This is a genomic window from Pseudoalteromonas sp. MMG006 (assembly GCF_018101025.1).
GTDB lineage: Bacteria > Pseudomonadota > Gammaproteobacteria > Enterobacterales > Alteromonadaceae > Pseudoalteromonas.
Window position 1 is genome coordinate 1 of the sequence record NZ_JAGJEJ010000020.1, and the last position, 57,671, is coordinate 57,671.

The 57,671-nt window shown below is 38.8% G+C and carries 49 protein-coding genes; 22 read left to right on the top strand and 27 right to left on the bottom strand.

The features are described 5' to 3' along the window. Nucleotides 1-134: 134 nt before the first annotated feature. On the bottom strand, nucleotides 135-446 hold the full coding sequence (locus tag J8L73_RS15970) for an MGMT family protein (protein ID WP_211018548.1): 312 nt from the start codon (nucleotides 444-446) through the stop codon (nucleotides 135-137). Continuing rightward, complete coding sequence (locus J8L73_RS15975; RefSeq protein WP_211018550.1) at nucleotides 430-1,332, bottom strand: LysR family transcriptional regulator; 903 nt, start codon at nucleotides 1,330-1,332, stop codon at nucleotides 430-432. Before J8L73_RS15975 ends, J8L73_RS15970 begins: the two co-directional genes overlap by 17 nt. 123 nt (nucleotides 1,333-1,455) lie before the next feature. Here J8L73_RS15975 and J8L73_RS15980 point away from each other — a divergent pair, with 123 nt between their 5' ends. Both J8L73_RS15980 and J8L73_RS15985 read left to right on the top strand, forming a co-directional pair. After that, a complete protein-coding gene (locus tag J8L73_RS15980; RefSeq protein WP_211018552.1) occupies nucleotides 1,456-2,538 on the top strand; it encodes an efflux RND transporter periplasmic adaptor subunit in 1,083 nt (360 codons plus the stop codon). Nucleotides 2,539-2,540: 2 nt separating this feature from the next. After that, nucleotides 2,541-5,615, top strand: a complete 3,075-nt coding sequence (locus J8L73_RS15985) for an efflux RND transporter permease subunit (protein WP_211018554.1) — start codon at nucleotides 2,541-2,543, stop codon at nucleotides 5,613-5,615. A 553-nt stretch (nucleotides 5,616-6,168) separates the two neighbouring features. Here J8L73_RS15985 and rluF read toward each other — a convergent pair. The 10 genes from rluF to J8L73_RS16035 form a co-directional block, all read right to left on the bottom strand. Beyond that, entirely contained in the window at nucleotides 6,169-7,167 is a 999-nt protein-coding gene (rluF, locus tag J8L73_RS15990; RefSeq protein WP_211018556.1) for a 23S rRNA pseudouridine(2604) synthase RluF, read from the bottom strand. Nucleotides 7,168-7,252: 85 nt separating this feature from the next. After that, complete coding sequence (locus tag J8L73_RS15995; protein WP_211018671.1) at nucleotides 7,253-8,323, bottom strand: DUF418 domain-containing protein; 1,071 nt, start codon at nucleotides 8,321-8,323, stop codon at nucleotides 7,253-7,255. A 34-nt stretch (nucleotides 8,324-8,357) separates the two neighbouring features. Continuing rightward, on the bottom strand, nucleotides 8,358-9,572 hold the full coding sequence (locus J8L73_RS16000; RefSeq protein WP_211018557.1) for an HDOD domain-containing protein: 1,215 nt from the start codon (nucleotides 9,570-9,572) through the stop codon (nucleotides 8,358-8,360). A 92-nt stretch (nucleotides 9,573-9,664) separates the two neighbouring features. Next, nucleotides 9,665-11,200: a glycogen/starch synthase gene (locus tag J8L73_RS16005; RefSeq protein WP_211018559.1), complete on the bottom strand. Its 1,536-nt coding sequence runs from the start codon at nucleotides 11,198-11,200 to the stop codon at nucleotides 9,665-9,667. A gap of 78 nt (nucleotides 11,201-11,278) precedes the next feature. After that, nucleotides 11,279-12,580 carry a glucose-1-phosphate adenylyltransferase gene (gene glgC, locus J8L73_RS16010; RefSeq protein WP_211001428.1) on the bottom strand — a complete coding sequence of 434 codons (1,302 nt, stop codon included), beginning with the start codon at nucleotides 12,578-12,580 and terminating at the stop codon, nucleotides 11,279-11,281. Nucleotides 12,581-12,594: 14 nt separating this feature from the next. Then, nucleotides 12,595-15,132: a glycogen/starch/alpha-glucan phosphorylase gene (locus J8L73_RS16015; protein ID WP_211018562.1), complete on the bottom strand. Its 2,538-nt coding sequence runs from the start codon at nucleotides 15,130-15,132 to the stop codon at nucleotides 12,595-12,597. Then, nucleotides 15,125-17,188, bottom strand: a complete 2,064-nt coding sequence (gene glgX / locus J8L73_RS16020) for a glycogen debranching protein GlgX (protein WP_211018564.1) — start codon at nucleotides 17,186-17,188, stop codon at nucleotides 15,125-15,127. Before glgX ends, J8L73_RS16015 begins: the two co-directional genes overlap by 8 nt. Next, nucleotides 17,181-19,406 (bottom strand): 1,4-alpha-glucan branching protein GlgB, encoded by a 2,226-nt coding sequence (glgB, locus tag J8L73_RS16025; RefSeq protein WP_211018566.1) that lies wholly within the window; start codon nucleotides 19,404-19,406, stop codon nucleotides 17,181-17,183. The genes glgX and glgB overlap by 8 nt, the downstream gene beginning before the upstream one ends. Further along, nucleotides 19,407-21,401, bottom strand: coding sequence for a 4-alpha-glucanotransferase (gene malQ / locus J8L73_RS16030; protein WP_211018574.1), 1,995 nt, complete (start codon nucleotides 21,399-21,401; stop codon nucleotides 19,407-19,409). 9 nt (nucleotides 21,402-21,410) lie between these two features. Then, nucleotides 21,411-21,713: an isoamylase early set domain-containing protein gene (locus tag J8L73_RS16035; RefSeq protein ID WP_211001423.1), complete on the bottom strand. Its 303-nt coding sequence runs from the start codon at nucleotides 21,711-21,713 to the stop codon at nucleotides 21,411-21,413. A 371-nt stretch (nucleotides 21,714-22,084) separates the two neighbouring features. Between J8L73_RS16035 and J8L73_RS16040 the strand changes: the two genes are divergently transcribed. Further along, nucleotides 22,085-23,017 carry a hypothetical protein gene (locus J8L73_RS16040; protein WP_211001422.1) on the top strand — a complete coding sequence of 311 codons (933 nt, stop codon included), beginning with the start codon at nucleotides 22,085-22,087 and terminating at the stop codon, nucleotides 23,015-23,017. A 25-nt stretch (nucleotides 23,018-23,042) separates the two neighbouring features. On the opposite strand, the gene J8L73_RS16045 is transcribed toward J8L73_RS16040, so the two are convergent. The 3 genes from J8L73_RS16045 to J8L73_RS16055 all read right to left on the bottom strand — a co-directional run bounded on the left by J8L73_RS16045 (nucleotide 23,043) and on the right by J8L73_RS16055 (nucleotide 25,399). Beyond that, nucleotides 23,043-24,212 carry a cellulose-binding family II protein gene (locus J8L73_RS16045; RefSeq protein WP_211018576.1) on the bottom strand — a complete coding sequence of 390 codons (1,170 nt, stop codon included), beginning with the start codon at nucleotides 24,210-24,212 and terminating at the stop codon, nucleotides 23,043-23,045. A gap of 89 nt (nucleotides 24,213-24,301) precedes the next feature. Continuing rightward, nucleotides 24,302-24,670: a hypothetical protein gene (locus J8L73_RS16050; RefSeq protein ID WP_211001420.1), complete on the bottom strand. Its 369-nt coding sequence runs from the start codon at nucleotides 24,668-24,670 to the stop codon at nucleotides 24,302-24,304. A gap of 300 nt (nucleotides 24,671-24,970) precedes the next feature. After that, the gene (locus J8L73_RS16055) at nucleotides 24,971-25,399 is read right to left on the bottom strand and encodes an Lrp/AsnC family transcriptional regulator (RefSeq protein WP_058550238.1); all 429 of its coding nucleotides are present in this window, start codon (nucleotides 25,397-25,399) and stop codon (nucleotides 24,971-24,973) included. A gap of 182 nt (nucleotides 25,400-25,581) precedes the next feature. On the opposite strand from J8L73_RS16055, the gene J8L73_RS16060 reads away from it, so the two are divergent. From J8L73_RS16060 to J8L73_RS16120, 13 genes are all read left to right on the top strand, one after another. After that, entirely contained in the window at nucleotides 25,582-26,787 is a 1,206-nt protein-coding gene (locus tag J8L73_RS16060) for an aspartate aminotransferase family protein (protein WP_211018578.1), read from the top strand. 45 nt (nucleotides 26,788-26,832) lie between these two features. Beyond that, nucleotides 26,833-27,867, top strand: a complete 1,035-nt coding sequence (gene astA / locus J8L73_RS16065) for an arginine N-succinyltransferase (RefSeq protein ID WP_211018580.1) — start codon at nucleotides 26,833-26,835, stop codon at nucleotides 27,865-27,867. A 6-nt stretch (nucleotides 27,868-27,873) separates the two neighbouring features. Then, nucleotides 27,874-29,340 (top strand): succinylglutamate-semialdehyde dehydrogenase, encoded by a 1,467-nt coding sequence (gene astD / locus J8L73_RS16070; protein WP_211018589.1) that lies wholly within the window; start codon nucleotides 27,874-27,876, stop codon nucleotides 29,338-29,340. Between the two features lie 22 nt (nucleotides 29,341-29,362). Then, on the top strand, nucleotides 29,363-30,166 hold the full coding sequence (locus J8L73_RS16075; protein WP_211018590.1) for a DUF1338 domain-containing protein: 804 nt from the start codon (nucleotides 29,363-29,365) through the stop codon (nucleotides 30,164-30,166). A 91-nt stretch (nucleotides 30,167-30,257) separates the two neighbouring features. Next, nucleotides 30,258-31,073 (top strand): transporter substrate-binding domain-containing protein, encoded by an 816-nt coding sequence (locus tag J8L73_RS16080; RefSeq protein WP_211018592.1) that lies wholly within the window; start codon nucleotides 30,258-30,260, stop codon nucleotides 31,071-31,073. A gap of 297 nt (nucleotides 31,074-31,370) precedes the next feature. Beyond that, nucleotides 31,371-32,594 carry a type III PLP-dependent enzyme gene (locus tag J8L73_RS16085; protein WP_211018595.1) on the top strand — a complete coding sequence of 408 codons (1,224 nt, stop codon included), beginning with the start codon at nucleotides 31,371-31,373 and terminating at the stop codon, nucleotides 32,592-32,594. A gap of 248 nt (nucleotides 32,595-32,842) precedes the next feature. Continuing rightward, nucleotides 32,843-33,100 carry a DUF3081 domain-containing protein gene (locus tag J8L73_RS16090; protein WP_211018603.1) on the top strand — a complete coding sequence of 86 codons (258 nt, stop codon included), beginning with the start codon at nucleotides 32,843-32,845 and terminating at the stop codon, nucleotides 33,098-33,100. Next, nucleotides 33,100-33,405: a hypothetical protein gene (locus tag J8L73_RS16095; protein ID WP_211001412.1), complete on the top strand. Its 306-nt coding sequence runs from the start codon at nucleotides 33,100-33,102 to the stop codon at nucleotides 33,403-33,405. The genes J8L73_RS16090 and J8L73_RS16095 overlap by 1 nt, the downstream gene beginning before the upstream one ends. 413 nt (nucleotides 33,406-33,818) lie before the next feature. Then, complete coding sequence (betI, locus tag J8L73_RS16100; protein WP_211018673.1) at nucleotides 33,819-34,394, top strand: transcriptional regulator BetI; 576 nt, start codon at nucleotides 33,819-33,821, stop codon at nucleotides 34,392-34,394. 1 nt (nucleotide 34,395) lies between these two features. Next, the gene (gene betB / locus J8L73_RS16105) at nucleotides 34,396-35,859 is read left to right on the top strand and encodes a betaine-aldehyde dehydrogenase (protein WP_211018605.1); all 1,464 of its coding nucleotides are present in this window, start codon (nucleotides 34,396-34,398) and stop codon (nucleotides 35,857-35,859) included. A gap of 11 nt (nucleotides 35,860-35,870) precedes the next feature. Beyond that, nucleotides 35,871-37,538 (top strand): choline dehydrogenase, encoded by a 1,668-nt coding sequence (gene betA, locus J8L73_RS16110; RefSeq protein WP_211018607.1) that lies wholly within the window; start codon nucleotides 35,871-35,873, stop codon nucleotides 37,536-37,538. Nucleotides 37,539-37,684: 146 nt separating this feature from the next. Beyond that, nucleotides 37,685-38,902, top strand: a complete 1,218-nt coding sequence (locus J8L73_RS16115; RefSeq protein ID WP_211018609.1) for a BCCT family transporter — start codon at nucleotides 37,685-37,687, stop codon at nucleotides 38,900-38,902. 11 nt (nucleotides 38,903-38,913) lie between these two features. Beyond that, complete coding sequence (locus J8L73_RS16120) at nucleotides 38,914-39,615, top strand: TorF family putative porin (protein ID WP_211018611.1); 702 nt, start codon at nucleotides 38,914-38,916, stop codon at nucleotides 39,613-39,615. Nucleotides 39,616-39,868: 253 nt separating this feature from the next. On the opposite strand, the gene J8L73_RS19515 is transcribed toward J8L73_RS16120, so the two are convergent. From J8L73_RS19515 to fdxA, 3 genes are all read right to left on the bottom strand, one after another. Further along, a complete protein-coding gene (locus J8L73_RS19515) occupies nucleotides 39,869-40,027 on the bottom strand; it encodes a hypothetical protein (protein ID WP_348771990.1) in 159 nt (52 codons plus the stop codon). A gap of 769 nt (nucleotides 40,028-40,796) precedes the next feature. Next, nucleotides 40,797-43,043 carry a carbohydrate binding family 9 domain-containing protein gene (locus J8L73_RS16130; RefSeq protein WP_211018613.1) on the bottom strand — a complete coding sequence of 749 codons (2,247 nt, stop codon included), beginning with the start codon at nucleotides 43,041-43,043 and terminating at the stop codon, nucleotides 40,797-40,799. Nucleotides 43,044-43,184: 141 nt separating this feature from the next. Then, the gene (gene fdxA / locus J8L73_RS16135) at nucleotides 43,185-43,508 is read right to left on the bottom strand and encodes a ferredoxin FdxA (RefSeq protein WP_211001406.1); all 324 of its coding nucleotides are present in this window, start codon (nucleotides 43,506-43,508) and stop codon (nucleotides 43,185-43,187) included. A gap of 192 nt (nucleotides 43,509-43,700) precedes the next feature. Here fdxA and J8L73_RS16140 point away from each other — a divergent pair, with 192 nt between their 5' ends. Both J8L73_RS16140 and J8L73_RS16145 read left to right on the top strand, forming a co-directional pair. Next, the gene (locus J8L73_RS16140) at nucleotides 43,701-45,308 is read left to right on the top strand and encodes an NAD(P)/FAD-dependent oxidoreductase (protein ID WP_211018615.1); all 1,608 of its coding nucleotides are present in this window, start codon (nucleotides 43,701-43,703) and stop codon (nucleotides 45,306-45,308) included. Nucleotides 45,309-45,399: 91 nt separating this feature from the next. After that, on the top strand, nucleotides 45,400-46,899 hold the full coding sequence (locus J8L73_RS16145; protein WP_211018623.1) for an amidase family protein: 1,500 nt from the start codon (nucleotides 45,400-45,402) through the stop codon (nucleotides 46,897-46,899). Nucleotides 46,900-46,934: 35 nt separating this feature from the next. Here the strand turns inward: J8L73_RS16145 and J8L73_RS16150 are convergent, their stop codons facing one another. Together J8L73_RS16150 and dapA are read right to left on the bottom strand one after the other, a co-directional pair. Continuing rightward, complete coding sequence (locus J8L73_RS16150; protein ID WP_211018625.1) at nucleotides 46,935-48,236, bottom strand: DEAD/DEAH box helicase; 1,302 nt, start codon at nucleotides 48,234-48,236, stop codon at nucleotides 46,935-46,937. 92 nt (nucleotides 48,237-48,328) lie between these two features. Further along, the gene (dapA, locus tag J8L73_RS16155; RefSeq protein ID WP_211018627.1) at nucleotides 48,329-49,246 is read right to left on the bottom strand and encodes a 4-hydroxy-tetrahydrodipicolinate synthase; all 918 of its coding nucleotides are present in this window, start codon (nucleotides 49,244-49,246) and stop codon (nucleotides 48,329-48,331) included. 172 nt (nucleotides 49,247-49,418) lie between these two features. On the opposite strand from dapA, the gene J8L73_RS16160 reads away from it, so the two are divergent. After that, nucleotides 49,419-50,072, top strand: a complete 654-nt coding sequence (locus J8L73_RS16160; RefSeq protein WP_211018629.1) for a DUF6058 family natural product biosynthesis protein — start codon at nucleotides 49,419-49,421, stop codon at nucleotides 50,070-50,072. A 100-nt stretch (nucleotides 50,073-50,172) separates the two neighbouring features. On the opposite strand, the gene J8L73_RS16165 is transcribed toward J8L73_RS16160, so the two are convergent. The 3 genes from J8L73_RS16165 to J8L73_RS16175 form a co-directional block, all read right to left on the bottom strand. Continuing rightward, nucleotides 50,173-50,460: a putative quinol monooxygenase gene (locus J8L73_RS16165; protein WP_211001400.1), complete on the bottom strand. Its 288-nt coding sequence runs from the start codon at nucleotides 50,458-50,460 to the stop codon at nucleotides 50,173-50,175. Nucleotides 50,461-50,525: 65 nt separating this feature from the next. Then, nucleotides 50,526-51,341, bottom strand: coding sequence for a 2,5-didehydrogluconate reductase DkgB (gene dkgB, locus J8L73_RS16170; RefSeq protein WP_211018631.1), 816 nt, complete (start codon nucleotides 51,339-51,341; stop codon nucleotides 50,526-50,528). A 156-nt stretch (nucleotides 51,342-51,497) separates the two neighbouring features. Further along, complete coding sequence (locus J8L73_RS16175; protein ID WP_211018634.1) at nucleotides 51,498-52,673, bottom strand: MFS transporter; 1,176 nt, start codon at nucleotides 52,671-52,673, stop codon at nucleotides 51,498-51,500. Nucleotides 52,674-52,787: 114 nt separating this feature from the next. Here J8L73_RS16175 and J8L73_RS16180 point away from each other — a divergent pair, with 114 nt between their 5' ends. Beyond that, complete coding sequence (locus J8L73_RS16180) at nucleotides 52,788-53,675, top strand: LysR family transcriptional regulator (RefSeq protein ID WP_211018641.1); 888 nt, start codon at nucleotides 52,788-52,790, stop codon at nucleotides 53,673-53,675. Nucleotides 53,676-53,732: 57 nt separating this feature from the next. Then, nucleotides 53,733-54,767: a metal-dependent hydrolase gene (locus tag J8L73_RS16185; protein WP_211018643.1), complete on the top strand. Its 1,035-nt coding sequence runs from the start codon at nucleotides 53,733-53,735 to the stop codon at nucleotides 54,765-54,767. A gap of 51 nt (nucleotides 54,768-54,818) precedes the next feature. On the opposite strand, the gene J8L73_RS16190 is transcribed toward J8L73_RS16185, so the two are convergent. Together J8L73_RS16190 and J8L73_RS16195 are read right to left on the bottom strand one after the other, a co-directional pair. Beyond that, entirely contained in the window at nucleotides 54,819-55,778 is a 960-nt protein-coding gene (locus tag J8L73_RS16190; RefSeq protein WP_211018645.1) for a sensor domain-containing diguanylate cyclase, read from the bottom strand. 125 nt (nucleotides 55,779-55,903) lie between these two features. Further along, complete coding sequence (locus tag J8L73_RS16195; RefSeq protein ID WP_211001394.1) at nucleotides 55,904-56,170, bottom strand: hypothetical protein; 267 nt, start codon at nucleotides 56,168-56,170, stop codon at nucleotides 55,904-55,906. A gap of 226 nt (nucleotides 56,171-56,396) precedes the next feature. Between J8L73_RS16195 and J8L73_RS16200 the strand changes: the two genes are divergently transcribed. Next, a complete protein-coding gene (locus J8L73_RS16200; RefSeq protein WP_138681851.1) occupies nucleotides 56,397-56,660 on the top strand; it encodes a type B 50S ribosomal protein L31 in 264 nt (87 codons plus the stop codon). 173 nt (nucleotides 56,661-56,833) lie between these two features. Here the strand turns inward: J8L73_RS16200 and J8L73_RS16205 are convergent, their stop codons facing one another. Together J8L73_RS16205 and J8L73_RS16210 are read right to left on the bottom strand one after the other, a co-directional pair. Beyond that, nucleotides 56,834-57,220, bottom strand: a complete 387-nt coding sequence (locus tag J8L73_RS16205; RefSeq protein ID WP_211018647.1) for an OsmC family protein — start codon at nucleotides 57,218-57,220, stop codon at nucleotides 56,834-56,836. 28 nt (nucleotides 57,221-57,248) lie between these two features. Then, complete coding sequence (locus J8L73_RS16210; RefSeq protein WP_211001391.1) at nucleotides 57,249-57,638, bottom strand: cytochrome b562; 390 nt, start codon at nucleotides 57,636-57,638, stop codon at nucleotides 57,249-57,251. Nucleotides 57,639-57,671: the final 33 nt, after the last annotated feature.

Sequence of the window (57,671 nt, forward strand, 5' to 3'; positions counted from 1 at the left end):
CGAACGTCCGGAAATGGCACTCTTTAGCCAATCGACAAGATTAAATATTAATAATTGGTAAGGTACTTTTCTGTATCGGATGGAGCTTCACTTATCCTACCTACACCAGGCACTTTCTTTCAATAGTTGTCTTATCACTCCCATCTATACTCGCGCATATTCACTTTGTCTTTTTTAAACAGTACACCTTCTAATAATAACTTTTGGCGTTGCTGTTGGTATTTATCACTTCCTTCGGGAAACGATATTTTACCTTGGCTATTCACTACCCTGTGCCAAGGTATTACTGAATCGTTAGGCATCACTTTTAACAAGCGCCCTACCAAGCGTGAATTTTGCGGGTAGCCTGCAAGGGTCGCTACTTGCCCATAACTGGCTACTTTACCTACGGGTATATTTGCAATAATGGTGTAAATAAGGGTTTCTTTGTCAATATCCGCGGTCATTTATGTACGCCTCGCTAAGTACTTTAAATTGCTCCCAGATAGAGCGTGCAACAGGTCCATGGTGTATTGCATCACGCCTAAATGCACGTACTTCTATGCCAAATTCGTCTTCTCTGTCGTTTATATGTACTTGCTGTAAAAGCCCTGCTTCTATTTCTGGTGCGCAGTAATCTATATTCATCATTGCCCAGCCCGCACCTGCAAGCAAAAATGATTTTAAGTTAGTTACGTCATCTATTTTCATTAAGGCTGAGCCTTTAGAGTACGAAAGCTTGTCGCTGTCTATACTCAAATCGCTTTCAAACATGGCTAAACACGGGTAATTTTTTAGCTCATTAAACGTTATACTTTTTGGGAATTTATCAGCAAGGGCCACAATTCCAATATTGAGCTGACCAATGGGTAGGCTTTCTAAATGCCCTGTAGCATGGAACAAATCGAACCATGGACCGATCCCGAGTTCCACTTGCCCATTATTAACTTGCTCTAACGAAACAAAGCGTTTACCACTAGTTAAATTAAACTCTGTGCGTTTAAATAGTCTAAAAGTATTACTTATGATCTCATTATAGTTGTCTTTTTGACAGATCTGTTCATAGCAAATTCGGTATTGTGGCTCATTCCCCAGCGCAAGCTCTTTTGCAAGTTGTGCCAGCTCATCATTTGCATGTAATAATTGCTGTGCCTCACGGTGAAAAACTCGCCCTTTTTCAGTTAACTGTAATCGGTACTTGGTTCTATCGAGTAATTCAAAACCGATTTTTTCTTCAAGATTTTTTATAGCAAGCGTGAGCGCTGGCTGAGTTTTATGGAGTTTTAGCGCCGCCCCACTTAAACTTGCGCTTTGCACAATGGCATCTAAAATTTGTAATTGATTCAGCTTCATACTGAGCCCAGCATAATCATAAGTAAAACTTATTATGTTTCTAAAATTTAATGAATTTTATTTTATATGGTTGCGGCGTATCCTGCACTTAATTATTTTGCCCATCATTGCCACGGAGAAGACATGAAACTCTTTCGTCTATGTATACTTACTACGACTTTACTTACTTTAATGGCCTGTTCAGAGCCCGAAAATCAAGTAAAAGAAGAGCCCATTAGGCCTGTTAAACTATTTAATATAGGACATGATTCGCAAACAAATGTACGTAGTTTCCCCGCAGAAGTGGTTGCTAATCAGGGCTCGTACTTAGCGTTTAGAGTAAACGGTGAGCTGGTTGAGTTTCCGGTATTAGCAGGTGAAGAAGTTAAAAAAGGGCAACTTTTAGCTAAACTAGACCCAGAAGACTTTCAACTCCAGTACGATGACAGAAAAGCCCGCTTTGAGCTTGCTAAGTCGCAACTTGGTCGTATTGAGCAATTACTAGAGAAAAGAATCGCAAGCCAGTCGGAGTACGATGAAGCACTTGCTAATATGCAAGTAGCAGAATCTGCTTTTAAAATTGCAGAAACAAACTTGGAATACAGTGAATTACGCGCGCCATTTGCTGGCACTGTAGCTAAAGTATTTGTAAAAAACTTTGAAAACATTCAAGCCAAACAAAATATCTTACGCCTAGAAACCCGCGATTTAATGGATGTAGAAATACAAGTGCCTGAAAAAATAATCGCGCGTATTAAAAAAGGCAGCGACTACCACCCAACAGTGGTTTTTGATGGTTTTACCAATAAAGAATACACCCTTGATTTAAAAGAGTGGGATACACAAGCCGATCCAACGACTCTAACTTACAAAGTGGTTTTTTCCCTGCCAGTTCCTAAAGATTTTAATTTGTTAGCAGGCATGACTGGACGCGTATTTATTGATTTATCAAAAGTAACCAGCTCACAAGTGGCTTACACAATACTGCCCGTTGAATCTGTTTTTTCTGACGCTAAAGAGAGCATTTCAGATAACGCTTACGTGTGGATATACAACCCTGAAACTGGTGTTGTAAACAAGCAAGCTGTTAAAGTCGGTCAAGTACACCGTGACGGCATTGAAGTACTGAGCGGCGTTAAAGAAGGCCAAATTGTCGTTTCTGCTGGCGTGCATTCATTAGATGAAGGCATGAAAGTACGCCCATGGAATAAAGAGCGAGGCTTATAATTATGAGCTTTGCACAACTCTCTATAGAGAAAAAAGTAATTAGCTGGATGTTTGCACTACTGCTGTTAATTGGCGGGAGTGTGTCGTACTTTGATTTAGGCCAACTAGAAGACCCAGAGTTTACGCTTAAAAAAGCCATGGTGATTACCATGTACCCAGGTGCGTCGCCTCAGCAGGTCGAAGAGGAAGTCACCTTCCCTATTGAAAATGCAATTCAACAATTACCCTATGTTGATTTTGTTACGTCTATTTCATCAAACGGTAAGTCGCAAATCTCAGTAGAGATGAAAAGCAATTACCGAAAAGAGCAGCTTCGCCAAATTTGGGATGAAATGCGTCGTAAAATTAATGACCTTTCTCCCTCTCTTCCTAGTGGCGTATACCCAAGTACCATTTTAGATGACTTTGGTGATGTGTATGGTGTGCTGTATTCGGTTACAGGTGACGGCTACTCGTACGATGAGCTTAAAGATTACACTGATTATTTAAAGCGCGAGCTTGTACTAGTTAAAGGTGTAAGCAAGGTTACTATTGCTGGTGAGCAACAACCACAGGTAATGGTTGAAGTTTCTTCGCGTAAGTTGGCGCAACTTGGCATAGCACCTAGCCATATTTTTGGCTTACTGCAATCTCAAAATACAGTATCGAACGCAGGTAAAATTAGAGTAGGAGATGAATCTATTCGTTTTCACCCCACTGGCGAGTTTAAAGATGTGAGTGAACTTGAAACTCTTCTTATATCTAAACCCGGCGCGAGTGAGCTTATATACCTTGGCGATGTAGCAAAAGTATTTAGAGAATATGCAGAAGTACCCAGCAATGTTATTCGTTACAATTCAGAGCAAGCGCTATTGATAGGCGTGTCGTTTATGAATGGTGTAAACGTTGTAGATGTGGGCAAGCGAATAGATGATCACTTATCTGAACTTGAATACCAGCGCCCGCACGGTATACATGTTGAATCGGTTTATAACCAACCTAAAGAAGTAGAAAAATCAGTAGATGGCTTTATTGTTAGCCTTGTAGAAGCAATTGCGATTGTAATTGTTGTACTGCTTATTTTTATGGGCTTAAAAAGCGGTATTTTAATTGGCGGTATTTTATTACTGACTGTATTAGGCACCTTTATATTTATGAAGTTGTTTGCCATAGACCTGCAACGAATTTCACTTGGCGCACTTATCATTGCGCTAGGTATGCTGGTTGACAACGCCATTGTTGTCACCGAAGGCATATTAATAAACTTAAAGCGTGGGCAAACAAAACTCAAAGCAGCGGTTAATATTGTAGAGCAAACTAAATGGCCACTGTTAGGTGCAACGGTTATTGGTATAACCGCGTTTGCACCTATTGGCTTAAGCTCTGATGCAACGGGTGAATTTGCAGGTAGCTTATTTTGGGTTTTATTTATATCGCTCTTATTAAGCTGGATAACGGCTATTACGTTAACGCCATTTTTTGCAAACTTAATGTTTAAGCAAGATGAGTTTAAAAAAGATAAAGGTGATAACGACGAAGACGACGACCCTTATAAAGGCTTTATTTTTACAGGCTATAAAAAGCTATTAGATGTGTCTATGCGCTTTCGAAAAACCACACTGGTGCTTATGGTTGTATTGCTTTGTTCTGCAATTGTTGGCTTTGGAGCTGTTAAACAGTCGTTTTTTCCGGCATCTAATACGCCCATGTTTTACGTAGATTATTGGCAACAACAAGGCTCAGATATTAGAGCGACGCTTGATGGTATAAAAAAGCTAGAAAACTACTTACAAAAAGAAGATCTCGTTGAAGAAATAACCAGTACCACTGGTCAAGGTGCACCGCGTTTTATGCTAACGTATGCGCCTCAAAAATCGTACTCATCTTATGGTCAGCTTATTATTAGAGTAAAAAACCGTGAAGCGGTTGCTGTAGTAATGCAAAAAGTTCGCGAGTATTCACAAAATACGCCGCTTTCAGCTGAGCTTAAAATAAAACCAATGGAAATTGGCCCATCAACCGATGCAAAAATAGAGGCGCGTTTTACCGGCCCTGATCCTGTTGTGCTTCGTAAACTGGCTGCAAAAGCTGAAGAAGCAATAGCACAAGACGACGGCGCTTATAATATTCGTGACGACTGGCGTGCACGTACTAAAATGATTCGCCCACAATTTAACGAGCAAAAAGCGCGCCGCTTGGGGATTAGTAAGTCTGATCTTGATGATGTGCTGCTTACCAGCCTTTCGGGCAAACAAGTGGGTGTATACAGAGATGGTACGCAGTTATTACCTATTATTGCTCGCTCCCCTGCTAATGAGCGCTTAAACGTTGAAAGTGTTCACGATTTACAAATTTACAGCCCTGTACTTGGTGTATTTGTACCAGTTACGCAAGTTGTTGAAGAGTTTATTGTTGAATGGGAAGACAGCCTTATTATGCGCCGCGACCGTAAACGCACGATAACAGTGATGGCCGATCAAAACGTATTAGGAGATGAAACTGCAGCCAAATTATTTGCGCGTATTCGTGGGCCTGTAGAAGCGGTAGAACTGCCACGCGGGTATACATTAGAATGGGGCGGTGAATATGAATCATCAACAGATGCCCAAAAAGCAATATTTGGCTCGCTCCCTCTTGGTTATTTAGCGATGTTTGCAGTAACCGTATTACTGTTTAACTCTGTAAAACAACCTTTGGTTATTTGGGCCACGGTACCACTTGCCATTATTGGTGTTAGTGCGGGTATGTTAATAATGAATGCCGCATTTAGCTTTATGGCTTTACTTGGCTTATTAAGTTTAAGTGGCATGCTAATTAAAAATGGAATTGTGTTAGTTGATCAAATTAACCTAGAGCTGCGCGATGGCAAATCGCCTTATCAGGCGGTGTTTGAATCTGGCGTTAGCCGTGTACGCCCTGTTGCAATGGCAGCTATAACCACCATTTTAGGTATGATCCCACTATTGTTTGATGTGTTTTTTCAGTCAATGGCTGTAACCATTATGTTTGGCTTAGGCTTTGCCACGATACTAACGCTTATTGTAGTGCCAGTGCTTTACACGGTAGTATTTAAAATAGATTACGAACCAAAACAGTAATTTAGTAAAGCTATAAAACACGTATAAACGCAGCTCGTTTAACACGGGCTGCGTTTTTTAATATATAAAACAAACTAGAGGTCATTTACTCTTTGTTGCTCAGTTTTTACTTAGCCCACGAGGTTACAAACCTCGCATCAAGATTAAATCGTTCCTAGTTTGAATAAATTTTAATCCTGAAAGATCAACAGGCCCTAGCACGATGGAAAGCTTCGCGGGTGGCTTGGTATTTTTTTTATACCGGTTTTAGTTTATTTATGGCTGTGGGCTAGTTTTTATATTTCAGTAAAATTATGGGCTTATTATTATAGCGATAATAGCTGGCAGCAGACGTATCGCTAGTCACCGTAGAGGCGTGCCCGACTGATTACGAATACAGCTGCGCAAAACTGGTTGTGCTAGATTTAAATACTTACACAAAGCGCTCTTTTAGGTGGTACTTAGATAAACCTGCATTGCAGCGCTTACAAAACGAAAACATAAACTTAGTGGGCGTTAAAAGCCCACTGGGTAATATTGTTCATCAAATACAGTGGTAGTGAAGTTTTGAGTGCTACTTTTTCAAGCTTAAAGTACCAGAGGAGCGCGTTTTACGATTAGCGGGTTTTGAAGTAGGTGTGTTATTTGAACCTTTGCTATCATTTTGTGTGTTTTTAACGGCTCCGCCCTTACCTACATACGTAGTAGATCGTTTTTGAAATGGTGAGTTACTTCTTTGAGTTCGAGTGCCTCGTTCATTATTAAATGCTCGTGGATTTTCGCCCTGAAAATCACGCTTTTTAGGCTCGCTTTTATTATTGCTTGCGCCTTGCTTATTAGTATCAACAGAGTGCTCTTGTGTTTTACCTGAATCAGCAATCGAATCGTTAATTTGCGCCATTTCTACATCGGTTAAATGTCGCCACTGCCCTACTTTTAAGCCCTTTAGCGTCACGTTCATAATGCGTGTACGTTTTAAAGTCACAACTTCATAGCCTAAGTATTCACACATACGGCGAATTTGGCGGTTTAAACCCTGAGTAAGAACAATTTTAAATTCTTGTGGAGCTGTTTGGGTCACTTTACACTTTTTTGTAACAGTGTCTAAAATAGGAATACCGTTTGCCATTTTAGTCACAAATTGGCGGTTTAGCGGTTTATCTACAGTGACTACGTATTCTTTTTCGTGATTGTTACCTGCGCGCAAGATTTTATTTACGATATCGCCTTCGTTGGTTAAAAATATGAGCCCTTCTGAAGGTCTATCTAACCGGCCAATAGGAAATATACGAGTTGGGTAGTTAACCGCTTTAACTATATTACTCTGAATTTTACTCTCAGTGGTACAGGTAATACCCACAGGCTTGTTATAAGCAATGTACACACGTTTAGGCTTTGCACGAAGAGAATTACCATCAATTAAAACGTTATCGGTATCTGCAACTTTTACGCCCATTTCTGGCATATTACCGTTAACCGTAACACGACCCTGCTCAATATATTTATCGGCTTCTCTGCGTGAACAAAACCCGGTTTCACTAATAAATTTATTTAAACGTTTTAATTCGGTCATGGCACTTAACAGTCGTAATTTTAAAGGCGACTAGTGTAAACCACACACGCTTATTTTTCGCCCCTAATTTAATATAAATAGGTTTTTAAGCGCTAATTTTTAGTTGAGTTAGCTTACGCCATATAAATTCAAGCGGCCCTTGTGTATAAAAACGGCTATACAGCGCTGTAAATAATAATTGCACAATGACCAAACTGGTTGCTACTAACCAATAATCTATACGATTAAAGCTTAATACCCACTGCGGAAATAAAACTTTATAGAGCAGTAGTTGCATGATGGTTTGGCTTATATATAAGGTGAATGCTAATCGCCCTGCTTGTTGAATAAGCGAGCCTACATATGCGCGATTATTACAAAATTTAACAAAAATATGAATATAAAGCACGGCCACAAAAAGCGCAGCAAATGTATTTACTAATTCTTGAGTAGCTATACTTAAACCATCATTTCCTTGAGGTATTGAAAGCCTTAAGCTTGTAAAAACAAACGCCCCACTAACGCACGCAAATAACTGCTGCGAAGTAAGCCCTTTGGTAAATACCTCCAACTTATATAAGTATATTCCAATGAGCATAATGCCAGAAAACATCAAAAAAGCTAAAAATGGAACCGCTACAACTGCAATCATATTGTAACCTAAGTTACTGATAAAATAGTCTATATAATGCGGGCTATATAAGTCTATAAATGCTTGGGAGTCACGGTAGATATTCTCATCAGGCAAGTTCATTAAAAACAAAAAGGTTATTGCACTCGCTAATAACATTAATATAAAGCCTCTTTTTAAAAGCATATTATTATTAGTTTCTACATATTTGAGCACCCACCAACCACATACGCCGTAAACAAATAAAATATCGCCAGCCCAAAGCAAAAAACCATGTGCTAAGCCAAAAATAATGAGCCAATAAAGTCTCGCTTTTATAGGAATAGTTGATTTGCAGCGCTGCCATTGGATAAATAGCCCAGCACCAAAGAGAAGGCTGAACAGCGTTCTAAAACGCCCATCGATAAAAATACTACTAAGGGTATGAATTACAGCATCACTAAAAGGTGGGGTAGCTAAAGGCGTATAGATATAATCCATTAATCCAAAAGCATAGCCATTCATGTAAACAAGGCAAAGCACTGCAATACCACGTATAAAATCCATATTATGATTGCGCATAACTTAGGTAAAACTTCCTTTAACTGTTATTTTTATAATTGTCTGCCCAGTCAACTGCTTGTTGGTAGAGCTCAGGTAAAGCTTTGCTATTTAAGTTAATTAATATTACAGCTTGCTCTAGCGCCCACCAACTTCCTGTTTCGAACGCTTTAACAACATTTAGAATATAATACAGGGTGTTTTTTTCATCTAATAACGCGGCTTTTATCTCATCTGGAAAGGGGAGTTTTTCAACAAGAAGGCTCATTGGCTGATCCAGTATTGCGTCAAGTAATGAAAATAAACCCGTCAAAAAAGCTTCGTCTGATTGTTGCTTTGCTATTTTTTTTGCAATTAATTCACAAAAACGGGCACGAACAACGCATATTTGCATAAGTTCTGCTGGTTTTTTACCTGCAGTGTGGGCGGTCACGATAAGGCCCACAAACTTTTTTAAACGCTCATGACCAAGGTATACTAAAGCTTGTTTAAGTGATGAAATTTTGCTTTGAATAGGAAAAACACCACTGTTAAGCAGCCTAAGTAATTTATAAGCTAATGCGGCATCAAGTTCAAACAAGCCAGCAATTGCTTTTATATCTGGGCTTGGTTTCATTATTTCTGCGTATATGGCAACCACCAAAGAATAATTATAATCAATGTCGTTTTGTGTGATCATGGTTGGCTTTGCAAAAAAGTACCCCTGAAAATAATCAAACCCCATTTTATGCGCAAGCTCAAAATCCTCTTGAGTTTCAAGCTTTTCAGCTAATAGTTTTATTTTTTTGTGCTGCTGGAGCTTTTTTATTACGGGTGTGATCTCATTGAGTGGTGTAACTGAAATATCAAATTTTATCAGCTTGACGAGCTTTAAAAACCTATCCCATTGCGGCTTATATACAAAATCATCCAGTGCAAGATTAAAATTGCGATGAAATAAATCCCGACACATTTCGTAGTTTTTATCGTTTGGCTCTATGGTTTCAAGTAATTCAATTACAACATCTTGGCAAGGTAAAAAAGCACACAAATCAAGTTCTAACGATTCGGGTCCTATATTTATTAAAGCTTTTTTACCAGAGGTAATATGGCGCGTTCCGAGGTTTAGTTGGTTTTCCATAATTAGACGCGCGGTTGCCTCACCTTCACAAATATCAGGGAAATAGTTTTTTGGGCTGTCTCTAAATAACAACTCGTAGGCTACTACGTTTTGACGACGATTAAATATTGCTTGCCTTGCAACAAATACAGACACATTACCTACTTTTATTAATTTAACCAATACCAAGTAAGTAATAACGCAAATACAGTGTTGTGTCACCAAGGCATACCATATTTACATTAACTTTATTGATATAAGTATGAAATATAATCAGTTGCCACTTTCGGCCACGAAAAACGTGCCCCTTTAGCATTAGCTTTAATTTGCTGCCATTGCTTAGGATCTTGTTTATGTAGCGTTAGTGTCTCATTCAAACATTCTAACAGTGAATCTGTTTGTTTACTAAGCGTACCAGCATTAAAACTAAAGCCATTTTCGTAATGCTGAACAGTATCTTTTAGCCCGCCAACACTATGAACTAAGCATGGTTGCCCTGCTCGCATTGCTAACATTTGGCTAATACCACATGGTTCGAATGAGCTGGGCATTAAAAATAAGTCACCTAACTTATACATTAAATCCCCAACCCCTTGGCCGTAGCCTTTTAAAAATAACAGGTTTGAATTACGTGCCATTGCTTTGGTAAATAGCTCTTCGAGTACCTCGTCACCTGATCCTAAAATAATAATCCGGCCATTAGATTCACTAACCATTTTACACACTTTATCTATTACTAATTCGCCATCAATAGATTGGCATAAAAGTAATACTTTTTGCTCTGTAAGCCTACCAACACTCGTAATTAATGGCCCTTTAACAGGTAATAACATAAATTGCTGTAACCGTTGATGCGCAATATAGTAGCTACTTTGAAGTTGCGGCGTTTTTGTCATCCAACTAAATAAGGTGCTTTGTGCTTGGCTATATAGATCATCCAGTGTGACTTTGTTATCAGTACTATTAGGGTATTCGCAGCCATTTAAAATACCTACGAGCTTTCCTTCAGTTGCTGCATTTTTTAAGTCTTGCTCTAGCCCTTCGCCACCAAAAAAACCATGTTCGTAATTGCTTGGCTTTAGTACTTCCTGGCTATAAGTAGGCGATACTAAATGAACCTTATCAGCTAGGTTAATTGCACTACGCATCGGGTTAAAGCAATGTGGATAGCGGGGATCGCATAGTTGTTGCCCATCGTAACTTAGTGAAGGAAACCAAGCCTCTAAGCTTGAGTCATCGTGCTTAAAAGGTCTAATTCCTTGCAGGGCAATGTTATGAACTGTGTAGGCAATTTTTAAGTTATTTAATTCCCGATAGCGTAGCTCAAATTTAAGCAAAACGGCCACACATGCACTATGCCAATCATGTAAATGAAGCGCTGTTGGGCGCTTTAAAATACCTTGTAGCAACGCTTCACAAACCGCTGCGTTAAACAAAGCAAACTTTGTTGCATCAGTTGCGAAAGGCCTTCCTGGTGCATCATTACAGTACACACTACCCGAATTTCTAAACAATGGATGACTAATAACAATTTGCGCTACATTACTTTGCGATTGCTCTATTTTAAAAAGCGTTAATACATGTGGGTGAGCATTAAATGCAACAGTGACATCACCAATATGAGTGCGGTTAAGTTCATCAAATCCATAATCAGGAATCACTACGTCAACACTCACCCCTTGCTCAGCAAGCGCTTTTGGTGCATCACGAACTACATCCGCTACTCCACCGACTTTAGCGCCTGGTAACGCGTCATTTTCTGCTGCAACCATTAATACATGCATTAATTTACTACTTCCTATAAACCTATATTAGCTTGCTCAATTTTGAGCAAGCCTGTGTTGTCGTGCTTATTTAGCTAATTACGCTAGCTTTTTATTCTCTTGAGATTGACGCTCTAATTTTTTAGCAAGCTCAGTGAGCATATCACGAGTCACTAAAACTATACCTTTTTTAGAAACTCTAAAACCATTTTGCTCATCCGTTTTGCGGTCAATACCAATTTCAAGGCCTGCCGGTATTTCACAGCTTCTATCTATTATTGCTCGTTTGATTTTACAGCCACGATTAATTACTGCACCCGGTAAAATAACTGATTGCTCAATCTCACAAAATGAGCGCACATGCACGTTTGAAAACAATAGTGATTTTCTGACAGCTGATCCTGAAATGATACACCCACCCGAAACAGTCGAATCTAGGGCCATACCGCGCCTGTCGTCATCATCAAAAATAAACTTAGCGGGCGGTAATTGCTCTTGATATGTCCATATTGGCCAAGTTGGATCATACAAATCCAATTGTGGCTCTGGCATTACAAGCTCCATATTAGCTTCCCAAAACGAATCGAGCGTACCTACATCGCGCCAATATGGCTGACCTTCTTGAAGTGGATCTCTAAACGGAAAAGCAAACACATTATGCTCTTCAATAATAGCTGGGATGATATCGTGGCCAAAATCGCGTCCTGAACCTTCGTTTTCAGAATCTTTTTTAAGCTGTTCAAATAAAAACTCTGTATTAAACACATAATTACCCATAGAGGCTAAACATGTGCCTGGTTTACCAGGTACTGAACTTGGCATAGCTGGTTTTTCATCAAAACGACATACACGGTTTTGCTCATCCACAGTCATTACACCAAAGGTATCTGCAGCCTCTTCAACAGGCACTTCTAAGCAGCATACAGTCATATCTGCGCCCTTTTGAACGTGCTCTGCTAGTAACGCACCGTAGTCCATACGATAAACATGATCACCTGACAAAATCATTACATACTTTGGTAGCTCATGACGAATAATATCTATATTTTGAAACACGGCATCGGCGGTACCACAGTACCAATCGTCACCTTGACGTTGAGAGGCTGGTAAAATTTCTACAGACTCTCCAAGCTCCTTTTTAAAATGTCCCCATGCACGATTAACGTGTCTTATTAGTGAATGCGACTTATATTGTGTAGCAATACCCACTCGCCTTACACCAGAGTTAATACAGTTTGATAAAGGAAAATCGATAATTCGATGCTTGCCGCCAAAATAGACCGCAGGTTTCGCTCGCCAATCAGTTAGCTCGTGCAAGCGAGAGCCACGCCCACCAGCCAGTATTAACGCGTAGGTTTCTCTGGTTAGGCTACTGATGTAGCGATTTGCATAATTAGGCATAATACTCTCTCCATTTAGTCTAGGCTTTTAGTGGCATGGCTTGATGTTGTCGTTAAGTCCGTTTCACTAATATTGAGGGGGTCTAAATGCCAAATATCTTCACTATATTGGCTAATGGTTCTATCACTTGAAAACATACCACTGGCTGCAGTATTTAAAATACTCATTTGTGTCCAGTAGGTTTGATCTGCATAGGCTTTATCGACTTCTTTTTGCGCTGCTACATAACTTTCAAAATCATGTGCTGTTAGCCATGGATCGTCAGGGCTTTTTATCGAATTTGTAATGTCTTCAAATAAGCATGGTTCAAATAAATTAAAATGCCCACTTTGAAGAAGTTGCATTACATTATTTAAATCACTATTTTGTGCAATTAAAAGCTCGGGGTTGTAACGCGATTTAATATCGTCAATTTCGTGCGCTTGAGCACCAAATAAAAAGAAATTATCTGCACCAACGGCATCTCTAATTTCGATGTTAGCGCCATCCAATGTGCCGATAGTCAGCGCACCATTCATCATAAACTTCATGTTACCCGTGCCTGATGCTTCTTTTCCTGCGGTAGATACTTGCTCTGATAAATCCGTTGCAGGACAAATAGTTTCCATAGCCGTTACATTGTAGTTTGGTAAAAATGCGACTCGCAGGTATGGAGCTGCTTGAGGGTCTTTATTAATAACCTCTGCTACGTTATTAATCAGCTTGATTATTTTCTTGGCCATATAATAACCAGGCGCAGCTTTACCACCTAATAATACGCAGCGAGGCACAATACCTTGAGTGTCGCCACGGCGAATACGGTCGTATAAATGAATAACATGTAATATATTTAAAAGCTGACGTTTGTACTCATGAATACGTTTTACCTGTACGTCAAACATCATTGATACATCAAATTCAACGCCACAACGTGCTTTAACTAAATCGACCAAACGTTGCTTGTTTTCGCGTTTTGCATTTTGCCACTGTTCATGAAATTTTTTGTCATCATAATAACGACGTAAGTCGCTAATTTTAGAAAACTCTTTAACCCAATCGTGGCCAATTTTTTCGCTAATTAGCTTACTTAAGCTCACATTACAATGCGCAAGCCAACGTCTTGGTGTAACACCATTGGTTTTATTATTAAATTTGTTTGGCCAAAGCGCATAAAACTCTTTAAATAAACCTGCTTTTAATAATTCAGTATGAAGTGCTGCAACGCCGTTTACTGAGTAACTCCCCACAATGGCTAAATAAGCCATGCGAATTTGTGGCTCATCTCCCTCTTCAATCAGTGACAATGCGCGCTGTTTTTCAACGTCCCCAGGCCATTGCTGAGCAACTTGTGCTAAAAAGCGTGCGTTTATTTCAAATACTATTTCTAAAATGCGCGGTAAAAGTTTTGCAAATAACGATACAGACCATTTTTCTAGCGCTTCTGGAAGTAACGTATGATTTGTGTAAGCCATAGTTTTGGTCGTTATTTGCCATGCATCATCCCAATCGAGCTCGTAGTCATCAATTAAAATACGCATAAGCTCTGCCACTGCAATGCTTGGGTGGGTATCGTTTAATTGAAATACATGATAATCGGCAAAGTCTGCAAAATTTTCGCCGTGCTCACTTACCCACTGATCAACAATGTCTTGAATACTCGCCGATGATAAAAAATACTGTTGACGTAATCTAAGTTCTTTACCATTTTCGCTGCTATCGTTTGGATACAGCACCATAGTAATTTGCTCTGCTAGGTTTTTTTGCGCAACGGCTTCTGAGTAACTGCCGGCATTAAACTCGGTTAAATTAAACTCATCGGTTGCTTCTGATTTCCACAAGCGAAGTGTATTTACAATATTGTTTTTATAACCAGGTACTGGTACATCATAAGGTACGGCTAAAACATCTTGTGAGCTTATCCATTGGCGATGCTCACGTGCGTATTTATCTGTATAGCTTTGCACATAACCACCAAATTTCACGCGTTTAGCATGCTCAGGCGCACTAAGCTCCCAAGGATGGCCCTCTCTTAGCCAATTATCTGGTTGCTCTATTTGGTTGCCATCTTTAATTGATTGATTAAACATACCGTATTCATAACGCAGGCCATAACCAACAACAGGTAACGCTAAACTTGCGCAGCTATCTAAAAAACAGGCAGCGAGTCGCCCTAGGCCGCCATTGCCAAGTCCTGCATCGTGCTCAGCATCTTCAATGGTTTCTATTGTTGTGCAATATTCTTGAAGTGCAGCGGTTACTTGCTCATCTAAATCTAAATTTAAAACTGCGTTACCCAGCGCTCGCCCCATTAAAAATTCAAGCGATAAATAAGCTGTTTTGCGGCGTTTATTTTGCTTAATTTGTTGGTTTGTTTCTCTACAGCGCGCAACGAGTCTATCGCGAATTGTAAGTGCTAATGCGTGATACAAGTAATGCTGCGACTCGCCTACTTTATCTCGTCCGAGGGTATAATAAAAATGCCGTGTTAGGTCATCTTTAAGCGTACTTTCATCGATAACAGGGCCTTCTTGCCACCCCTTTACTACACACACTTGTTCACCTTGTTTAGCCATGACCTTCGTCCTCTAAATTGGCACTAAAAACCCAACTACTTTGTGCTGAAATTTCAACAGTTGCATCTTCATTACTTCCCGCAGATGCATTATTGACACTCGATAGAACCATTTGCCATTTCGCCTTAATTGGCGAAGGTGGCAATTGGCATAAAACTGTTTTTTCACTGGCATTAAATATAATGAGCAAAGCATGTTTATTTTGCTTATCAAGTAAGCTGTACATTAAAAACTGTCTGGACTGCTCATGCCAATGTGCATCAGTCATAGTTTTACCTTCTTCGGTAAACCATTTAACCGTAAAACGCTCATCTATATCGTCTAGAAATACACTGTGTTTAAACGCACTATGTGCACGTCTAATTTTAAGGGCGTCGTCTATAAAGCGCGTTAAAGAATGATTTAGCTGCGAGTCTTTCCATGCAAGCCAACTCGTACGATTGTTTTGACAATAAGCGTTATTATTACCCCCTTGAGAATGTGCCATTTCACTGCCTGCAGCGATCATTGGCACTCCTTTTGAAAGTATTAAGGTAAGCAAAAAGTTCTTTTGTTGCTGTAATCTTAGCGTTGTTATTTTTACGTCGCTGGTAAACCCTTCTACGCCACAGTTAAATGAGTGATTTGCGCTGTGCCCGTCTCTGTTTTGTTCACCATTCGCTTCGTTGTGTTTGTGCTCATAACTCACTAAATCAGCGAGGGTAAAACCATCATGGCTGGTTATAAAGTTTATACTATTGAGTGGGCCGCGTTGGCTGTGTTCAAAAATATCAAACGAGCCATGTAATCGTTTAGCAACGTTTGCAATAATGCCGGTTTCACTTTGCCAAAAGCGTCTAATAACGTCACGATATTGATCGTTCCATTCTCGCCACGGTGGCGGAAAGGCGCCTAATTGATAGCCGCCAGGACCAATATCCCACGGTTCACTAATAAGCTTTACTTTGTTTAATATGGGGTCTTGTGCAATAGCTTGTAAAAATGTATGCCTAGAGCTAAAACCTGATTTAGAGCGCGCCAAAATAGTCGCTAAATCAAACCTAAACCCATCTACTCCCATTATTTCTACCCAATACCTTAAGCTATCGAGTACTAGTTGCAGTGTTTTTGGGTGATCGATATTAATAGTATTGCCGCAGCCGGTATCGTTTATATATACATTGGGCTGATCGTTCGCAGTACGATAATAAGCTAAGTTATCGAGTCCTCGCAGTGACAATATTGGGCCATCGTTGCCTGCCTCAGCTGTGTGGTTGTAAACAACGTCGAGTATTACTTCTATATCGGCATCGTGAAACTGCTTAACCATTTGCTTAAATTCGTTTATGTCGTCATTTACTAAATAATCTTTGTGGGGAGTAAAAAAGTTTAAGGTGTTATACCCCCAATAGTTTTGCAGCCCTTTGGCTGTTAAAAACTGCTCACTAATAAATGCATGGACAGGTAATAACTCTACTGCTGTAACCCCCAAATTGTGTAAATGCTCAATAAAATTTGGATGGCTCAACCCTAAAAACTTACCTTGTAAAGATTTAGGGATTTTAGGGTGACGACACGTAGTCCCTTTTACATGGCATTCATAAATAACAGTGTTAGACCAGCGGTACTGTGGTTTTTTATGCTCATAATAAGCTTGAGATGCAACTTTTGACTTAGGGATATCAATTGCATTGTTTACACAGCTTTTTGTGCCTATTGGCATCTGCCCGTAGTGACGTTCACTCCATGTGAACTCGCCAAAAATGTCTTTAGCGTAGGGGTCAATTAGTAACTTGTTTTCATTAAACAGCAAACCATGTGATGGGTTATATTCTCCCTCAACCCTAAAACCATAAAGTGCCCCCGCGCTTAGTGGTGATATATGAATACTCCACACACCGCCTTCGTTGATGTTCATTGCCATTTTTAGAATTTCTGAATGGCCACTTTTATCAAACAAACAGACATAAGCTTGACTTGCATTAGGTGCATACAATGAAAAGTTAACGCCGTTATCGCTAACACTCGACCCAAGCGGCTCTACACTGCCATGAGTTGCTTCAAATCGATTACTCATCATCAACCTTTTGTAAGTAAATAGTAGTTAAACCACCAATTGCAATTGAAATACTGTGCTTAAAGCTATGATTTTCTTTATTAATTGTATTTACAATTTGCGATGCGTTTTGAGTTACTTCAATGCCAGAGCCAAAAAACTGTGTTTCATCTGTATTTAAAATAACTTTATATTGGCCTTCGCTGGGTACACCAATTAAATAGTTTTCATATGAGGCTGGCGTAAAGTTAGCAATGACAACAACAAAATTTTTAGCATTTTTTGCAAAGCGCACAAAGCTCAAGATACTTTGTTGATTATTGTTGTTATCAATCCAGGTAAAGCCAGCAGCACTAGAGTCAAGTTCATACAATGCTGGCTGTTTTTTATAAACTGTATTTAGAGTTCTTATAGTTTGTTTTACGCCACTATGACTTTGGTGTTCTAACAAATGCCAATCAATAGAATGATCATGCCCCCACTCTTTACGCTGAGCTATTTCACTGCCCATAAACAATAGCTTTTTACCCGGATGAGCCCACATAAATGCATAATATGCGCGTAAGTTTGCAAATTTTTGCCAATCATCTCCAGGCATTTTTTCGATTAATGAGCCTTTACCATGAACCACTTCATCGTGACTAAGCGGTAATATGTAGTTTTCGCTAAAAGCGTAAACCATAGAAAAGGTCATTTCATGATGATGATGCTGCCGATACAAAGGGTCATGCTGCATATAATGAAGGCTGTCGTTCATCCACCCCATATTCCATTTATAGCCAAACCCAAGCCCATTATGTTCAACACTTTGAGTAACACCAGGCCAAGCCGTTGACTCTTCAGCCACCATCATGATCCCAGGGTTATTTTTGTAGCTGCGCATGTTAACTTGCTTTAAACACTCTATTGCGCCTAAGTTTTCACGCCCGCCATAACAATTAGCTACCCACTCACCTTCTTTTCGGCTGTAATCTAAATAAAGCATGGAAGCCACAGCGTCTACACGCAGGCCATCTAAACCAAATTGATGTAGCCAATACATAGCATTAGAAATTAAAAAGCTTTTAACCTCTGGGCGGTCGAAGTTATATATGTAGGTATTCCAATCAGGATGAAAGCCTTGGCGCATATCAGCGTGTTCGTATAAATGAGTACCATCAAATCGATGTAACCCATGCGGATCACTTGGAAAGTGCCCAGGCACCCAATCAAGTAATATACCTATGTTGGATTTATGACATTGCTCTACAAAATATTTAAAGCTGTTGTAGTCGCCAAAGCGGCTAGTTGGTGCAAATAAACCCACGGGTTGATAGCCCCACGAGCCATCAAACGGGTATTCACTTATTGGCATAAGTTGTAAGTGGGTAAATTCCATCTCTAGCGCATAGCTAACTAGTTTGGCAGCAAGCTCTGTGTAACTTAAATAGCGGTTATTCTCTTCTCGTTGCCATGAGCCTAAATGTACTTCGTATATGCTTATTGGTGCATCTATATGATTACGCTTTTGTCTGTTGGTTATTGCATTTTCACTTAGGGTAATTGGCTCAGGTTTATATTGCAGAACGCTTGCTGTACCCGGTGCCTGTTGCATTTTAAAAGCAAATGGGTCTGCTTTTTCTAGTACTTCACCACTTTGGGCGGTAATAGCAAACTTGTAACACATATCCGCATTAAGATTGGGAACAAACAACTCCCACACACCACTTGCTGGGTGAAAACGCATAAAATGACGATTTATTTGCCAAAAATTAAACTCACCAATGACAGATACACTCGCTGCGTTAGGTGCCCAAACACAAAACCGTACTCCTTCTACGTTTTGTTGTTCGCAAAAATGTGCGCCAAAATGAGAGTAAGCATGCTCTAAACTGCCTTCATTAAATAAGTACATGGCGTCTTTATCAAGTGCGCTTTCAAAACTATATTCGTCATAAAAGGTAGTTTGGCTATTTGCGTACTGAGCACTGCATTGATAGGGCTTTGTGGGTAGTTCGTTAACTTTGGCTATAAATAAATCAGTTTGTTTATACCTGTTAGCTTCAACACTATTATTATTTAAGGTAACGCTTGCTGTAATTGCAGAGGGTAAATAAAGACGAATTTCTATATCTGAACTTGTTTTATGTGCTCCTAAAAAACTAAAGGGGTCTTTAAATCGTCCTGCATTTAATGCGCTAACCTGCTCATCGTATTCTGTATTAGGTAGTAACAGTTCTGTATTAATTGTACTGCTCATTTAACCTTTCCTTATTGAATCTATAGCAGCTAATAGCGGAGCATTTTTTTTAAATATATCTTTACTTGTATGTGTTAATACACGGCGCCAATTAGGATACTCTTTATCTGTACCGGGAATATTTACAGGGTACTTTTGCTCATCTAAATCATCTATTTGTAATGCAAACAATCTTGATTGCGAACCTGCCAAGCAAAGCGCCAGCTCGCTATACACATCCATTGCGTTGCTCTCTAATACTAGTTCAGGTTTATGGCTACGGTGGTTTATAAAACGTAAAAGCTTGTGTTGCTCTTGTATTCTTTGCTGTTTTTGTTGCTCATACTCGTTTTTACTGATCAACTCATAATGTTGTTTAATATTTAAATCATCATGCTGCCACCAGCCTAAGAATGGCGGTACATCGTGATTTGCTATCATTAACAAGCAATGAGGTGCTAAGTCATCTACTGGTAGAAACTCTCCATCGTGTTGTTTTTCAAAATAAAATAAACTATTTGAAAAAATACCACTGCTAGACAGCGCATGTTTTACTTCAGGTGGAACTATCCCCAAATCTTCACCAATAACGATGCTTTGATTAATGTGTGATTCGATTTTTAAAATTGCGAGTAAATGTTCAAATGGATAATATACATAGCAACCATCTTGGCGTCCGTTAGTGTCAAAGCACCACCATAAACGCCGAATTGCCATAACATGGTCTATTCGTAAACCGCCTACACTTTGCATATTGGCGCGTATTAAAGAGCGGTAATATTGATAATTGTTATGTTGCAGGCTTTGAGGATTAAGTGCAGGTAATCCCCAGTTTTGTCCGGCTTCAGCCCATGGGTCTGGCGGTGCACCTACATTTGCCCCTTTAGAAAACAATGCCTGTTGATTATAAAATTCAGCGCCATCACCTGCGCAGCCAACGGCGAGGTCGTTGATTAAGCCAATTTCCATTCCTTGATCTATGCAGCTTTGTTGGCAAAGCGCAAGTTGAAGACTCGCTTGCCACTGCAGATAATAGTCAAACTTGGGCTGTGCTGGATTAAGCGTAGAAAGCGTGCTTATATTTTCGTTACAAAATTTATCAAACGCTTCACGCCTTTCAGTACTACCTGTTAATTCAAAATGATCATAAAGCGCTTTAAACAAGGCATATTTTACCTGGCTAACATTATGGTAATTAATAAACTGATCGGTTGCGTTTAACAAAGCAATGACATCATCACTTTCCATAAGAGAATTTAATTGCTCATTATTTTTTGCATCTGTACTTAGTGCGACCGAAATATACAGAGGGTTTAATAAAGCGCGGCTATTAGGGCTATATGGACTTGCCCGCTCTGGTATATCAGCAAACAGCAAATGCAGTGGATTAAGTAATATATAATCCATATTTTGTTTAGCGCAAAGGGTTGTAAGTTCCAGTAAATCGTTAAAGTCACCAATACCTAAGCAAGCTTTATTTTTTAACGTATATAACTGAATAGATAGCCCAGTGCGCTTTAAATTATCAATTTGAAAAACTTGTTCTGGAACACTCCAAATTTGCGTATTCGCAAGTTGCTCTCCAACTTTAACCGTCGCTTGGTGGTAACCAATAGGTAACGCTTTTATTGGTAATTCTAGTTTGATATAACGCACTTCATGTAAGTAGTACTCTCCAGTAATAGCTAAATTATAAAGGTTGGCGAGCGTTATATGTATATCAAGCGAAGGGACTGTGATATTTGCTGAGCAGTGCAGTTGTCGCTCATCTATCTTGATTTTTAAAAACGGGGTTTGTTGTTCAACTAAACTTACACTTGGTACTAAACTGCGCCAAGTAGAGGCATCTAATTTGAAGTTTAATTGCGCTATTTGTGCATCATTATTGGTATCCACACCACAACATTGCAAAGCACGTTTACGCGTGTCTTCGTTAAAAAACACCTGCTCACCTGTGTATTTGGTAAACTCATAGCCTATGCCATGCAGGTAAAATAACTGCGAAAGTGCGTCCATTTACCCGCCTTAATTAATGCGTTGAGTATTAACTATGCTGTTTTCTGTACCAAAATTATTTGCCATGTAGCCATCGGCTTCATGGTCGTTATCCCATATGTCTCCGTTAATTAAATAACGAAAATGAAATTGCTGATCAATAGGCAAGCGTTGTTTAAACTTAAAAACGCCTTGTTTTTTATTAAGCTTCATCGGAACAGGTTGCCAATCAGTAAATTCACCTAATAAGCTAACTTGTTCTGCTTCAGGGTGAGAAAATTCGAAGGTTACTTCAGCTTCATCTTTTGTTTTAAAAAAACGCTTATTCAACATAACAGGCTCCAACTAAACAATTAAGGGTATTTAATCTTTGCCACAGGGCCGATTTAACATCAAAGGGCGATGTGGGATCCATCTAAATCATCAAACGTGATGTTAGTTAAACAAAACTTTATTTACGCTTTATTACAGTGCAAAAATAATTCTTACCGCACCAGTAACGTGCATACAACTAAAATACATTACGTTTAGAGTGATACTAATATATAGAGCAATAATTAAACCAACTAAACAAAATGTGGAACAGACTTAATATTTAAACCAATTAAATCTAAATTAAATAAAAAAGTATTAAATTCTTTTTTTATATATTTGCATCATGGATAATACCCAGCATTCTAATACTCTGAAATATAATTAATTTCATGTTAAAAAAAAGCATTTTAATAACTATAGCAATCATTGTTTTGGCTGCAGTTGCATTTATTGGTACATCCATTTACACCTTGTATAGTAAAAAAGAAATTTCTGTTGACCCTAAATTGAAAGAAATTTCAGGCATAGAGTTTGATAAAAAACAACGCTTGTGGGCCATAAATGACGGTGGCGATAAGCCCAAGCTATATAGATTAAATAAAGACGGTTCCATAGCAAAAGAAATTTTGGTAACTAATGCTAAAAATATTGATTGGGAAGATATGACCCAAAATAAGTTTGGTCATTTTTTTTTAGGTGACTTTGGCAATAATAAAAATGATCGTAAATGGCTAACCATTTATAAAATAGAAAATCCAATCGATATTAAAAGCAATACAACCGAAGCCGAAATAATAAAATTTACTTATCCTGAGCTTGATGGTAGCCCAGTAACACCGGACCAACGTAACTACGACCTAGAAGCATTTGTTGCACTTGGACGCCATTTATACTTATTTACTAAAAACCGTACAGAGCCATTTGATGGCATCACAAAAGTTTATAAAGTAGGTGATCATGCCGCGAATTTTAGTGCTCAACTAATCGATTCATTTAAAACGTGTACCACCATGGAAAAACTGTGTTGGATAACATCTGCAGCCTTAAGCCCTGATCGTAAAAAATTAGTACTTTTAGATTCAACAAGTATTTGGTTATTCGAAAACTATAAAGGTGATAAGTTTTTCTCTGGTGATGTATCGCGTATCGATTTAGGCATAGTTACTCAAAAAGAGGCTATTACTTTTTATGATGACAATACAATTGTATTCACCGATGAAGAGTTTAAAGGCATTGGCGGGAATGCCTATTTTATAAAGTTAGATGAAGTCACTAAAAATGTAATACGTAAAGTCTCTACTGTTAAAAGTGCTGAAAAGTAAGTACTTAATCGTCAATTTTGAGTGGTTATTGCAAATAGCTAGAATTCAAATGCAATGCCTTTTCCACATCAATGCCCATTATTAGTACGCCTATGTGGTTGTAGTGCTTATTAAATACCGGAATGCTTAATTGAACTTGAAAGTGATGAGTAGATATATCGTATTCCACATTATCAAAATAGTAATCGTCGATTAGTGTAAATACGTTGCTAAACTTATTTTCATCCCCTTGCCAGTAATCAGTAGTAAGTTTACTTATTGCTACATTCTTACCTTGGTTGTCGGTAAGTATGATTTCGGTCACACTGCCATTAAACTGAGACTGCCATGCTATTAATTTTTTAGATAGTGCTTTATTGAGCATTGCTTTACCTAGCTTAGCGTGCTCTTTTTTTACTTCTGTTTGCCATTGTGTATCTAATTCTAAAAGCTCATTTTCGTCTAATCGCGAGCTATTACTTATAAGGGTTTCCTCTATCAATTTAGGCATAGCAGCCAGTACTTTGGCTTGTTTATATATTAAACCTAAAATATGTTTTTTTTCGCTCTTCGATAATGCAAAAGGTGCTTGAGAGCATGCGCCTAGGTTGTCGTCAAACTGACTCATAAATTGTGGGTGACGCTTTGTTAAAGAATTAGAAGCAAATAAACCTAGCGGTACATAGCGAAAAAACTCTTTATTATAAAGGGATTGATCTATTCCTAAGCCCGATGCAACGTGTTCAAAATCATCTAGATCGAGCAATATCCTATCTACTCTTTGATGATGTAAAATCCTAATAATTTCTTCTAACGAGTTAACTTCAACTTGAACTTGTATATTTTGAGATTTTAACCAGTTAGCCTGATAACTCCCTCTCACAGCACCATAGTGGATTTTATCTTCCGGCTTGTTAATGCTATCTGGGTGAGTAAACCAGTACCATTTTTCTAAAAATATAGGCGAAGTTATTTTTCCATAGGTTTTCATTTCTGGCGTTAAATGAGTAGTAAAGTACCCGTCTAAACGGCCTAACTTAACCTCTCGTCTGGCACGAAGCCATGGCAGTGTTTGCAACTGAAAAGACGTGCCCATCTCATATAAAATGCATTGTACTTGGTTTACTGCGTTATCGGGTGTGGTGGTCGGTAAGTTAGAACCAAACTTAAGTGGCTCGGATAATCCAAGAAGCGTTAAAAGAAATAAGACAGACATAATCAATTACTAATATTTGCAGAAATTGAACAAAGTATAGTCAAACAAATGAAAAGTTTTAAAAACTTATGGTAAAGGTTTGTATGATACTAACTTACACAATTAATAAACTTCTCTGTTAATGCAGTTACTTTTGTTTTATCTCTATAGAGTGGTTGTGAACTTTTTATCAAATAACCCGCGCATATATCTTTTGATTTTTGAAAGTTAGCATGACAACTTTGGACACTATTACCTAGAACCTCTTGGTAAGCTCTATCTGCACACATTGTTAGAGCAAACTCCGTCGCGCCAATTATAATTTCATTAACACTTACAGCGGACGTTTCTAGTTTATAAAATATATCGCTGAACGTTTTAACCTCAGTTCCTTTATTTAATGAGCCCTGACTCGCTTTTGCATTTAAATAATACCCAACAAAAATAACAGATACAGATAGTATGATTAATTTTTTCATCATTTTCCTTAATGCAGTAGCAAACTACTTCCATTTTTAAACAAAGCAAAAGTCTTGCTTCTAATAAAGTTTACTGATGTTGTTTATATGGGTACATGGCAGGTACATTCAAACATCCGTGTAAAGAGTGGTTAATTCCTTGTTATTCATCCATTAAAATGTCTGAAAACACTCCGAATTCTAACATCCAATTCTAAAAATACAATAATTTAAACGTTGTTTGGGGTATAAATTTAGCTATATTTGGATTTACTCAACAAAAATAAACAAAATATGTTTTTGTACATGATTAAAACCATATTAACGCTTAAATTTAGTTTCCAAAATTACCGAAGAAGTTGTCCGTTCGACCCCATCTAGATTACCAATATCATCAAGTAGATGACTCAATTTTTCTAAGTTTTGCGCTTGTACAACAGCAATTAAGTCAAACTCACCGCTTATTGCATAAAGCTGAGAAATAGCATCAATCTGTTTAAGCTCTAAATTGGTTTTAGTGGTGAGTTTTTGCATCACTTTAATAGATACATGAGCCGATACCATACTGCTTAAATAATCTTCACCGTAGTCAACGCTATAGCCTTTTATAACACCGGTTTCTTCAAGCTTTAACATTCGGCTTTGCACAGTAGAACGCGATAGATTAAGCATGCGCGCTAAGTCAGAAATACTTGCACGCGCATTAGTTTTTAAAATTGAAAGTAACTTTTCGTCTTGTGGAGTTATCATATTGCTTATTAACTTCGTTATTTTGACTTTTATTGTAATCAATTTTCACAAAATAGCACTGCAAATTTAATGTATAACCTTCGATAATAACCACCAATAACAAAAATTACTTAGCTGAGAAAACGCCAACGTTTTTATTTTGCTAATCTTTATTCAATATTCACAATTTTTAGGTGTACAAAATGCAAGTATCAAGAGACTTATTTAACGATGTAATGGTGCCAAACTATAACCCGTCGGCTGTTATTCCAGTGCGCGGCGAAGGCTCACGTGTATGGGATCAAAATAACAACGAGTTTATTGATTTTGCAGGTGGTATTGCTGTTAATTGTTTAGGGCACTGCCACCCTGCGCTTGTATCTGCATTAAAAGAGCAAGGCGAGAAAATTTGGCACTTATCAAATGTGATGACTAACGAGCCTGCCCTACGTTTAGCACAAAAAATGGTAGATGCTACATTTGCGGACAAAGTGTATTTTGCAAACTCAGGCGCAGAAGCTAACGAAGCCGCACTTAAACTTGCGCGTCGTTTTGCTTTAGATAAACACGGCGAAGAAAAGTCACAAATCATTGCGTTTAACAAAGGTTTCCATGGCCGTACATTTTTTACCGTAACAGTGGGCGGCCAAGCGGCTTACTCAGATGGCTTCGGTCCTAAGCCTGGCGACATTATGCATTGTGATTACAACGACATTGCAGCATTTGAAGCACTTATTAGCGATAAAACGTGTGCAGTAATGATGGAGCCACTGCAAGGTGAAGGCGGTATTATTTCACCAACAGATGAATTTGCTAAAAAAGTACGCGAGTTATGTACTAAGCATAATGCACTGCTTATTTTTGATGAAGTACAAACCGGTGTTGGCCGCATTGGCGATTTATACGCATACGAAGGCTTAGGCGTAGTGCCTGATATTTTAACGACCGCCAAAGCACTTGGTGGCGGTTTTCCTATTGGCGCTATGATCACACGTACTCATATCGCAGATCATTTAAAAGTAGGTACGCACGGCTCTACTTATGGTGGTAACCCACTAGCATGTGCTGTAGCAGAAGCCGCCTTTGATACAGTAAACACACCTGATGTATTAAATGGCGTAAAAGAGCGCGAGCAGTTATTCCGCGATGGCTTAAACGCTATTAACGAAAAGTACAACGTATTTAGTGAAGTACGTGGTAAAGGTTTACTTATTGGCGCTGTATTAAACGAAAAATTTGAAGGCCGCGCACGCGACTTTTTAGTTGCCAGTGCTAACAATGGCTTAATGAACTTAGTGGCGGGCATGAACGTGATTCGTTTTACCCCTTCTTTAGTTATTCCATTTAAAGATATTAAAGAAGGCCTAGCACGCTTTGAAAAAGCAGTAAGCGACGTAGTAAACGGATAATTTAAGTAGGCGCGCCTCAAAGCGCGCTGTTGGAGCAAGTAATAAATGCAAGTATTACGTCCTATTACCACTGCAGATTTTGCTGCACTTAAGCAAATTGCAATCGAGTCAGGCCATGGCTTTACCTCTCTGCCTGTAGATGATGAGCAATTAAAAGAAAAAATAGATCGCGCCGAAAAAAGCTTTGCTAAAAATATCAATCAGCCACTCGATGAAAGTTACCTATTTGTTTTAGAAGATAGCGAAACAGGTGAAGTCATTGGGACTACCGCCATAGAAGCCGCTGTTGGTTTATCCGTACCGCTGTACCATTACCATTTAGGTAAAACAGTACATCACTCGCCTACACTTAATGTTTATAACACCGTTGATATTTTAAGCATGTGTAACGATTACACCGGATGCTCCGAAATATGTACTTTGTTTTTGCGCGAAAACAGCCGCAGAGGTTTAACCGGTCGCTTTTTGTCACGCTCACGCTTTTTATTTATGGCGCAGCACAGCGAACGTTTTGCCGATACCGTGATTGCTGAAATGCGCGGCGTAAGCGACGAAGATGGTCATTCACCGTTTTGGCAGTGGTTGCAAGAGCACTTTTTTAGTATTGAGTTTCCTCAGGCTGATCACTTAGTGGGGCTTGGTGATAAAGTGTTTATTAGTGAGTTAATGCCTAAATACCCTATTTACGTAAACTTACTAAGTAAAAAAGCCCAAGCAGTTATTGGCCATGTGCATGACAAAACAAAACCGGCGCTCAAATTACTTGAAAAAGAAGGTTTTGAGCATCGTGGCTACGTTGATTTGTTTGATGCAGGTCCAACGGTAGAAGCAAAACTTGGTAATATTCGCAGTATTCGTGAGTCTCAAGTATGCCCTATTACAATCGGCGAGCTGGAACATATTAGCCAGCACAGCTCAGATACACTTGCCGTTTGCAACCAAGGTGTAAGTGGGTTTAGAGCTACCTTTACCCAGCATGCCCACTATAACCACGCTAAACACACCTTAGTAATAAGCCAAGAAGTGGCTGATGCCCTTAATTTATCCCAAGGAGATGCAGCGCGCTTTTTTCGCCTGTAAAAAAATATGAACACACACCTTATAAATAACCAATGGCAAACAGGCCAAGGCCCTGCTTTTAGCTCTATTAACCCAAGTAACGGCGAAGTTGTATGGCAAGGTAATGGCGCAACTGCTGAGCAAGTAGATTCTGCAATTAATGCCGCTAGAGCCGCACAAGTACAATGGGCAGATACACCAATTGAGTCGCGTATTACCATACTTGAAAACTTTGTAGCGCAATTAAAAGAGCACAGCGAAGAATTTGCAGCCATAATAGCGCGTGAAACTGGCAAGCCTCTTTGGGAAACACGCACAGAAGTAGGCGCTATGACAGGTAAAGTGGCCATTTCTATTAAAGCTTATAACGAGCGCACCGGCAGAATAGAAAACCCAATGCCAGGTGCTAAAGCGTTTATACGCCATAAACCACACGGCGTTGTAGCTATATTTGGCCCTTACAACTTCCCAGGGCATTTACCAAACGGCCACATAGTACCTGCCATTTTAGCAGGCAATACCGTGGTGTTTAAACCCTCTGAGCTTACACCCCACGTTGCTGAATTTACTTTATCACTTTGGTTAAAAGCAGGCTTACCATCGGGGGTTATTAACCTAGTGCAAGGTGAAGTAAAAACAGGTAAAGCACTTGCCTCACATAAAGACATAGATGGCTTATTTTTTACCGGCAGCTCAAACACGGGCCTTTTACTACATAAGCAGTTTGCCGGCCACCCAGGTAAGATTTTAGCGCTTGAAATGGGCGGTAACAACCCATTAATAGTTAAAGATGTTGCCGATGTAAGCGCTGCAGTACACGATATTATTCAATCTGGCTTTATTACTTCTGGCCAGCGCTGTACTTGTGCACGCCGCGTGTTTATTGAGAATTCAACCAATGGTGATGCCATTTTAGAAAAACTTATTCGCGCGACTAAAAATATTGTCGTTGATGATAGCTTTGCAGCTGACCAGCCATTTATGGGTGCAATGATAAACGAAAGAGCAGCCCTTGGTATGGTTGCTGCGCAAAATGAATTAGTTGAAAGCGGCGGCAAAATACTCGTTGAGCTTAAGCAGCTAAAAGCAGGCACAGGCTTTGTAAGCCCAGGTATTATTGATGTTACACATATCGCTAACATGGCCGATGAAGAACACTTTGGCCCGCTTATAAAAGTTTACCGCTACAACAACTTTGACAGCGCAATAGCAGAGGCTAATAACACCAGCTTTGGTTTATCAGCTGGCTTACTTAGCGATAACGAAGATGATTACAGCCACTTTTTAAAACGCATTCGTGCTGGCATTGTCAATTGGAACCGCCCTATTACAGGTGCCTCTAGTGCTTCGCCGTTTGGTGGTATTGGTGCAAGTGGTAATCACCGTGCTAGCGCATATTATGCGGCCGATTACTGCGCTTACCCTGTTGCGTCAGTTGAATCAGACAAAGTGAATTTACCGCAAACTTTAGCACCTGGCTTAGTAATAGAATAATACCCATTTTTAAGGATTTAACATGCATACCAACGTCAATACATTATTTGAAAACCTATGGGATAACTATTTAGCCGTTACGCCATCGGCAGATAAAATTCATGACCTTTTAGGTTCAACTCAAAAAGACGACATAATTAACGATCATATTGCGCTACGTACGTTCAATATAGAAAAAGTAGGCCTTGAAAAACTAGCAGCACATTTTTTAGCGCTAGGTTACACAGAGTGTGGCGAATACCACTTTGAAGCTAAAAAGCTATACGCTAAACACTACGAGCACAGCGATCCAAATCAACCTAAAGTATTTATCTCAGAGTTATTAGTAGAAAAGTGCTCACCAGAGTTACAAGCTATTGTTACCGATATGGTAAATCAAATTGATGAAAGCACTGTAACCGCTGAGAACTTTTTATATTCAGGTACACATTGGCAAGTAAGCGGTGAAACCTACAAGCAGTTATTAGCAGAAAGCGAATATGCCGCGTGGATGTCAGCATGGGGCTATCGTGCCAATCACTTTACTGTAAATATTAATATGCTTGTCAAGTTTGATAACATTCATGATGTTAATCAGGCGCTTAAAGATGCAGGCTTTGCGCTTAATACATCAGGCGGCGAAGTAAAAGGCTCACCTGAGGTGTTACTAGAGCAATCATCAACACTTGCTGATGATTACGCCGTTATGTTCAGTGATGGCGAGTTACGCATTCCTAGTTGTTTTTATGAGTTTGCAATTAGATACCCTAAAGCTGATGGCGAGCTTTACACAGGTTTTGTCGCAGCGTCTGCTGATAAGATATTTGAAAGTACAAATGCCCGTTAAATATTCTTGGTCATAACGCTTCTGGTAATTTAAAAAGCCCTTTTGGGCTTTTTTACGACAATTTTATTCTAGAACAATTACACTTAGGATTATGACTATTATATATAAAACCTTTTTTATTCTTTTTGCTGTGCTTACATCAAAAGTAGGTATTGCAAACGAGCCTATTACATTGCTTTCTAGAGCTAATGCCTCTACTGATGGATTTTTAAAATCAGATGAAACATTTAAGCGCCTTTTAAGCCATGTTTTTGACGCTAAGTTACAGTGGACAAATCAAGCTCGTCTCATTGTACGTCTTGAAACTAGTGAGCCCGTGTGTAGTTATGACCTAATTAAAACATCAGAACGTGAAGAAAATATTGTTTTTTCAGAGCTACCAACCACTGTTTATGAGCAAAGGAAGATTTACGCATTTAAGGACTTTTTGGCCGGCCTACCTGAGCAGGTTTCTATTGCAGACTTACTTGATAAAAACCACACCTTAGGTGTCGACTCTGGCACTAGCTACAAAGAGCTTGAGCCTACATTAGAAAAATACAAAAACCAAATCGCATCAATCAGTAGTGAAGATACGAGCTCCCAGCTACCAAACTTACTTATACATAATAGAATAGATATGATTGTTGATTATGAAGTAAATATTCAAGAAACGTTTAGCGAAGAGCAGCTTAAAAAAATAGGTAGTCGAGCAATAACTGAATACCCTGAATATATAAATGGCTACTTCGCATGCAGTAAAACACCTCAGGGGATAAAAGTAATTCAAGCTATAAATCACTTAATGAAAACCCCAACAATTTACAACTACCTACGCAAGCAACCTGGTCACTCTTATAGCGCTGATACTTCGAGTGAAATCATGCTTGCAAACAAAAATATGTTTGTAGCATCTCACAAAGATTAATAATATAAATCGTTAAGATAAGTAATTCATATCGATGTAATCACATGATAATTATAAACAATTAAATATTTTTATTATTTATAAAATTTATATTGCGCTGAAGAAAAACTCGTTTTATTATCTCGCCGCTTCTTGATGATAGCCAATCCGAGTACATTACAAACCCCGTTTGTAGCAAGGCGATAGAGCAACTATCCAAGAGTGAATTTGACTGTGCGTAAGCACGATTGATCTCACTCAACCGACTCGTGGATAAACCATAACCCGAGCGGTTGCTTAATGTACTCGGAAAATATAATGGCTTTATCAACTCAACTAAAAGACACCGTAACTAAAGTACCTGCAGCAGCGGTTGCTGCAAATCAAGCATTTGATTATGTACAACCGATTAACACGCACATTGAACAACTTGCAGCACAATTTGGCGCACCACTTATGGTCCTTGACTGCGAAGCTATTCGTCGGCAATACCACGCGCTTAAAAATGCACTACCTGGCGTTGTTTTGCACTTTGCATTAAAACCACTGCCTTTAGCCGCTGTGGTACGCACCTTACTTGAAGAAGGGGCAAGCTTTGATTTAGCAACAAGCGGTGAAGTTGACTTAGTGGCAAGCCAAGGCGTGCCAAGTGAGCGTACTATTCACACTCATCCAATTAAGCGCGACAGTGATATTCGCGATGCGCTAGCGTATGGATGCACTGTGTTTGTTGTTGATAACATAAACGAGCTTGAAAAGTTTATTACCTACAAAGACCAAGCTGAAATTTTAGTGCGCTTAAGCTTTCGTAATAAAGATGCATTTGCAGATTTATCTAAAAAGTTTGGCTGCAGCCCTGACGCTGCAATTGACATTATTAGCTACGCACAGCAACTAGGTATTCGTATAAAAGGGTTATCGTTTCATGTTGGCTCGCAATCACCAAACCCAACTAAATACGTTGAAGCAATTAATGCGTGTGCAAAAGTAATTACCAAAGTAAGTGAGCTTGGCTTACCAGCACTTAGCACACTCGATATTGGTGGTGGTTTTCCTGTGCCATACAGCGCAGATGTACTACCAATTGACGTTTTTTGTGCACCAATAAACGTAGCTTTAGCGCAATTACCTGAAACAATGCAAATTATTGCAGAGCCGGGTCGTTTTATTGTAGCAAGCAGTGTAACTAGCGTAGCCTCAGTGATGGGCCAAGCTCAACGCGAAGGTAAAACGTGGTATTACTTGGATGACGGTATTTATGGCTCTTTCAGCGGCTTAATGTTTGACGAAGCGGCATACCCTATCGATAGTGCTAAACAAAATGGTGAGCGTTTTGAGTCTGTACTTGCAGGCCCTACTTGCGACAGCATAGACGTAGTGAGTGATTCTATTATGTTGCCCAAACTAAACAACGGCGATTTAATTATCAGCCGTATGATGGGCGCATACACACTGGCTACAGCAACCGACTTTAACTTTTTCAAACGAGCTGAAGTTGTAGTATTAAACGAGCAAGTACACAGCCAAGAGTTAACTGGTTAATTGGCTCCATTTCCTCAACTATAGTTACGTTGGCTTGTAACTATATACTTAAACGCAGTTGCTCATTCCAACTGCGTTTTTTTATACAAATATAATCTCGTAATTAGAGTTAACTGACTTACAGTTTCTTTAAATACAGCTCATAGCATATGTAAGTCCATATAATAAAATTATATCACCGCATTGTTTTTATGATGATCGACCCACATATATAAAGCGTATCAGGCTTAAATAGTTAAGGGTTAATTATGAAAAACGAACTCGATAACAAACAAATTTTATCAGTGTATGAACGCATTCAACAACGCGGTAAACCTAACGATATTGGTAAGCACTACGAAGGAGTTACTGCATACTCCGACATAGACGGTTACACCATTTATTTAGAAGGGAGTGGTGTATTGTTAAGGTTTGGCTTTCACAACGCATACCATCTCGATTACGAGCACGATAAACACAAAGACGACTTTTTAAAAAAATTATACAACATAGCAAACGAGGAATAATGCAGCCACGACGACTTCGCAAGCGCACCACTAACAAACAAACCACTTCGTTTATAAATTTAGTTATTAATGAACTGATGTCTCATCCTGAAAAGCTTGAGATTGTACGTAAAAATCTTGACGAATACCGTCAGCAAACCCATTTAAAACGTGGTTTTTTACTTGCCATAGAACGTTTTGACTGGGTGTTTGAGGCGAGTAACGACGTAGATTTTATTTGCCAGCAAATTCTAGCCGATGACTATATTGGTAACCGTTTAAGGCGCTACCCTTTGTTGTTTAAAGGTGTTATATCTCCCCTTTAAGCACATCGGTTTTTCTAAAACCTCACCACTTCCTAAATGTAACTTCATTTAAAAAACTTTTAATTAGTACACTAATTAAACTCGCAATCACAAAACTTCTGTCTATTTAAAATACCATTAGTACTCTAACTATTACCCTTCTAACGATTATTTATCTTTTTTATTACTCCAATGCTGTAAACAAATACTTACTAATTTTAACATTACAAAATTAATGCGTAAGTAGTTGAAATTTAGCAGCATTATTTATCATTGAATTGTCATTCACCCCCTGAAAACCTTCTCACTTTTGTTAATATTCCATCTACATCTTGGTATCTGATGGTTTACTTACGCCTTGAATTGTTAGAGCTATTACATTAAGCTTATCTTTATTGAACGTTCAATTAATAAAAAATATGCCTAAAGTTGGAATGGAACCTGTCAGGCGTCAGCAGCTAATTGACGCAACCATAGAGTCGGTTGCACTGCGTGGATTACAAGGCACGACAATTAATACGATTAGTAAAAATGCTGGGCTATCCTCGGGCATTATCAGTCACTATTTTGGCGGCAAGCAGGGATTAATAGAGGCAACGGTTAGGTATTTATTATCTAATCTAAAAAATGAATTAATTGAAAAAGTTTTACCATCTACCAGCGCTATTGAGCGCTTAATGTTTATTGTTGAGGCCAACTTTGCACTTGTTCAACAGCGCAACGATACAACCCGTACATGGTTAAGTTTTTGGGCGCAGTCAATGCACGATAAAGAACTACATCGACTACAAAACGTAAACAGTAACCGCTTGCAAAGTAATTTAGCATTTTCTTTTAAGCAACTAATGCCAGTAAAGCAAGCAAAACAAGCTGCGGAACTTAGCGCCGCCATGATTGATGGCCTATGGTTAAGAGCAGTATTGATTAAATCAAACGAAGACAAATTTAAACACAGTGAAACGTTAGCTAAAAACTACGTGCATTCACTCATTAAGCAATATGGAGCCTAGCGTGACTACACCTGTCTATCAAAACTTTATTGACGGCCACTTCCTTGCAAACCAAAGCGGCGAAACTTTTGATGTAAAAAATCCAGCAACAGATGAAGTTATATACTCGGTAGAAGTTGCCGATGAATTTGTGCAAAACGCAGCCATTGAAAGTGCAAAACAAGGTTTTGCACAGTGGTCAAAAATGACACCCATTGAACGTAGCCGCATTTTACTCAAAGCGGTCGCACTTTTACGCGAGCGTAACGACGAGCTTGCACTAGTAGAAGTGCTTGATACCGGCAAACCAATGCAAGAAGCAAATTGTGTTGATATTGAAACCGGCGCAGATGTGATTGAATACTTTGCAGGCCTAGCCCCTGCACAAGTTGGCCAACAACAAATGGTAGGTGATGACTTTTATTACACGCGCAAAGAGCCATTAGGTATTTGTGCAGGTATTGGTGCATGGAACTACCCGTTACAAATCGCATGTTGGAAATCAGGCCCTGCCCTTGCCGCTGGTAATGCATTTATATTTAAACCATCTGAAGAAACACCACTAGGTGCTATTAAACTAGCTGAGATATTTGTAGAAGCAGGCGTACCTGCTGGCGTATTTAACGTAGTACAAGGTGCTGGGGACGTAGGTCAATGGTTAACGTCGCACAGCGAAATTGACAAAGTGTCGTTTACGGGTGAAGTCGGTACAGGTAAAAAAGTAGTTGCAAGCGCTGCGGGTACTTTAAAAGACGTCACAATGGAGCTTGGTGGTAAATCACCCCTTGTTGTATTTGATGATGCCAATATTGAGCAAGCAGTTAGTGCAGCTATGTTAGGTAACTTTTATACGCAAGGCGAAATTTGCACTAACTGTACACGTATTTATGTACATAAGAATATATATCAGCAATTTATTGATGAGCTTAAAACGCGCACTGAGCAAAATATTATTGCCGGCGACCCACAAGATTTAAATACTAACTTTGGTGCATTAATTTCTAAAAACCACCAAGATTTAGTAATGAGCTATGTAAATAAAGGCATTGAAGAAGGCGCTACGCTACTTACTGGTGGGTCAACGCTTTCACCTGAATCTGCGCCTAATGGTTACTTTGTTGCGCCTACTGTATTTATCGATTGCCATGATGATATGACCATAGTTAAAGAAGAAATATTTGGCCCGGTAATGAGTGTGCTTGTTTTTGAAGACGAAGACGACGTAATTGCACGTGCCAATGGCACTCATCTAGGCTTAGCCGCGGGCGTATTTACTAGCGACATAAAACGCGCACACCGTATTATTCATCAGTTAGAAGCCGGCATTTGTTGGATTAATGCCTACGGTAACTCACCGGCCGAAATGCCTGTTGGTGGCTACAAGCAATCTGGTATTGGCCGTGAAAATGGCATAGAAACACTTGATCATTACACGCAAACTAAGTCTATTTATGTTGGTATGGCCGACATAGAAAGCCCATTTTAAGGCGCCCTACTATGAGTAATCATTACGACTATATTATTGTTGGCGCAGGATCTGCGGGTTGTGTTTTAGCTAACCGATTGTCTGAAGATGCTAGTAATCGTGTGTTACTGCTTGAAACCGGCGGCAGCGATAAAAGTATTTTTATAAAAATGCCAACTGCGCTGTCTATTCCTATGAATACCGATAAGTATGCGTGGCAATTTCATACTCAACCTGAGCCACATTTAGATAACCGTGAAATGCACTGCCCTCGCGGAAAAGTCCTTGGTGGTTCGTCGTCAATTAACGGTATGGTGTATGTTCGTGGCCATGCTAAAGATTTTGATGAATGGCAACAGCACGGCGCTAATGGTTGGGACTACCAATCGTGTTTACCGTATTTTCAAAAGGCAGAAAGCTTTTACCTAGGTGAAAATACATACCGAGGTGGTAAAGGCCCACTTGGCGTTAATAACGGTAACGAAATGCAAAACCCGTTGTACACTACGTTTATAAAAGCCGGTGTACAAGCAGGTTATGCTAGTACAGACGATTATAATAGCGCCCAACAAGAAGGCTTTGGCCCAATGCACATGACTGTGAAAGACGGTGTCCGCAGCTCGGCTTCTCGTGAGTATTTAGACCCAGTTAAATCACGCGCTAATTTAACGGTGATCACTGGTGCACTTGCTCAAAAAGTGATTCTTGATGGTAAAAAAGCTACAGGCATTGAGTACAAAGTTAATGGTAACGTTCAAACTGCTCATGCTGCCAAAGATGTTGTTTTAAGCGCAGGCCCAATTGGCTCTCCGCATATTTTACAGCTCTCTGGTATTGGCGATAAAGACATACTAGAAAAAGCAGGCATCGAAGTTAAACACCACTTACCGGGTGTAGGTCAAAACTTACAAGATCATCTTGAATTTTACTTTCAGTACAAGTGTAAGCAACCAATTACTTTAAATGGCAAGTTAGGGCTTATTTCTAAAGGCTTAATTGGCGCTAAATGGCTACTTACTCGTAAAGGTTTGGGTGCAACTAATCACTTTGAGTCGTGTGCGTTTATTCGCTCAAAGCCTGAAGTTGAATGGCCAGATATTCAATATCACTTTTTACCAGCCGCTATGCGATACGATGGTCGTAGTGCGTTTGCAGGTCATGGTTTTCAAGTTCACGTTGGTCATAACAAACCAAAAAGTCGCGGCAGTGTTACGATTCAATCAGCTAACCCTGAGCAACCGCCACAAATAGTGTTTAATTACTTACAGCATCAAGACGACATTGAAGGCTTTAGAGCCTGTGTGCGTTTAACCCGCGACATCATTGAACAAAGTGCGTTTGATGATTACCGTGATGAAGAAATTCAACCAGGTAAACATATCCAAACCGACGAAGAAATTGACGCTTTTGTACGCCAAGCCGTAGAAAGTGCTTATCACCCTTCTTGCTCATGCAAAATGGGTGAAGACGATATGGCTGTGGTTAATTCAAGTACTCAAGTACATGGTATCGAAGGTTTGCGTGTTGTTGACTCGTCTATATTCCCAACAGTACCTAACGGAAATTTAAATGCTCCTACGATTATGGTGGCTGAAAAAGCAGCTGATTTAATTTTGGGAAAAACGCCCCTGCCTCAAGCTTCAGTTAATGTAGCCATGAGTGACAATTGGCAAACAACACAGCGTAATAGTGAGATTTAATTAAGCCATAAGTGCTCTGTATTACGCAGAGCACGTATATCTTGTAGTGGCTCACGGCATAAATTGGTTATGCGGTGTTTATGCAAGAAATAAAACAAAAAACGGAGAACTTATGAGTTATTTTTATTCATTTTGGGAGGGCGATAATGACTATATGGCTTAGCGCTGGCATTATCTTTACACTACTTGCAGTTATTACTATTTTATTAAAATGGGGTAATGTTCGCGTAGTAGGTGTAACACCAGTAAGAACCTTTACCTTTATTGCAATATTATTTACCTCAGGCCTTGATGTTGGCCTAATCATGTTTCCATTAACCGAATTTGCAGGTTATGCAGACATAAAAGCAAGCCCAGAATACGCGTTTGCAAACCCTCTTGCCATTGAGTTTGGCTATTGGGGATTCTTGATCTGGGGATTTTACTTTCTTACGTGCTTTTATTTCTGTGTAATAGAACCTAAAGTTAAATTTTTCGAAATTCCTTGGGTTAAATTCATCAATAACGTGGTAATTATTGGTACATGTGCATTTACCGCTTATTTGTTACTCACTAATTTACCTTGGTATTTACCAGAGCTTGGTGATGGTTCGAGCGTTATTCCAACATTTTACCTTATTGTATTTGCGGCTATTTGCTTTGCTGTTTACTCAAGTACAGACATTAAATACGTACGTTTTTTAAGTATTTCGACAACGTGGTTATTTATCGCATTAATTGCCTTTATGTGGGCAGGTGCATTTGTTGTCGGTGATAGTGAGATGTCTGCTTTTACTGATAATTTAGCTTCTATTGGTACTTACTTTGCTAACATCAATGAATTTGTTTTACCGCTTAATGATTACCACGAATTTTACTTATTTTGGTGGTTTGCGTGGAGCATAATGATTGGTCAATTTACGTCTCGTTTTGTAGGTGGTCTTAAAACATACCAAGTGCTAGGTGCAATGCTTATATTCCCATCTATTCCAATCGCAATTTGGTTTAGCGTACTTTATCACTATCATGAAATGGGTATATCAACAGCTGGTATTAAAAACTTTGCTATGGTGTTTGTAGGTATCGTATTTGTTATTAATTCACTTGATTCATTAATACGTTTGTACACTGATAATCTAAACCTAACAGTAAAACGTTTAGGCAAGATGAACTACATGCTACTAAATATCATTGCGCTGTCGTTATTAACACTATTATTTAAACTTGAGTTTTTACAAATACAATGGGTAGGTGCACTAGTTATTGGCTTGTTCTTTGGCTGTGCCGCATTTATAGGCTACAGCAAGTTTAAAACAGTAAATAATATTGATAGCTCACCAAAAGCTAACAAAATCGACTATACAAAAATAGAAACAGTACATTAGGGATCAACACAATGAATAATAAACTAAAACAACTTGCAGTCGCTTTACCATTTGCACTTTTATCAACAACTGCTGCTGCAGATTGGTCTACAACAATCACTGCAGCGTCTGACTACACTTTTAATGGTGTTACACAAACAGATAGCGACCCTGCAATACAAGGTAGCCTTGACTATGCTTTTGATAGTGGTGTGTATGCTGGAGCATGGGCTTCAAATGTAGACTTTGGTGATGACACTGATTTTGAGCTTGATGCTTACCTAGGTAAATATGTTCAACTAAATGATAATGTTAGCGCTGATTACGGTATTGCTTATTATACTTACCAAGGCAACAACAGCGATGGCAACTATGCAGAAGCTTACACTAAATTTGGCTACGCAAGTGAATACGGCCAAACTGAGCTTAACTTTTGGTACAGCTGGGATTACTTTGGTACAGGCGCAGGACATGTAATCTCTATGATTGCACATACCTTTGAAATTGCCCCTAACCACGCAATTCGCGCAAGCTTTGATATTTCAAACTCGCTAGATGGTGACAAATGGGAATGGGATGTAAATCAAAAGAAATCATATAAACATTACCGCTTAGCTTATCAAACAAGCTACGAAGGGTTTGGCATTGAAATAGCAGCTGAAGATACTAGCTTAGACTACGATTACGCAGATGAGCGTATTGTACTTGCTATTTCACGCACATTTGATCTTTAATACATTGATTACTGATTAAACAAAAAATGCCACTCTATCTAGGGTGGCATTTTTACTTGTAAACTAACTCGTAAAACCCAATGCACTTGTACCCGAGGTTGAAAGGATAATAGGATTGTTACGCAATACCTTATTACCTAAATTAAACGATAACTCAGGGCGGCTAACTAAATTCCGCTGAACAGAGCTCACACCCATTTTTTAACCAGCTCAAACAGCCCTATTTTCAACGCATTCATCCCCTGCTTTTGGCCTAGTCCGTTGTATCTAAAATATCATTATATTTTTGGCTTTTATTAGCTTGAACAATAAATGAGTGATCTATTTTTATTACGTCAATAGGTAAACTTGCAAGCGTACTTAAACTTAACGAGCCAAATTCAGCACCTAAATAATTAATAGCAATGGTGATATTTTTAGCACGTAATTATCCGAGTTCTTTATTCTAGGCTAACTTTGAAGGTGGACTCCGTTAGTTCAAGTATTAACTATATTGCAGGCAAGCCGGTATTTTTGGTTTTTATATTGGCGTTTTCTTCGCTCTCTTCGCTCTCTTCGCAGGTAAATCCCACAGCAAAATAGCAAAATAGCAAAATAGCAAAATAGCAAAATAAATATTATTAATGATGCTAATGTCATCAAAATTAGCTTTTGGGAATATGCCGCTAAAAGGTCTGTGTCGCTTGTCTTATCAGGAGATAATTTACCGACTAGCCATCTATTATATAATGTCCATAGATAAGGAATTATACTAAGGTGCCGTATTCTAAGTGATGCACGCAATTTCAAAACTGTGGATATCGATACCTGAATAAAATAAATTAATGCGATTTATTTGACTCGTTAACTCTAAATTGATGCAAAAACAAATTAGAAGTAAAACTCATGTTATAAATCCAACAATTTTCAATTTATTCACCAATAGAATCCATTTAAACTATTTCTCCTAAAAGCCATCAGTAGAAAGCGACTAGATCGTCTATTTTTAGTACTAAGCAAGTAATGATACTAATTCAAATAGGCAAGAGCTGTAATAAAAAGAAACTGATAACCCGCTGTACAATAGGCTAACTAAATACCCATATGAATAAGAATAAACCAACATATAAATTTTTAACTATCTCGTAATCAATTATTATCTATTAGATTACGAGATAGTTATTAATCAACACACTTAAAAGTCAAAGTTGCCACGCATAGCTCACTTTCGTAAAGAAAGTGCGCTGTTCTCTCTCAACGCTTTTAAGCAAATCATCTTGATAACTTTTATCTGAGTATCCTAAGTAGAATAGGGTTTGCGCATTAATTTTATACGAGTAAACAAGTTGGCTGCCATAATCTTTATTTATATGACTTACTTGGTAAAAATAAGCGTCTTTGTTTCTATCAATGTCTTCAAATTGTAAAATTAGCTTAAGCATTGAACGCATACTAAATTTATAGTAAAGCCTAAAATCTAGTAAGTTTGCAGTATAAACTCGCTCGCCTTCAGGGCTATCTAAAACACTATAGTTATGTTTAACATCTACTTGCCAATGATCGTTTATATCCCATTGAGCTTGTGTTTGCGTAGCGTACGAATCGCCAATTTGCTCGTTTGCGTAATCTATACGGCTACCATATTCACCATAAAACGAAAGCAATATATTATTTTTAGGTTTAAAGCCTGTATAAATAAAGCCAATATTTTGGTTATAAAAAGTATCGTTATAATTCTCATAACGATGAAGTAAGCCAATTTCAAAAATAGACTGTTTTTGCCCTTTTAATGTTATAAACCCTTGGTATTCGTCCTCAAGTAAGTCGCCATTTTGAGCCCACGTTTTATTCCAATCGGCTTCATAAGACCATGACGTTAGTAACCCTGACTCGTCGCTATACCAAGTTTGTCCGCCTACAAATCCTACCTTTTCATAGTCTACTTTTTCTTGGTAGCCAAGGTCTGTGCGGTAATCTTCACCGATATTTTCGTAGCTCGCAGACAGATTGTAGTCACGTTTATCTCTTGTAAATTCAATAGCGTATGCCTCATCGGACTGGGTGTTAGCTAAATTATAGTTATTGGTTAAAAATGCTGAATTTTTAGAATCAGCCGTTGCCACTTGATAAGCAAGCGTATCTGATTGATTAAACCAATAACTGCCATCAATAGAGAATACCGTATTGTAGTAATCATCACTTTCTCGATGAGTTGTACTAAGCCCTATTGTACCTTGCTCACCAATATCATATTGATAACGAGCAGCTGCTGCGTGGGTTTTATCCTCTAAAATAGCAAAGCCAGAGCCTTGGTTTGTAGGCAATAAAATATTACTGTTATTGTCATCGGCATACATAAATGCGTAGCTATGCTGAGCCGTTTTACCTGTAAGTTTTACACCAACCTCAGGCTCTGCAATAGTGCGGGTATAAAGTAGTTCAAGTAAACTGCTTTGAAAATAGGATGCTCCATCTAAAAAAAACGGTCGCTTTTCGTTATAATATATTGAGTAAGTCGTGTTTACATCAAGCTCTAGGGCATCACTTTCTATTTGCGAAAAATCAGGGTTAATTGTCGCATTAATTACCACATCTTGAGTCACACCCCAACGTAAATCAAGGCCTGCTTCGACATTAATATCACCGTTATCCCAGTTACCGGGTAGGGCTGGCTTTGAATCATTTCTAAGCGCTGTAAGCGTAGGTGTTAATTGTAAATTTTTACTGGCTTTTACGTTTTTAAAACCGTGGAGTTTATCAAACTGACATAGGCTGCATTTTATATCTCGATCAAAACCCATATTTGAAAGTTGATAAAGCACGTCGCGCTGATAATTTCGTAATACCGCAAACCCCCACGTTAGGTCGGGCTTATTTTCAGGAAATCGAAGAGCTTTAAAAGGTATACGCATTTCAACCACAAAGCCTTGCTCAGTAATTTTACCTGCGCTATCCCATATTGCGTCCCAAGAGGTGTCTGACTGCCAACCATCGGTGTCACTCATACGTGTATCACCTTGCGCGCCTAATGGGTTTACATAAAATTCGTAAGCTGAACGCTCATCGTTAAAGGTATCAATAATTAAAATAACCGTGTCGTCTTGCCAAAGCGTATCTCTATCACGAAGTGGCGCCGTAATTTGGCTAGGCTGTGGGTCTTCGGCTACAAATGCAACGTATAAGTTGCTGCCATCTTCATACATGTAAGCATCGGTTTTAACCGGAGGAGTGCCCTTTTCGTTAGGCTCATCTTGAAACGCAATAGGTACTAATGTGGCATTTTGCCAATGAGGCTCGTCGAGCACGCCATCAACGGTAATATCAGTATTGATATGTGACAGCGAATACTGTGTTTTTTCAGCGGCTAATATTGAAGTTGTAAATGAAAGTGCAAAAATCAGTGCAAACAAAGCACTGAAGTATTTTTTTATAGTTATCAAGTACTGCATAAACGTCCATTCAGAGATATTCACCCTATAAAGGTAAACTTATTTACAGAGTGTAATTTAAGTCAGTACATTTGTTAATAGTTTGATACTAAAAATAATAAGTTTTTTAACTAATTAATATTAAAGAATTAATTTAAAAAGCTAGGTTTCTATCAATTTAAGCTTATTAGCCACACCATTCCATTGGTCTGCATCATCAGGGGCTGGTTTTACATCAATAATACGCGGCCAAACTAAAGCAAGCTCAGCGTTAAGTTCAGTAAATTCTTTTTGATCTTCTGGGAGTTCATCTTCTTGATAAATAGCCTCGGCTGGGCACTCAGGTACACACAAACCGCAATCAATACAATCTATTGGGCTTATTGCTAAAAAGTTAGGGCCTTCGTAAAAGGCATCTGCAGGGCACACTGCCACACAATCTGTGTATTTGCATTTAATACAGTTTTCGGTGACCACAAACGCCATAACAGTTAAAACCCAATAATTAAATCATCTAAGGCGCGGATCATACCCAACCACACTAAAAACACAATAAATAAGTGCCATAATTGGCCAATTTAACGTAGTATATGCGCCCTCAATGTAAAGCCATTACGTGCCCTACACTTCTTATTGTGAGCGGAAATAAACCCGCTAAGACACCTAAAAGAGATACTAATGATACGTTTAACCGAAATAAAGCTGCCGCTTGATCATAACGAAGATGCTATAGGCCAAGCCATAGTAGATAAACTAAAAATAAAACCTGAGCAACTGCACAGCTACAATGTGTTTAAACGAGGCTACGACGCACGAAAAAAAACAGCAATATTACTTATTTACACCCTTGATATTGAAGTAGATAACGAAGAAGCGCTCCTTAATACATTCTCCAAAGATCAGCACGTAAAACCGGCGCCCGACACTTCATACAAATTTGTAGCGCAAGCACCTGCTAACATTACCGAGCGACCTGTGGTAATTGGTTTTGGCCCATGTGGTTTATTTGCGGGTTTAGTCCTTGCTCAAATGGGCTTTAACCCGATTATTTTAGAGCGTGGTAAAGAAGTACGCGAACGCACAAAAGACACTTTTGGCTTTTGGCGTAAACGCACACTTAATACTGAGTCTAATGTGCAGTTTGGTGAAGGTGGTGCAGGTACATTTTCAGACGGTAAACTATACAGCCAAGTAAAAGATCCAAAACATTATGGTCGTAAAGTTATAACCGAATTTGTAGAAGCCGGTGCACCGGATGAAATTTTATATGTAAGTAAGCCGCACATTGGTACGTTTAAACTTGTTACTATGATTGAAAAAATGCGCGCGCGTATTATAGAGCTTGGCGGCGAAATACGCTTTAGCACACGCGTAGACGACATTCATATTGATGATGGACAAGTAACAGGTTTAACCCTTTCAAACGGTGAAAATCTCGATACTCGTCACGTCGTACTTGCAGTAGGTCACAGCGCTCGCGATACCTTTAAAATGATCCACGATAAAGGTATTTATGTAGAAGCTAAACCCTTCTCTGTGGGCTTTAGAATCGAGCATAAACAATCAATGATTGACGAGTGCCGTTTTGGAGATAATGCAGGCAACCCAATTTTAGGTTCAGCAGATTACAAACTCGTTCATCATTGTGATAATGGCCGTACAGTATACAGCTTTTGTATGTGCCCTGGTGGCACGGTAGTAGCCGCAACCTCTGAAGAAGGCCGTGTTGTTACTAACGGTATGAGCCAATATTCACGTAGTGAGCGTAATGCAAATAGTGCTATTGTTGTGGGTATCAACCCAGAAAAAGATTTCCCAGGTCACCCGCTTGCAGGCATTGATTTACAACGTAAGTTGGAAGAGCAAGCCTATGCATTAGGCGGCAGTAATTACGATGCCCCTGCTCAGCTTATCGGTGATTTTTTAAAAGGCAAACCATCGGGTAACCTTGGCGGCGTTGAGCCTTCATATACACCAGGGATTAAATTAACCGATTTAGGTAAAGTACTCCCGCAGTTTGCTATCGATGCTATACGCGAAGCCATACCCGCATTTAATAAGCAAATTCGTGGTTTTTCAACTAACGATGGCTTATTAACCGGTGTAGAAACGCGTACATCATCGCCTATTAGTATAAAACGCGATAAAAGCTTTCAAAGTATAAATACAAAAGGTTTATACCCAGCAGGTGAAGGCGCAGGTTACGCAGGTGGCATTTTATCTGCAGGCATTGATGGTATTAAAGCGGCTGAAGCAGTTGCACTCTCTATGCTAGAAAACGCTTAAACCAGTTTTTAAGTTATTTATCGAAAAGCCTCACTTTGTGGGGCTTTTTTGTGCTAAATGTATAATAAATAACATTTAGCGACTTAATATAATGACCAAAAATACCATCATTTCTTTAATTTGTGTACTTTGTGTATTTAGTACTAAAGCGAATAATTTAAAAACTATAGAGCAAATTCACGCAGCTTATAAAAACAAAACGACAAATGCACAACACGTCACACAAACTTATATAAACCGAATAGAAAAACTTAACCCACACTATAATGCTGTGATTAATATCGATCCCTCAGCTATTGAACAGGCTAAAGCTTTAGATTTACTCTATGCAAATTCTAAATGGGTCGGGCCACTTCACGGCATACCCGTTTTGCTTAAAGATAACATAGAGACCAAAGGTGTATTACCAACCACAGCAGGATCGCTGGCTTTAAAAAATAACATTACAAATAAAGATGCCTTTGTAGTTAAAAAACTGCGAGAAGCAGGTGCTATTATTTTAGGTAAAGCAAACCTGAGTGAATGGGCCAATTTTCGCTCTTCGCATTCTTCTTCTGGGTGGAGCGCTGTAGGTGGGCAAACACATAATGCTCACGATATAACTCGAAACCCGTGCGGTTCTAGTGCTGGTTCTGCAGTGGCCGTAGCACTTAATTTTGCGTCAATTGCTCTGGGTACCGAAACCGATGGCTCAATTACCTGCCCCGCATCAGTTAACGGTGTATATGCTATAAAACCAAGCATGGGCCAAGTATCACGCAACGGGGTTATTCCCCTTTCAAGCAGCCAAGACACTGTTGGGCCTATGGCTCATGCCCTAAAAGATGCGCTACTTGTGATGGCAGTTTTACAAGGCGAAGATAAAAATGATGTATCAACACATGAGTTTGTTTTAAATTCAAAAGAGTTAACGGCTAAATCAACACTCAAAATTGGTGCCCTACCAAGTGATAAATTTACCATTCAAACTCAGCAGCTTTATACAAAACAAATAAATGCACTCAAGCAAGCTGGTCATACAGTCACTGAAATAGAAGTAACCGACAATCTAGATACTTTATTTGCTGATGAATACTACATTTTACTTTACGATTTTAAAGCTGAAATAAATCATTACTTATCTAACACACCAAAAAAAGTAAAAACTAAAAGCTTAGAGGCACTCATTAACTTTAATAATCAAAATAATGAAACAGAAATGCCCTACTTCGGACAGGATATACTTACTCAATCGCTGGCAATTGATTTAACAAATAAAGATAAATACCAGCGTATTAAAACACGCTACCGTGCATTGGCTAAATCAGCAATTACTAATTTATATAAAAATAATGATATAGATATCGTTATTGCCCCAACAGTATCGCCAGCGTGGAAAACCGACCTCATTAACGGTGATAATTTTAAAGGCAGCAGCAGCTCTTTGCCTGCAATAGCAGGAAGCACACATATAACACTCCCTGTGGGCAAGGTAAGTAACTTACCGGTTGGGTTATCTATTATTGCTAATATAAACCAAGAGCAAGCTGCGTACACTTATGCGGATATAATTGATAAAACACTTTCAGTAGATACAAAAAAACCTGAGTAAACTCAGGTTTTTTTAATTAAAATTCGCGTTTTAACTTACTTTTTAAGGGTAAGCTTGGCGCCTTTTAAGCTTTTACGTACATTTGAAATGCGCGAGCGATTTACTGCACGTGCTTCGCCTGTTGCTTGCCCTGTAGGCTTATTAGTACGGCTACGGCGTAAATGCGCTGGTTTTTTACCAATTTTATCAATAAGTACTTCACGGTTACTTACTTCGTAACCCTCTAAATATACGCGCTTAATTTTTTGACCAATTAACGCTTCGATTTCAAATAATGTATTTTCTTCTTCACGACTTACAAATGAAATTGCTTGGCCCTGATTACCAGCACGACCTGTACGGCCAATACGGTGTACGTAATCTTCAGCAAGCCACGGTAAATCAATATTAATTACACGTGGTAGGCCATCAATATCAATACCACGCGCAGCAACTTCGGTTGCCACTAAAACACGTACCTTGCCTTCTTTAAATTCACGAAGTGCACGTCGGCGGTTACCTTGCGACTTATCGCCGTGGCATACAGTGGCAGGAATACCGTCAAGGTTAAGCTCTTTCACAAGCTCATCAGCCGTTTCTTTCATGTTTACAAACACAAGTACTTGCTGCCAGTTCTTTTTACCAATCAGCTCTGAAAGAAGCTCTTGCTTACGGCGCTCTTCTACTGGGTACACAACGTGCTGAACGGTACTTGCTGTGCTGTTAGTTTGATCAACACGTACAATCTCAGGCTGTTTTAATACTTTAGAAGCAAACTGTTTAATCGCTGCTGGAAACGTAGCCGAGAAAAGTAATATTTGACGCTGTTCGTCACAGCTTTTAATAACACTTTGCATATCTTCAATAAAGCCCATATCAAGCATACGGTCGGCTTCATCAAGTACTAAATGTTTAACGCTTGCAAGGCTTAAATTACCTAAACGGATATGATCAAGTAAGCGCCCAGGTGTTGCAACAACAACATCTACACCGTCTTTTAGTGAATTAGCTTGGCCTGCGGTATTAACACCACCAAACAAGCTCACTACTTTTAAAGGAGTGTTTTTTGCGTAAGCTTTAAAGTTATTAGCTATTTGCTCTGCAAGCTCACGAGTTGGCGCAAGTACTAATGCACTGGGTGCATTCGTTGTGCTGTGCTCTGATTCAAATAATTTTTGGATGATAGGTAAAGCAAACGCTGCCGTTTTACCAGTACCAGTTTGGGCACTTGCTAAAACGTCTTTACCTTTACGAACAGCCGGAATAGCTGAACGCTGAATGGGCGTAAGGGTGTGGTAATTAAGTTCGTCTAACGCCTGAATAAGTTCAGGGGCAAAACTAAAAGATTTAAAATTCATGCTGTATAACCTGCGGCCACATTATCAAGGGTCGCAAATTATACAGTAAAAATGAGTCAACAGTTAGTGATTACTGCCTATATTTAAAAAACTTAAGATAAAATTAATACATTGTCGTTATTTAATACTGCGGCCTTCGTGCCAACGATATCATCAACGTTGAGTTCGTTAATTAACACTTCGCCTTGAGCTTGCTGCTCATCACTCAGTGGCAAGTAAGGTAATCTAAATACCGGGTTTACTGCGCCAGTCATCATCATTGCGGTGTTAATAGCAATCGGGTTTGGCTCGCAAAACAACCAGTTCATTAAAGGTTGTAATGAGGTATTTAACGCATCATTTTTAGTATCCATTAATTGGCGGAACAACCCAGGAATAAGATTAGAGGTGACCGAAATAACACCGTGTGCTTTGTGCACATGGCGAGCGTCGTGTGCTTCGTCATCGTTACCTGACCAACACGCAATGCCTTGCTGCTCGTAGTGTGCAATACGTTCATTACCACCACACTCTTTTATACCAATTAGGTTAGGATGCTGTGCTAATGGCTCAATAATATCTGGCGTTAGGTCTTGCCCTGTACGCCCTGCTACGTTGTAAATAAACGCAGGGCCTATATCAAGTACTCGTTTAAAGTGCTCGTTTACACCGGCAATAGATGTACGGCCATAATACGGGTTAATTTGCAGCGCTGCATGCATGCCACTGGCAAAGCCGTATTTAGTGGCTTTTATTGCTTCACGGGTATTATTACTGCCTGTATTACCTACAATCAGTAGCTTATTGCCATACTTGTTTGCACTGTGCGCAATAAGCATTAAATGCTCTTCCCAGTTCATTAACTGGCCTTCGCCGGTTGTACCACCAACTACAATGCCATCTACTCCCGCTGCAATCTGTATTTCAACGAGTTCATCGTATTTTGGTAAATCTATTTCACCATTGGCCAAATACGGGGTTTTAATAGCGGTAATTAAGCTTGCTTGTTTAATTTGTTCTAGGGTGCGCATAAAAATTCATTATTTATAAAACTTGCGCTATTTGTAACATACTTGCGCGCATTTTTGCAGGCCTAAGCGAATAATAAACGTAAAATGGCTTGTGTTATTTAGTTTGATAATACAAAATATAAACACTGTACATTTAAACAGTGTTTGTATTTTTAACTTTAAGCGAGCCTTTATGCGTTTATCTAACTACTTAGCCACTCATTTTTATAATACCGATGAGCTTTGCCATGCTTTAAATATTGATGCCGAGCAGCTAGATACATGGCAACAGCACAGCGTATTTCCTAAACCAAGTTATTGTATAAAAAGTCAATTAAGTTGCAGCTCGTACTCTGGATTGTATGAATGTGAGGAATACGATGATTATTACCCGCGCGGCTGCGTAAATTGGGGCCAAGGGCTTATAAAACAAAAGATTGAATCATCGAGTAATGCCTTTAATTATTTTGCACAGCAATACACGGCAAGCCTTAGTAAGCTTGCCCAGCAAGGCTTTACCTTTAACGAAGAATTGTTTGGTTGTGAGATAGAAGAACACCTACAACAAGTATGGCAACAGTTTTTATGTAGTAAATATGGTGTGCTAACACAAAACGGGTTAATTGACGAAATAGTATGTGTTGATATTGGCAGGTTATTAGTTGACGACATCACTGAGCTGCGCACTAAAGCATCCTTAAATCAACAGGAGCGGACGCAACTACACCCCGCAATGAAGCTATTAAACAAGGCGCTAGGCCACGGGGCAGATCACGAAAAACAACAGACCCTACGCGCTCGATACATAGATGCGCTTATTTTAAAATACGATTTATCTATAAAATAAACAGATAGTAAAAGCTATAACTTAGCAAGGTGTTATAAAACTTTAAAAGGCGATATATAATTACATCGCCGTTTAAAATAACTGAGTCAATTAGCTATATTTAGCCAATTGATTTATACACTTCAATATTACTACTGGTCACTAAGCCCGTTACTTGCGTACCGAAGGCTTTAAAATGCGGCTCATTTTTATGCGCTTCAAAATGTTCATCAGATGCCCATTGCTCACTCACTAAATAAGTCGTTTGCTGAGCATCACTTTTAACCGATAGCTCATAACGTAGGCAGCCTACTTCTTGGCGCGAGTACTTTTGTAGATTTTCGAGTGCGGTTAATACAACGTCTGCATCAATATTTTTACCCGAAATAGTGGCGATTACCGTTAACATGCTCAGTCCTTTTTAAAAAATAAAGGTGCAGACTTTCTGCACCTAATATCGTGTTGCGTATTTTATTACTGATCCCACTGCGGCGCAAAATCTGGCGTTGCTTGGCGGTCACCACAATCAAGGGCATCAATACGGGCAATGTCCTCATCATCTAACTTAACATGGTCGTTAAAGTTATCTTCTAAGTTTTTACGCTTAGTTGATGATGGAATGGTGCTCATGCCATTAGCGTTTACCCATGCAATAACCACCTGCGCTGGCGATGCATCATGCTTATTGGCAATATCAATAATTGTTTGGTCTTTAAGTACTTTACCGACTACGAATGGCATATACGCTGTTACGTGTATATCGTGCTGGGCACAAAATGCGCGTAATTTAGTATTAGTTAAGTATGGGTGAACCTCAATCTGGTTAGTAAATATTTCACGCGAGTCAAGCGTTTGCATTGCTTCGTTTAAGTTTGCAATGGTGAAGTTTGATACACCAATGTGTTTAGTTAAACCAAGCTGTTTAGCTTTTAATAACTCAGTGAGGTATTCGCTCATTGGCTCATCATTTGAAGATGATGGCCAGTGTATAAGCAGTAAATCGACCGACTCTACTTGTAACTTTTCAAGTGATTTTTTTACACTGGCAATAAAATCAGTTTTATTGAGTTTATTGTTCCACACTTTAGTGGTTAAAAATATTTCACTACGAGGGATGTTGCTATCTTTAATGGCTTGGCCTACTTGCTCTTCATTACCATAAATTTGCGCAGTATCTATATGGCGAAATCCTACTTCTAACGCCATTTTTACTGAATTGTAGGCGGTGTCGCCTTCTAAACGGAATGTTCCCATGCCTAAATCTGGCATTTCAATTACACGTTGTGTCATGGCTCTATCCTTATAAAATAATCGGTTAAAAATACAAACTTTTTAAAGTTTTACAAAATACACCTTTTACTTATTTTGTGTTGTCACTTAAAATTAATGACCTCAATACAGGTAATGAGGCCATTAATTTAAGTTTCAACCTTAACAGAAAATAGTTTACGCTTGCTGAACTTCTCGCTTATCAAGCAGCATGCCACTGTAACAGGTTGCAATTAATGCTAAAGCAGAAATTGCTGCGCCTATCCATGCGGTGTCTTGTAAGGTCATGCTCTCTACAATACTGCCACCAATCATTGAGCCCAGTGCTATACCAATATTAAATGCCGCGATGTTTAAGCCCGATGCGACATCTACGGCATTAGGAGTGTGCGTTTTAGCTTGTTTGACTACATAAAGCTGCAAGCCTGGTACGTTACCAAATGCAAATGCCCCCCATATTAAAATAGTCAGTACTGCGGCTACTTTTGATTCCATGGTAAAGGTAAAAGCCAATAAAATAACTGTTAACGCGCTAAATATAATACTCAGTGCGCTAATTGGGCCGCGTTTGTCGGCCAATTTTCCGCCCCATATATTACCAACTGCTACCGACACACCATAAACCAGCATTATTAAACCAATAGCTGAGGGGACAAAGCCAGTTTGCTGCTCTAATATAGGTGCTAGGTAAGTAAACGCGGTAAACGTGCCGCCGTATCCTAATATAGTCATTAAATAAACGAGCAATAAGCGCGGCTTAACAATAACCTGAAGCTGCTCTTTAAACGTCGCCGGAATAGACTGTTTTAAGTTTTTTGGTACTAAAATAGCGCTACCAATTAAAGCAATTAAGCCCAGTAGCGACACCACTAAAAACGTTGCACGCCAGCCAAAGTGTTGGCCAATCCATGTACCTAATGGCACACCCGTTACAAGTGCAACAGTAAGACCCGTAAACATAATAGCGATAGCACTGGCTTCTTTGTCTTTACTTACTAAGCTTGTGGCAATCATAGAGCCAATTGAAAAAAACACCCCGTGAGCTAGGCCTGTTAGTATGCGCGCCAGTATGAGTGTTTCATAACTCGGTGCTTGCCATGCAAGTAAGTTACCTACTACAAATAAGCCCATTAAGCTTATTAATACAATTTTACAGTTCCATCGCCCGGTGAGTGCAGTTAGTACCGGCGCACCAATGGCTACACCTACCGCATACAAACTCACCAATAAACCCGCTGAAGGTAGGCTTACGCCTAAATCGTTTGCAATGGTAGGTATTAAGCCTACTATTACAAACTCGGTTGTTCCTATTGCAAATGCGCTTAAGGTGAGCGCCCACAAAGCTAATGGCATAGTTAAATCCTCGTAATTAGTTTAGGCGTGCAGTTTGACCAAAAAAGCATTTGCAAAAAATAGCATTAGTGACAAAATACTTTTGTAATTAATGCAAAAGTAAGGTGCTCAAGTATGGCTCCGCATGCCAAAACAGAAGACTTAGAAATGTTTTTAACGGTAGTTGATAGCGGTAGTTTTTCTGCTGCGGCTAATTTGCTTGATCAACAAGTAGCTAAGGTGTCGCGTGCGGTGTCTCGCCTTGAAAACACACTGCAGTGCACTTTATTGAACAGAACGACACGCAGATTAGAGCTTACTGAAGAAGGCCATACCTTTATAAAATATGCGCGTGATGGCTTAAACACTCTGCAAACTGGCGAAGAAGCACTTAAGCTTTTAAAACAGGCACCAAGCGGAAAGTTAAGAATAGATGCAGCAAGCCCGTTTGTATTACACCAATTAGTGCCACACATTGATGAATTTACGAAGCAATACCCGCATATCACGCTTGATATAACCTCCCACGACAGCATTATTGATTTGCTAGAGCATAAAACCGACTTGGCCATTCGCATTGGCGATTTGAAAGATTCTAACCTGAATGCTAAAAAGCTCGGCGTCAGTAAATTATATTTAGTCGCAAGCCCAGCGTACTTAAAAACTACACCCGATATTTCAAAAGTCAGTGATTTAAGCCAACACAAACTTATTGGTTTTACAGACTCCCCAAAATTAAACAACTGGCAGTTAAAATCCACTAGTCATTTAAAATTTAAGCTAATGGCCAGTAGCGGTGAAACCGTGCGTCAATTATGCTTAGCAAATCAAGGTATTGCACTGCTTTCGCATTTTATGATTGGTGATGATTTAAAAACAGGTAAGTTAATTAAAGTACTACCTAATAGCATAACCACACCTAATAATCGCGAAGTTGTGCAGGCGGTTTATTACAAAAATAGCGCGGTATCGTCGCGCATTGTCGCGTTTTTAGATTTTATAAAGCCAAAGCTTTCATTATAAGTGACTCATTTGGGCGCTAAGTTAGTATAAACAATATTAAAATAAAAAAGGGACGCTATGGACTCATTAACGCAAATAGCATTAGGCAGTGCTGTAGGGCATGCAGTTTTAGGTAATAAAGTAGGCCGCAAAGCTGTTTTATGGGGAGCAGCCTTAGGTACTTTGCCGGATTTAGATGTATTTATACCTTACGGTGGCCCTGTAGAAGCATTTACTTACCATCGTGGTTTTAGCCACTCTTTATTAATACATTTATTAATTAGCCCACTCATTGTTTGGCTTATTTTAAAAATACACACAGGCATGCAAGCTTATAAAACACGTTGGTTTTGGCTTGTATTTTTGTGTTTATCTACCCATGCCTTACTCGATAGTTTAACTGTGTATGGCACACAACTACTGTGGCCACTAACCGAGTACCCGTTTGCTATTTCAAGCATGTTTATAATCGATCCACTTTATACGCTGCCCTTACTCGTTGGTGTAGGTTATGCATTATTGCCAAAAATAAATAGTACGCGTGCATATAACATAAATGCCACAATGCTTGTGCTTAGCAGTATGTATTTATGTAGTTCGTTTATTTTAAAAGTAATTATTGACGATAAGGTGACGGCTGCCCTTTCTGACAGGCAAATCAAAGTTAACAATTATATAAGTACCCCTGCGCCACTCACTACGCTGTTATGGCGTATTGTAGTTATGTCTGATGGGCAATACTACGTCGCATATGCGTCGGTATTTGATGGGCCAAATGAGGTTACATTAAATGCCTACAACACCACTCCCTCATTATTAAATGATATAAATAATGAGTGGGGCACCAAACGCTTGCAGTGGTTTACTAAAGGTTTTTACAACGTACATCAGCGGCAAAGTAATATAATACTCTCTGATTTACGAATGGGTATGGAGTGTAATTACGTGTTTAACTTTGTAGTTGGTGTAAAAACAAATACGGGAATTGACGAAGGCAACTACGAAAAAATCAGTCAACGCCCTCAATTAAGTAAAATGAGCAATATATGGGATAGAATTTGGGATTCTAAAGTATCGTTAGCACAAACAAATACAAAAAGTGGATGCCATTAAATCATAGAATAAGCAGAGTTAATTACCCGACCTAAAATAACGCAAAAGTTATTAGCGCTGCTGTTTTTTTTGCTGATACATTGCCCTATCAGCGTCTTCAATCATGCTCTCTACGGTTTGATGGGTGTCAGACGAGTAATTAACAATTCCTGCACTATAGCTAATATTGTATGGTTTATTTGAGTCTATATTTACTTGGTTAATTTCATCAGCAAGATACTTTAAAACAACCGCGTTATTACTTTCACCTGAGTCGCTTATCATTACAACAAACTCGTCGCCTCCTAAACGCCCTATTACATCAGCATCTTTAAATACGTTAAGTAAGGTTTTAGCAAACATGTTTAAAACCAAATCACCTTCGTGGTGGCCGTAAAAATCATTAATTTGTTTAAATTTATCTAGATCAAACAATATTATAGATATTGGAAGCGCATTTTTTTTGCACATATTAAAAGTGTGCTCAGCAAGGCTTAAGAAACCACGGCGATTAGAGATTTTGGTTAAATCATCAATTGTTGCAAGCTGAATAGATTGAATTTCTTGTTCTACAAGTGCACCCAAATCTTTAAGCAGTTGTTGATCTTCATAACTAAAGTGCCTTGGCTTGGTGTCAGCTATGCACAACGTTCCAATGCTTAATGCCTCAGGCAATACAAGCGGGTAACCTGCATAAAATCGAATATTTGGATCATTTAAAACGAATGGATTGTCAAAAAAACGTTCGTCCGTTTGGGTATCATTAATTATAAGCAAATCGTTATTATTAATTGTATGCCCACAAAATGAGGTATCTCTGGGTAACACACGCGGCTCAATTCCCTGCTTAGATTTAAAAAACTGCCTATCCTCATCAATTAATGTAACCAATGAAATAGCTACATTAAACATACGCCTAGCAATACGAGTTACACGATCAAATCTTTCTTCCTGATCAGTGTCTAATGTTTTTAGGTCTTTAAGAGCACGTAACCTGGCTTCTTCATTTACAGGGACGGTTGGTTTAATCATCTAAGCCTTAACGTTCTATATTTAAGTTTTTTGGATTAATATATTAAAATTAGAACATTACAATTCAAAAGCAACACACCTTTAAAATTAAAAGCCAGTCTTAAATTAGTAATATATATACTTTGCTAATTTAAATGCTCGTATTGACCTCGATAAACTTCAAATACCTTCAAAACAGTTTGCTGCTCTTTGCTCAAGTTATCAAACCAATCATCAAACAACTCATCGTTATCTTGCTCACTCAATGCCATATATTTGGCCAACAACTCAATGATATCGTTGTGCGTGCAATCTATAGGGTTAATTTGTTCAGATAAGGCACTGTGATCGCGCTCTCTTAGGGTTTCCATCACCCCTTGATCTATTTGTTCTTGTTGTATTGCGTCACTCATACATAACCTCTGTAATAACTTTTTACCGTTTTCAACTTTTAAATATAGTTATAACAGCCTAAACAGCAATAGCCAGCATTTTTGATTTAAGTGCTTATTTTTTGATTTGTTTGCGCAATAAGCCAACAAAAACGGCCCTTTTAAGGAACATCGCCACTTGCAATGTAAAAATAAATACGTTAAATTTAAATGATATATTATCACATATCATTTATTGAGGCGTATTATGAAACCAAATATTCATCCTGATTACCAAGTGGTTGCTTTTCACGATACCGCTGCCGATTCTTATTTTATTATTGGATCAACAATTAAAACAGATCGTACAGTAGAAATTGACGGTAACACTTATCCTTATGTTCCTATTGACGTATCAAGCGATTCGCACCCGTTTTATACTGGCAAGCAAAAAACAGTTGCAACTGATGGGCGTGTGGCGCAATTTAATCGTCGTTTCAAAAACCTATCTACCGCTAAAAAAGCTGATTAATAGGTTTTCTCATGCTTTATCGCGTTTTAATTCTTTTATAGTGAATTCGAAGGTTTTGCTGGAAATAAAAAGCTTTGCTTAACGCAATAGAGGTATGAAATTCTAGTAACAAATTTGTTGTAGCAATACCGCCGGGCTTTTATGTTACTCGGCGGTATTTTTATTTTTTATGATTATTTAACGACTACCGAAAATTCAGGAGATGCCTGAATCACTTTTTTAACAGTACATGTATTTACTGCAGCAATTAGTGCTTTTTTATACTTAACCGGAAATCCATCCGGTAAGTTAATTTCAATCGAAAATAATTTTTTACCATTATCGTCTACATTTTCATTATTTTGTTTAAGGGTCATACCTTCGGTAGAGATATCTCGTTGCTCACAAAATTTACGTGCATAAAAACCTGCACACAACACCATACTTACTAAAAAATAATCAAACGGCTCTGGGTGCTCTGCACCGCCACCAGCATTAATACTTTGGTCGCTTATTACTTCTAAATCGCCAAATTTAGCGCTTTGCTTTTGACCTTCTAATAACGATACTGAAATTTCCATTGCTTTTCCTTTTTATTCTAAATTTAAACTATGAACCAAATAATAATTCAAAAAAACCCGGTGGTTCGTGAAGCTCATGGTATTTTTTTCGTAAATTATCAATGTTTTTTAATGACTCTTTAGCAGCATTAAGCCCCTGCTCGTTAGCCGCTTTTTTAGCAAGCTTAGCTTGGGTAATTACCTTATTAAGACCTTGTATAGATTGTTCAGGCTCTTGGTAAAATTTCGCTGTTTTACTAACTTCCACAAGACTTATAAATTCCTCAATTGCGATATTAAACTCGTCTAATTCCTTTGCTTGAACAGCTTTTTTATAAGCAAGGCCAGTGTTTTTCATATTGACTTCAAGATCGACATTCTGCTGTGCAAAAGAGCTGGAACTAAATAGAATTGTTAAAATAATAACTAAAAACTTCATGATCAAACCTATTTATTAAAAACAGTCAAATTG

Bases quoted from the DNA above. Each gene is read 5' to 3' on its own strand.
- J8L73_RS15970 (WP_211018548.1), bottom strand. From the start codon at position 446: ATGACCGCGGATATTGACAAAGAAACCCTTATTTACACCATTATTGCA.
- J8L73_RS15975 (WP_211018550.1), bottom strand. From the start codon at position 1,332: ATGAAGCTGAATCAATTACAAATTTTAGATGCCATTGTGCAAAGCGCA.
- J8L73_RS15980 (WP_211018552.1), top strand. From the start codon at position 1,456: ATGAAACTCTTTCGTCTATGTATACTTACTACGACTTTACTTACTTTA.
- J8L73_RS15985 (WP_211018554.1), top strand. From the start codon at position 2,541: ATGAGCTTTGCACAACTCTCTATAGAGAAAAAAGTAATTAGCTGGATG.
- rluF (WP_211018556.1), bottom strand. From the start codon at position 7,167: ATGACCGAATTAAAACGTTTAAATAAATTTATTAGTGAAACCGGGTTT.
- J8L73_RS15995 (WP_211018671.1), bottom strand. From the start codon at position 8,323: ATGGATTTTATACGTGGTATTGCAGTGCTTTGCCTTGTTTACATGAAT.
- J8L73_RS16005 (WP_211018559.1), bottom strand. From the start codon at position 11,200: ATGCATGTATTAATGGTTGCAGCAGAAAATGACGCGTTACCAGGCGCT.
- glgC (WP_211001428.1), bottom strand. From the start codon at position 12,580: ATGCCTAATTATGCAAATCGCTACATCAGTAGCCTAACCAGAGAAACC.
- J8L73_RS16015 (WP_211018562.1), bottom strand. From the start codon at position 15,132: ATGGCTAAACAAGGTGAACAAGTGTGTGTAGTAAAGGGGTGGCAAGAA.
- glgX (WP_211018564.1), bottom strand. From the start codon at position 17,188: ATGAGTAATCGATTTGAAGCAACTCATGGCAGTGTAGAGCCGCTTGGG.
- glgB (WP_211018566.1), bottom strand. From the start codon at position 19,406: ATGAGCAGTACAATTAATACAGAACTGTTACTACCTAATACAGAATAC.
- malQ (WP_211018574.1), bottom strand. From the start codon at position 21,401: ATGGACGCACTTTCGCAGTTATTTTACCTGCATGGCATAGGCTATGAG.
- J8L73_RS16035 (WP_211001423.1), bottom strand. From the start codon at position 21,713: ATGTTGAATAAGCGTTTTTTTAAAACAAAAGATGAAGCTGAAGTAACC.
- J8L73_RS16040 (WP_211001422.1), top strand. From the start codon at position 22,085: ATGTTAAAAAAAAGCATTTTAATAACTATAGCAATCATTGTTTTGGCT.
- J8L73_RS16045 (WP_211018576.1), bottom strand. From the start codon at position 24,212: ATGTCTGTCTTATTTCTTTTAACGCTTCTTGGATTATCCGAGCCACTT.
- J8L73_RS16050 (WP_211001420.1), bottom strand. From the start codon at position 24,670: ATGAAAAAATTAATCATACTATCTGTATCTGTTATTTTTGTTGGGTAT.
- J8L73_RS16055 (WP_058550238.1), bottom strand. From the start codon at position 25,399: ATGATAACTCCACAAGACGAAAAGTTACTTTCAATTTTAAAAACTAAT.
- J8L73_RS16060 (WP_211018578.1), top strand. From the start codon at position 25,582: ATGCAAGTATCAAGAGACTTATTTAACGATGTAATGGTGCCAAACTAT.
- astA (WP_211018580.1), top strand. From the start codon at position 26,833: ATGCAAGTATTACGTCCTATTACCACTGCAGATTTTGCTGCACTTAAG.
- astD (WP_211018589.1), top strand. From the start codon at position 27,874: ATGAACACACACCTTATAAATAACCAATGGCAAACAGGCCAAGGCCCT.
- J8L73_RS16075 (WP_211018590.1), top strand. From the start codon at position 29,363: ATGCATACCAACGTCAATACATTATTTGAAAACCTATGGGATAACTAT.
- J8L73_RS16080 (WP_211018592.1), top strand. From the start codon at position 30,258: ATGACTATTATATATAAAACCTTTTTTATTCTTTTTGCTGTGCTTACA.
- J8L73_RS16085 (WP_211018595.1), top strand. From the start codon at position 31,371: ATGGCTTTATCAACTCAACTAAAAGACACCGTAACTAAAGTACCTGCA.
- J8L73_RS16090 (WP_211018603.1), top strand. From the start codon at position 32,843: ATGAAAAACGAACTCGATAACAAACAAATTTTATCAGTGTATGAACGC.
- J8L73_RS16095 (WP_211001412.1), top strand. From the start codon at position 33,100: ATGCAGCCACGACGACTTCGCAAGCGCACCACTAACAAACAAACCACT.
- betI (WP_211018673.1), top strand. From the start codon at position 33,819: ATGGAACCTGTCAGGCGTCAGCAGCTAATTGACGCAACCATAGAGTCG.
- betA (WP_211018607.1), top strand. From the start codon at position 35,871: ATGAGTAATCATTACGACTATATTATTGTTGGCGCAGGATCTGCGGGT.
- J8L73_RS16115 (WP_211018609.1), top strand. From the start codon at position 37,685: ATGACTATATGGCTTAGCGCTGGCATTATCTTTACACTACTTGCAGTT.
- J8L73_RS16120 (WP_211018611.1), top strand. From the start codon at position 38,914: ATGAATAATAAACTAAAACAACTTGCAGTCGCTTTACCATTTGCACTT.
- J8L73_RS16130 (WP_211018613.1), bottom strand. From the start codon at position 43,043: ATGCAGTACTTGATAACTATAAAAAAATACTTCAGTGCTTTGTTTGCA.
- fdxA (WP_211001406.1), bottom strand. From the start codon at position 43,508: ATGGCGTTTGTGGTCACCGAAAACTGTATTAAATGCAAATACACAGAT.
- J8L73_RS16140 (WP_211018615.1), top strand. From the start codon at position 43,701: ATGATACGTTTAACCGAAATAAAGCTGCCGCTTGATCATAACGAAGAT.
- J8L73_RS16145 (WP_211018623.1), top strand. From the start codon at position 45,400: ATGACCAAAAATACCATCATTTCTTTAATTTGTGTACTTTGTGTATTT.
- J8L73_RS16150 (WP_211018625.1), bottom strand. From the start codon at position 48,236: ATGAATTTTAAATCTTTTAGTTTTGCCCCTGAACTTATTCAGGCGTTA.
- dapA (WP_211018627.1), bottom strand. From the start codon at position 49,246: ATGCGCACCCTAGAACAAATTAAACAAGCAAGCTTAATTACCGCTATT.
- J8L73_RS16160 (WP_211018629.1), top strand. From the start codon at position 49,419: ATGCGTTTATCTAACTACTTAGCCACTCATTTTTATAATACCGATGAG.
- J8L73_RS16165 (WP_211001400.1), bottom strand. From the start codon at position 50,460: ATGTTAACGGTAATCGCCACTATTTCGGGTAAAAATATTGATGCAGAC.
- dkgB (WP_211018631.1), bottom strand. From the start codon at position 51,341: ATGACACAACGTGTAATTGAAATGCCAGATTTAGGCATGGGAACATTC.
- J8L73_RS16175 (WP_211018634.1), bottom strand. From the start codon at position 52,673: ATGCCATTAGCTTTGTGGGCGCTCACCTTAAGCGCATTTGCAATAGGA.
- J8L73_RS16180 (WP_211018641.1), top strand. From the start codon at position 52,788: ATGGCTCCGCATGCCAAAACAGAAGACTTAGAAATGTTTTTAACGGTA.
- J8L73_RS16185 (WP_211018643.1), top strand. From the start codon at position 53,733: ATGGACTCATTAACGCAAATAGCATTAGGCAGTGCTGTAGGGCATGCA.
- J8L73_RS16190 (WP_211018645.1), bottom strand. From the start codon at position 55,778: ATGATTAAACCAACCGTCCCTGTAAATGAAGAAGCCAGGTTACGTGCT.
- J8L73_RS16195 (WP_211001394.1), bottom strand. From the start codon at position 56,170: ATGAGTGACGCAATACAACAAGAACAAATAGATCAAGGGGTGATGGAA.
- J8L73_RS16200 (WP_138681851.1), top strand. From the start codon at position 56,397: ATGAAACCAAATATTCATCCTGATTACCAAGTGGTTGCTTTTCACGAT.
- J8L73_RS16205 (WP_211018647.1), bottom strand. From the start codon at position 57,220: ATGGAAATTTCAGTATCGTTATTAGAAGGTCAAAAGCAAAGCGCTAAA.
- J8L73_RS16210 (WP_211001391.1), bottom strand. From the start codon at position 57,638: ATGAAGTTTTTAGTTATTATTTTAACAATTCTATTTAGTTCCAGCTCT.